The 49,828-nt window shown below is 37.5% G+C and carries 43 protein-coding genes and 1 riboswitch; of the genes, 10 read left to right on the forward strand and 33 right to left on the reverse strand.

Annotated elements, in window-relative coordinates:
* Positions 1-17: 17 nt before the first annotated feature.
* Positions 18-848 (reverse strand): hypothetical protein, encoded by an 831-nt coding sequence (locus BTHG_RS07985; protein WP_010283653.1) that lies wholly within the window; start codon positions 846-848, stop codon positions 18-20.
* Positions 849-1,088: 240 nt separating this feature from the next.
* Here BTHG_RS07985 and uvsE (BTHG_RS07990) point away from each other — a divergent pair, with 240 nt between their 5' ends.
* Positions 1,089-2,042 carry a UV DNA damage repair endonuclease UvsE gene (gene uvsE / locus BTHG_RS07990; protein WP_010283654.1) on the forward strand — a complete coding sequence of 318 codons (954 nt, stop codon included), beginning with the start codon at positions 1,089-1,091 and terminating at the stop codon, positions 2,040-2,042.
* 76 nt (positions 2,043-2,118) lie between these two features.
* Complete coding sequence (uvsE, locus tag BTHG_RS07995; protein WP_026021740.1) at positions 2,119-3,084, forward strand: UV DNA damage repair endonuclease UvsE; 966 nt, start codon at positions 2,119-2,121, stop codon at positions 3,082-3,084.
* A 54-nt stretch (positions 3,085-3,138) separates the two neighbouring features.
* On the opposite strand, the gene BTHG_RS08000 is transcribed toward uvsE (BTHG_RS07995), so the two are convergent.
* Positions 3,139-3,564, reverse strand: a complete 426-nt coding sequence (locus BTHG_RS08000; protein WP_010283656.1) for a YugN family protein — start codon at positions 3,562-3,564, stop codon at positions 3,139-3,141.
* 248 nt (positions 3,565-3,812) lie between these two features.
* Between BTHG_RS08000 and BTHG_RS08005 the strand changes: the two genes are divergently transcribed.
* The 4 genes from BTHG_RS08005 to BTHG_RS08020 all read left to right on the forward strand — a co-directional run bounded on the left by BTHG_RS08005 (position 3,813) and on the right by BTHG_RS08020 (position 5,715).
* Positions 3,813-4,061, forward strand: coding sequence for a transcriptional regulator SplA (locus tag BTHG_RS08005; protein ID WP_010283657.1), 249 nt, complete (start codon positions 3,813-3,815; stop codon positions 4,059-4,061).
* Positions 4,058-5,086 carry a spore photoproduct lyase gene (splB, locus tag BTHG_RS08010; RefSeq protein ID WP_010283658.1) on the forward strand — a complete coding sequence of 343 codons (1,029 nt, stop codon included), beginning with the start codon at positions 4,058-4,060 and terminating at the stop codon, positions 5,084-5,086. Before BTHG_RS08005 ends, splB begins: the two co-directional genes overlap by 4 nt.
* Positions 5,087-5,188: 102 nt before the next feature.
* A complete protein-coding gene (locus BTHG_RS27625; protein WP_269719484.1) occupies positions 5,189-5,323 on the forward strand; it encodes a hypothetical protein in 135 nt (44 codons plus the stop codon).
* 26 nt (positions 5,324-5,349) lie between these two features.
* Positions 5,350-5,715 (forward strand): carboxymuconolactone decarboxylase family protein, encoded by a 366-nt coding sequence (locus tag BTHG_RS08020; protein ID WP_010283659.1) that lies wholly within the window; start codon positions 5,350-5,352, stop codon positions 5,713-5,715.
* A gap of 94 nt (positions 5,716-5,809) precedes the next feature.
* Here the strand turns inward: BTHG_RS08020 and BTHG_RS08025 are convergent, their stop codons facing one another.
* The 21 genes from BTHG_RS08025 to BTHG_RS08125 form a co-directional block, all read right to left on the reverse strand.
* Positions 5,810-6,241: a DUF2383 domain-containing protein gene (locus BTHG_RS08025; protein ID WP_010283660.1), complete on the reverse strand. Its 432-nt coding sequence runs from the start codon at positions 6,239-6,241 to the stop codon at positions 5,810-5,812.
* Positions 6,242-6,420: 179 nt separating this feature from the next.
* On the reverse strand, positions 6,421-7,794 hold the full coding sequence (gene guaD / locus BTHG_RS08030; protein WP_010283661.1) for a guanine deaminase: 1,374 nt from the start codon (positions 7,792-7,794) through the stop codon (positions 6,421-6,423).
* A 522-nt stretch (positions 7,795-8,316) separates the two neighbouring features.
* A complete protein-coding gene (locus BTHG_RS08035; protein ID WP_010283662.1) occupies positions 8,317-8,736 on the reverse strand; it encodes a MarR family winged helix-turn-helix transcriptional regulator in 420 nt (139 codons plus the stop codon).
* A 70-nt stretch (positions 8,737-8,806) separates the two neighbouring features.
* Complete coding sequence (locus BTHG_RS08040) at positions 8,807-9,541, reverse strand: SDR family NAD(P)-dependent oxidoreductase (RefSeq protein ID WP_010283663.1); 735 nt, start codon at positions 9,539-9,541, stop codon at positions 8,807-8,809.
* A gap of 55 nt (positions 9,542-9,596) precedes the next feature.
* On the reverse strand, positions 9,597-10,394 hold the full coding sequence (locus BTHG_RS08045) for an SDR family NAD(P)-dependent oxidoreductase (protein ID WP_010283664.1): 798 nt from the start codon (positions 10,392-10,394) through the stop codon (positions 9,597-9,599).
* 275 nt (positions 10,395-10,669) lie between these two features.
* Positions 10,670-11,611 carry a uroporphyrinogen decarboxylase family protein gene (locus BTHG_RS08050; RefSeq protein ID WP_010283665.1) on the reverse strand — a complete coding sequence of 314 codons (942 nt, stop codon included), beginning with the start codon at positions 11,609-11,611 and terminating at the stop codon, positions 10,670-10,672.
* Between the two features lie 27 nt (positions 11,612-11,638).
* Entirely contained in the window at positions 11,639-13,690 is a 2,052-nt protein-coding gene (locus BTHG_RS08055; protein ID WP_010283666.1) for a hydantoinase B/oxoprolinase family protein, read from the reverse strand.
* Complete coding sequence (locus tag BTHG_RS08060) at positions 13,687-15,852, reverse strand: hydantoinase/oxoprolinase family protein (RefSeq protein ID WP_010283667.1); 2,166 nt, start codon at positions 15,850-15,852, stop codon at positions 13,687-13,689. The genes BTHG_RS08055 and BTHG_RS08060 overlap by 4 nt, the downstream gene beginning before the upstream one ends.
* Positions 15,853-15,866: 14 nt before the next feature.
* The gene (locus BTHG_RS08065; protein WP_010283668.1) at positions 15,867-16,229 is read right to left on the reverse strand and encodes an acetone carboxylase subunit gamma; all 363 of its coding nucleotides are present in this window, start codon (positions 16,227-16,229) and stop codon (positions 15,867-15,869) included.
* Between the two features lie 2 nt (positions 16,230-16,231).
* A complete protein-coding gene (locus BTHG_RS08070) occupies positions 16,232-18,265 on the reverse strand; it encodes a hydantoinase/oxoprolinase family protein (RefSeq protein WP_010283669.1) in 2,034 nt (677 codons plus the stop codon).
* Positions 18,266-18,296: 31 nt separating this feature from the next.
* Positions 18,297-19,616: a phenylacetate--CoA ligase family protein gene (locus BTHG_RS08075; RefSeq protein ID WP_010283670.1), complete on the reverse strand. Its 1,320-nt coding sequence runs from the start codon at positions 19,614-19,616 to the stop codon at positions 18,297-18,299.
* A 196-nt stretch (positions 19,617-19,812) separates the two neighbouring features.
* Positions 19,813-21,615, reverse strand: coding sequence for a helix-turn-helix domain-containing protein (locus BTHG_RS08080; protein ID WP_010283671.1), 1,803 nt, complete (start codon positions 21,613-21,615; stop codon positions 19,813-19,815).
* Positions 21,616-21,930: 315 nt separating this feature from the next.
* Positions 21,931-23,094, reverse strand: a complete 1,164-nt coding sequence (gene mmsB, locus BTHG_RS08085; RefSeq protein WP_010283672.1) for a multiple monosaccharide ABC transporter permease — start codon at positions 23,092-23,094, stop codon at positions 21,931-21,933.
* Positions 23,078-24,628: a multiple monosaccharide ABC transporter ATP-binding protein gene (mmsA, locus tag BTHG_RS08090; RefSeq protein WP_010283673.1), complete on the reverse strand. Its 1,551-nt coding sequence runs from the start codon at positions 24,626-24,628 to the stop codon at positions 23,078-23,080. The genes mmsB and mmsA overlap by 17 nt, the downstream gene beginning before the upstream one ends.
* A gap of 77 nt (positions 24,629-24,705) precedes the next feature.
* Positions 24,706-25,674, reverse strand: a complete 969-nt coding sequence (gene chvE, locus BTHG_RS08095) for a multiple monosaccharide ABC transporter substrate-binding protein (protein WP_332306422.1) — start codon at positions 25,672-25,674, stop codon at positions 24,706-24,708.
* Between the two features lie 269 nt (positions 25,675-25,943).
* Entirely contained in the window at positions 25,944-27,152 is a 1,209-nt protein-coding gene (locus BTHG_RS08100; RefSeq protein WP_010283675.1) for a response regulator transcription factor, read from the reverse strand.
* Complete coding sequence (locus BTHG_RS08105) at positions 27,145-28,974, reverse strand: sensor histidine kinase (protein ID WP_010283676.1); 1,830 nt, start codon at positions 28,972-28,974, stop codon at positions 27,145-27,147. Before BTHG_RS08105 ends, BTHG_RS08100 begins: the two co-directional genes overlap by 8 nt.
* A gap of 24 nt (positions 28,975-28,998) precedes the next feature.
* Positions 28,999-29,994: a substrate-binding domain-containing protein gene (locus BTHG_RS08110; RefSeq protein ID WP_010283677.1), complete on the reverse strand. Its 996-nt coding sequence runs from the start codon at positions 29,992-29,994 to the stop codon at positions 28,999-29,001.
* Positions 29,995-30,351: 357 nt separating this feature from the next.
* Entirely contained in the window at positions 30,352-31,407 is a 1,056-nt protein-coding gene (locus BTHG_RS08115; RefSeq protein WP_010283678.1) for a C45 family autoproteolytic acyltransferase/hydolase, read from the reverse strand.
* A gap of 189 nt (positions 31,408-31,596) precedes the next feature.
* On the reverse strand, positions 31,597-31,821 hold the full coding sequence (locus tag BTHG_RS08120) for a DUF378 domain-containing protein (protein WP_010283679.1): 225 nt from the start codon (positions 31,819-31,821) through the stop codon (positions 31,597-31,599).
* Positions 31,822-31,901: 80 nt separating this feature from the next.
* Positions 31,902-32,471 carry a TetR/AcrR family transcriptional regulator gene (locus BTHG_RS08125; RefSeq protein ID WP_010283680.1) on the reverse strand — a complete coding sequence of 190 codons (570 nt, stop codon included), beginning with the start codon at positions 32,469-32,471 and terminating at the stop codon, positions 31,902-31,904.
* A 158-nt stretch (positions 32,472-32,629) separates the two neighbouring features.
* On the opposite strand from BTHG_RS08125, the gene BTHG_RS08130 reads away from it, so the two are divergent.
* Positions 32,630-33,553 carry a DsbA family protein gene (locus BTHG_RS08130; protein WP_010283681.1) on the forward strand — a complete coding sequence of 308 codons (924 nt, stop codon included), beginning with the start codon at positions 32,630-32,632 and terminating at the stop codon, positions 33,551-33,553.
* A gap of 72 nt (positions 33,554-33,625) precedes the next feature.
* Here the strand turns inward: BTHG_RS08130 and BTHG_RS08135 are convergent, their stop codons facing one another.
* The 3 genes from BTHG_RS08135 to BTHG_RS08145 form a co-directional block, all read right to left on the reverse strand.
* A complete protein-coding gene (locus tag BTHG_RS08135) occupies positions 33,626-34,729 on the reverse strand; it encodes a 5-methyltetrahydropteroyltriglutamate--homocysteine S-methyltransferase (protein ID WP_010283682.1) in 1,104 nt (367 codons plus the stop codon).
* 95 nt (positions 34,730-34,824) lie between these two features.
* Positions 34,825-34,925, reverse strand: a riboswitch (SAM riboswitch).
* Between the two features lie 124 nt (positions 34,926-35,049).
* Positions 35,050-36,414 (reverse strand): chloride channel protein, encoded by a 1,365-nt coding sequence (locus tag BTHG_RS08140; protein ID WP_010283683.1) that lies wholly within the window; start codon positions 36,412-36,414, stop codon positions 35,050-35,052.
* A gap of 139 nt (positions 36,415-36,553) precedes the next feature.
* Positions 36,554-37,432 (reverse strand): DMT family transporter, encoded by an 879-nt coding sequence (locus tag BTHG_RS08145; RefSeq protein ID WP_010283684.1) that lies wholly within the window; start codon positions 37,430-37,432, stop codon positions 36,554-36,556.
* 141 nt (positions 37,433-37,573) lie between these two features.
* Between BTHG_RS08145 and BTHG_RS08150 the strand changes: the two genes are divergently transcribed.
* Entirely contained in the window at positions 37,574-38,080 is a 507-nt protein-coding gene (locus tag BTHG_RS08150) for a DUF3189 family protein (protein ID WP_010283685.1), read from the forward strand.
* 57 nt (positions 38,081-38,137) lie between these two features.
* Here BTHG_RS08150 and BTHG_RS08155 read toward each other — a convergent pair whose 3' ends face one another.
* From BTHG_RS08155 to BTHG_RS08180, 6 genes are all read right to left on the reverse strand, one after another.
* On the reverse strand, positions 38,138-39,406 hold the full coding sequence (locus tag BTHG_RS08155) for a mechanosensitive ion channel family protein (protein ID WP_010283686.1): 1,269 nt from the start codon (positions 39,404-39,406) through the stop codon (positions 38,138-38,140).
* 376 nt (positions 39,407-39,782) lie between these two features.
* A complete protein-coding gene (locus BTHG_RS08160; RefSeq protein ID WP_010283687.1) occupies positions 39,783-42,371 on the reverse strand; it encodes an FtsX-like permease family protein in 2,589 nt (862 codons plus the stop codon).
* Positions 42,368-43,051: an ABC transporter ATP-binding protein gene (locus tag BTHG_RS08165; RefSeq protein ID WP_010283688.1), complete on the reverse strand. Its 684-nt coding sequence runs from the start codon at positions 43,049-43,051 to the stop codon at positions 42,368-42,370. Before BTHG_RS08165 ends, BTHG_RS08160 begins: the two co-directional genes overlap by 4 nt.
* A gap of 107 nt (positions 43,052-43,158) precedes the next feature.
* Positions 43,159-44,163: a sensor histidine kinase gene (locus BTHG_RS08170; RefSeq protein WP_010283689.1), complete on the reverse strand. Its 1,005-nt coding sequence runs from the start codon at positions 44,161-44,163 to the stop codon at positions 43,159-43,161.
* 1 nt (position 44,164) lies between these two features.
* On the reverse strand, positions 44,165-44,854 hold the full coding sequence (locus BTHG_RS08175) for a response regulator transcription factor (RefSeq protein WP_010283690.1): 690 nt from the start codon (positions 44,852-44,854) through the stop codon (positions 44,165-44,167).
* Positions 44,855-44,981: 127 nt separating this feature from the next.
* Complete coding sequence (locus BTHG_RS08180; protein WP_010283691.1) at positions 44,982-46,274, reverse strand: NCS2 family permease; 1,293 nt, start codon at positions 46,272-46,274, stop codon at positions 44,982-44,984.
* A 167-nt stretch (positions 46,275-46,441) separates the two neighbouring features.
* Between BTHG_RS08180 and BTHG_RS08185 the strand changes: the two genes are divergently transcribed.
* Together BTHG_RS08185 and BTHG_RS08190 are read left to right on the forward strand one after the other, a co-directional pair.
* Positions 46,442-46,834 (forward strand): GntR family transcriptional regulator, encoded by a 393-nt coding sequence (locus tag BTHG_RS08185; RefSeq protein ID WP_010283692.1) that lies wholly within the window; start codon positions 46,442-46,444, stop codon positions 46,832-46,834.
* Between the two features lie 2 nt (positions 46,835-46,836).
* Positions 46,837-47,928, forward strand: coding sequence for a DUF1648 domain-containing protein (locus tag BTHG_RS08190; protein WP_010283693.1), 1,092 nt, complete (start codon positions 46,837-46,839; stop codon positions 47,926-47,928).
* A 253-nt stretch (positions 47,929-48,181) separates the two neighbouring features.
* Here the strand turns inward: BTHG_RS08190 and BTHG_RS08195 are convergent, their stop codons facing one another.
* A complete protein-coding gene (locus tag BTHG_RS08195) occupies positions 48,182-49,438 on the reverse strand; it encodes an MFS transporter (RefSeq protein ID WP_052307756.1) in 1,257 nt (418 codons plus the stop codon).
* Positions 49,439-49,828 lie beyond the last annotated feature (390 nt).

Here is a 49,828-nt window from a genome sequence, read left to right on the forward strand (position 1 = left end):
CACTGTCCCTCCGTCCCTTAATAGATTTCCTTTTCAAAGTTATCGCCGTTGTTATAAACGACTTTTAGTACGAGCTTAATGTCGTCATATTTTTCTACCTGGTTTAGGTTAAAAAAACGCTCACCATATTCTTGTGGACTCTCTTTCACCATTTCCAGTTCTTCTTCTCCGATTAATGTATTTCCTTTATACTTTAGAAGGATCGCCCTTTGTACAGAAACCGATTTTTCATCAATTTGATAGTTGATTAAGGTAATATCTAATTTTGACCGAAACACATGAACATCGGTCTGGATAATGCCATAGTAACTAGATCGATAATCTTTTAAGTATTCATTTTGAAGCTCACTGCTTTTCACACTATCATCATAAGAGACAGTTACATAAAAGGAAATCATATCTTGATCTCCATCCAATGCTTCTTTCTCTGATGCCTCTTCGCTATGATACGAATCAGGAGTAATCAGACCAATCCTCCACTGTGGTTCCTTATCAAACGTAAATGGAATCTTTGCCTGGAAAAGGCCCTCCTCCAACTTAACTGCCGGAATAGCCGTGTATTTCTCGCTCTTACCAAAAGAGTAATGAAACATTACTTCAGAATTATTTTGAAGCTCTTTCACCTGCCATTGAAAAGTAGCTTTCGCTTCACCATTCTTTGTCTCATTATTATCAATCTGCATCGTTACTCTACTCATCCAACTCTGCTTATCAATAAACTCTTGTAACTCAGCGTTCACCTGACTTGCTTGGTTATCCATTTGTTGCACAAGGTCATGTTGAGAGTCAGAAATATTCCCTACACGTTGCTCAAGCTGATTTACTTTCGATAAGAAACTAAAATTCAAAATCAAACTCCCCGCCAAAGCTAAAACCACAAAAATCTTAAAATACTTTTCGATACAAACCCACTCCCCATTAAAAATCAAAACAAACTGTATAATAACATCCTATTCTCCTTACATTAAATATAACAAAAACTGTGGGTCAGAGGGACAGGTTCATTGTCCCACAGCAAATTTATGTTGGGTCGAGGTACCTGTCCCTCCGTCCCAGGACGAGAACCTACATCCCAAGAGAGGGTAAAGATGAAGATTCGATTTGGTTATGTCGCGAATGCATTAGATTTATGGGATGCGAGCCCTTCTAAATCATTAACTTTCACTCGGTATGCTGCACTTCCGAAAGAAGAACGCATGGAAAAACTCAAATTTGTTACCGCCCAAAATTTACTGCATACAAAAAGGATTTTACATTATAATATCGCTCATGAAATAGAGGTGTACCGACTTTCGAGCTCAATTGTCCCACTAGCTACTCATCCTGAAGTGTTGTGGGATTTCATAACCCCTTTTAGACAAGAATGGGACGAACTTGGGCAGCTTATCCAACAATCAAACATGAGAGTTAGCTTTCACCCTAATCAGTTCACTCTTTTCACAAGTCCGAGAGATGAAGTAACAACGAATGCAGTAGCCGACATGGAATTTCATTACAAGATGCTTAAAGCAATGAATGCACTTGAAAAAGGAATCCTTAATATTCATATTGGCGGTGCCTATGGTGATAAAGAAAACTCTTTAATACGTTTCCATAAAAACCTAAAAAAACTACCAAAAGAAGTTAAGAAACAAATGACGCTTGAAAATGATGACAAGACCTATAATGTCGAGGAAACACTTATCGCCTGTGAAAAAGAAAACATTCCGATGATTCTTGATTATCATCATTATATGGCGAACATTGGAGAAGTTGACCTCCCCCTTTATTTGGAGCGCATTTTCAATACTTGGAAGGAAAGGCCTACTGTTCCAAAAGTACATATCTCTTCGCCAAAATCAGATAAAGCATACCGTTCACATGCCGATTTTGTGTCCTTAGACTTCATCATGCCGTTTTTAAAAATGGCGAAAGACCTTAATCAAGACTTTGATATCATGATCGAGGCAAAACAAAAAAATCTTGCTATGCACAAACTCGTAGAAGAAATCTCTTCAATTAGAGGTGTAAAACGAATGTCTAGTTCATCAGTGGAATGGTAGTGACCAAGGGACAAGTCCACTGTCCCATGATTTCTATGAGTAAAGGATGAAGGAAAAATAGGTGAGGTGACTGCAGGTGACAATGGTTCGACTTGGTTATGTGGCAATGAGTACTGAACTAAAAAATGCTTCTCCGTCAAAAACAATGACGTTTGCTCAATTTCAAAAAATAGAAGACCGGGAGGCAGCGATTCGTAAATTAGAGCGTATCGCGTTAACAAATCTACATAACACCCTCAGGCTATTAAAGCATAATGCAGCATCTGAGATTCATTTTTACCGACTTACCTCTCGTCTTATCCCCTTAGCCAATCATGAAGAGCTTCCTGATTGGAATTATATTAAACCATTAAAAGCCAGCCTTCGCGAAATTGGGGATTTCGTGAAGGAACACAAGATGAGGGTTGATTTTCATCCTGACCATTTTGTTTTAATCAATTCCCCAAAACAGGAAATTTTTAAAAACTCAGTACGCACACTAAAGCTCCACTATCTTCTTTTAAAAGCGATGGGGATCGACCCTAAACATCGCTGTGTTATGCATGTCGGGGGAAATTATAAAGAAACCGATGTGTCACTCGAACGCTTCGTTACCAATTGGATGGACGTCCCGGCAAAAATTCAAAAAATGATTATGCTCGAAAATGATGACACATCATTTACGTTAGAGGACACTCTTTACCTATGCGAAAAACTTGGGATTCCACTTGTGTTTGATTATCATCACCATCTAGCCCACCATGAGAATCCTAATTGGGAAATCCACTGGGCTCGAGTGGTTCAGACGTGGAAGAATTCCACACTCCCGATTAAAATGCACATATCAAGTCCAAAAAGTGCTGAAACCTTTCGTCATCATTCTGATTATGTAGATATCGAGATGTTTTTTACGTTTTTAAAAGAAATAAATGGTAGTGTTCCACAAATCGACTGCATGATAGAGGCAAAGAAAAAAGATGCTGCACTTTTTAAACTAATTGAGGAAATTAAGATGAGGGATGACGTGGAGATAATCGACGGTTCGTCTTTTTATTTGAAATAAGGTGAAACAGGTCTATCAACCTAATTAGAAATGGGACGAAAAAACTTCGTCCCTCTACGATACTAAATCTCTTATGGAGTTATAGATTTTCTCGACTGTCTCAACACCGGCTTGTTCCCATCTACTTTTATCTGATATTGAACCGTCTTTGTCTAGCGGCTCTTGAAATTGATCAAGTCCAGTTGTTGCAGTGACAAATGAGTTTTGATCATAGTCAAGTCCATAATTCACGATGTGCTTAATAACATACGGTGTTCCAAATTGGATTTGTGCGCTTGAATGATCGAGCATCCCATCTACTACAAAAAACGGGACTCGTAAATAAATTGTTTCTCCATTTTCACGCCACAATACAGCATCAAATTTCCCTTGATCATATTCAAAATTACTGCAAAAACTACATCCGTGAGAATCAAAAACATCACGAACTGCACCAAAATTTGCCTTTTTCCCATCGATTACTGAATTTAACGCAATCACACTTTTTCACCTCAAAAATTCATAGTTACTATTGGTATTATTTTCAAAAGAGTGACTGGACATACATAGATACAACAAACTCATGCTTTTTCCATAATAAAGTAGTCATAACTTAAGGAACAAATTGCAAAAATGAGTAAAAAGGATCCTAACCTTTTTTAGGGACACAGGGACAGGTTCATTGTCCCAGTCCAGTTGAATATTGGGACTAGGGACCTGTCCCTTTGTCCCATAGAGAAGGTGATGTCATGGAAACAATGTATCAAGCTGGAGATGTAGTCTATGTTTTTTATCGGAATCCTCATACCCAGGATGTAGCAAATATCCAAGCTGCTGCCGTCGTAAACAATCCTGAAAAACCGAATGAATTAGCCTTGTTTCTGTACGAAACGTATTACCCATTATCCGACGAGGTTGCCGTATACGCGACAGAAGAAGAAGCGAACCAAGCTTATCAATATTACTATGGGGATACTTCAGAAGGGACATTAGAATGAATAAGCCATTTAATCCAAAACTCATCTATTTCGAGCCAAAAGCATTAGACTATCCGTTAGGAAAACAGCTCCTTGAAAAGTTTGAAAAGATGGATGTAGAAATTCGATATACAACCTCACACAATCAAGTGAGAAACTTACCTGGTGATAACGACTTCCAAAAATACCGAGTAGCGAAGTCAACACTTGTAGTGGGGATTCGTAAAACCCTAAAATTTGACACCTCAAAACCGTCTGCAGAGTACGCGATTCCCTTTGCGACAGGCTGTATGGGGCATTGTCATTATTGCTATCTCCAAACAACGATGGGGTCGAAGCCATATATTCGTACATATGTAAATGTCGACGAAATCCTTGATGCGGCTGATAAGTATATGGAAGAGCGTGCCCCAGAAATCACCAGATTTGAAGCATCTTGTACATCGGATATAGTAGGGATTGATCACCTCACACATACTCTCAAAAGAGCGATTGAGCACTTCGGAAAATCGGAATATGGAAAATTACGGTTTGTAACGAAATTTCATCATGTTGATCACTTACTGGATGCGAAACACAACGGGAAGACTCGGTTTCGTTTTAGTATGAATGCTGATTATGTTGTGAAAAACTTTGAACCTGGGACTTCTCCATTAGAAAAAAGAATCGAGGCTGCAGGCAAAGTCGCAAGAGCTGGATATCCACTTGGATTTATTATAGCTCCCATCTATCTTCATGAAGGCTGGCAAGATGGGTACTATAAGATGTTTGAGCGCCTAGAAGCAGAATTACCACCAGAAGCAAAAAAGGACTTAACGTTTGAATTTATTCAACACCGGTTTACAAAACCGGCAAAAAGAGTCATCGAAAAAAATTACCCAATGACCAAATTAGAATTAGATGAAGAAAAGCGAAGATATAAATGGGGTAAATACGGAATCGGAAAATATATTTATCAAAAAGACGAAGAAGAAGATATTAAAAAACACCTGTACTCGTACATGGAAAAATTTTTTCCGAACGCTAAATTAGAATACTTCACATAAATCAAGGTAACAATACTGTGGGACATGGGACAGGTTCCTTGTCTCAATCGTTGCATCAAAGAACCTTTTCCTTTTGTCTAAAAAAGTTCAGAGGTGAGAATCATGGCAAAACAAAAAAAGAACAAACAACGAAATAGTGAAGTTGGTTCAGGTTCCAGATACCATGAAGAACACGCGAGCCATGTTCCAGACTATGGAGCAAATAGCATGGATCCAAATGCAAAAAGAAATAAATAGATCGCTATAGAAATGAGGTAACCTTTATGGAAATTGAAGCTAGGAATTCAACAGAGGCTGCACTTCTTGATTATAAGACCGGTGTAGGTATTTTCACAAAAAAAATGCCAAAGCTTGCTGAATTATATAACGCTTTTACCGAAGAGTGCTTTAAAGAAGGAGTCTTATCCCAAAAACAAAAACAGCTAATTGCGTTAGGAATAAGCCTATATTCGCAGGATGAATATTGTATCATCTATCATACTAAAGGCTGTTTGGATCAAGGTTGTTCTGAACAAGAGATTCTTGAAGCTGTCGGTGTAACTGCCGCTTTTGGTGGGGGAGCAGCTATGAGCCAAGCTGTTACTCTTGTTCAGGAAAGTATTGAGGAATTGAATCAATTAAAGCAATAAACCCTGGTATCCGAAGACAGCCTCTTTACGGCTGTCTTTTTCCCACCAAAAAAACACACTATCCAAGGATAGGTGTGTCACTTTCACCTTTCGTTTACTTCAAAAGTTTTTTTATAATGTCTGCATGTTTGCGACTTGTATCTATTACTTCTTCTGCCACTTTCCTACTTTCCGGATCAAGGTCACCTTTCACCAGTTCTTCTGAATATTCCACACCATATTTTTCTAATCCCTCTATAGCATCTTTTAAAATTTCGTCTGGATTATCAGAAAGCATGACTTTATGCATATAACCATGCATTGTTCCCGTTACGCCTTCACTATTCGCAGGCATACCATTTAAATTTTGAATTCGTTCTGAAAGCTTCTGTGCATTGATTTTAGCTTCTTGTTGAATCGATTGGATTGTTTGTTTCATTTGAGGATCATCCAGCTTCTGAATATGGTGTTCAAAAGCACGAATCCCCATATATGTACCTCTTAATAAAGTATTAAGTTCTTCAACTACTATTTCTTTGTCTTTCAAAGCCTCACATCCATTCGAAAATATCTAGTAAAATTACTGCCCTGAATTATCATCCTTAATAGATTGCATTGAAAAATGGTTTTTATTCTTATAAAACCGCTTGCCTACATTTTCAAAGACAAGTTTTTATTACCTGGTTGAAAAGTTCCTATCTGCTCTATTGTTTTTAGAAGGCCTATTTAATACGTACCTCTGTCCCAGACCTTTTGGCCTTGCACCCATACTTCCCGAATATTTTCTGGTCGGGAGAGGTAGATGATTTTTTGAAAGATATCATGTAACTTTTCTGCTGTATCGTAAAGAGGAAGTTTCGCTGTTTCCACTGTGGTATCAATAATCTGTGCATCCCACACATAATTTTCTGCTAATCGGCCGATTGGTAAGCTTAAACTTTCCCCACCTCCAGCCGTTGCCAAATAGAATGCCTCATCAAGGGTAATTCGTGAATTAGGAACACCTCGCTCATTTGCTGGTAGAGTCGAATCCACTCCATCCTCCAACATCCTTGAAGAAATAACGGCCTGTTTTACATTATCAAATAAACTTGGTGAAAATCCACCAGATATATCAGAACCCAAGCCGATTTCTACTCCTTTAGATTGAAGGCGGGCGATTGGAATTACGCTATTGGCAAAATAGGCATTGGATATAGGGCAATGGCAGACAGCAGTACCTTTTTCAGCAAATAATTCTGCATCTTGGTCAGTTAAAAAGTTGCAATGCGCCATTACTGACTTTTCGCGTAATAACCCAAAGTCATTAAGTGCAAACGCATCGTTTTTATCAAAACGCTCTTTGACATATCCATGTTCCCAATCACTTTCACTGCAATGCGATTGGATATGTGTATTGTATTTTGCTGCTAATTCCCCTAACCCTTTTAGCGCTTCATCCGTACAACTTGGGATAAATCGAGGCGTTACCACCGGGTATACTCCCTGCTTTGTTGATTTTGCCAATTCCTTTACAGCTAAAATAAAATCTTCCGTTTCGACCAATGCTGTTTTTGTATCATGGTCACGATAACATTCCTCTGTTTGGTCTGGATTATCCATCACCACTTTACCAACTAACCCGCGTTGACCTTTTTCAGCACAGATTTGAGCCAAAAGGAAGCTTGCTTCTTTATGAACCGTCGCAAAATAAAGTGCCGTTGTCGTACCATTTGCAATCAAGGTAGTTACCACTTCGTTGTATACCTTTTTCGCAAAGTCAATATCTTCAAATTTTGCTTCAATCGGAAATGTATATGTATTCAACCAATCATAAAGTGGAATATCCAATGCTGTCCCCGCTTGTGCCCATTGTGGCGCATGAACATGCAAATCAATAAAACCAGGTAAAAAATATTGTCCTTCTGCTAACCGATGATAGTTACTAGTATCTTGATAGGCTTCTACCAGTGGTTGATATTCACTGTGCTCTGGACCAATCACTTTTTTAATCATCCCATCTTCATTTACACAAAAAAGATGGTCCTTTAAAATTTCAACTTCCTTATTCGAACGGCTCGTAAAAGCAGTCCCATGAAATACTCTTGTATAATTACTCATATATTATCACCTGTATCTCGTTTTTTTGCGTATATTATAGCATACGTGAATAGAAATAATGTTCTTCTCTTTCTAAAACATCGTTAAGTGGGCATGAACAATAATGTAGAGTTAAAAAAGATGGTCAAAACTTCTGGCATTTGCAGTGACAATTTGAGTTCCAATTTTATTTATTTTTATAAGCTGGTTGATAACAAGTTGGAGATTCCCGCAACTAGTATTAAAACGGTCCGAATTTAACGGTTAGGGGATAAGGTTAAGCACCCTAGCAGATAAATAGACGGGACAATTCCGCTTAACTAGTAATTTTTATTGAAAAAGGGTTATATAGACGGAGAGATTCCGGCTCAAAAAACCGATGTCATAACTTTATCTAAATTGATGTTTAATAGTTTCTAAGCATTGAAAAACAAAGGCTCTAATTCAGTAGATAAATTAGAGCCAAATTTGATATTTTCATGGTATTTTGCACCCTAAAAATAGAGCCAGAAAGTAAATTTCATGGCCCTTTATCATGTTTCATCACAAAAATTTCGTTAATTTTTCATATATACTTAATAATTGTTTTCTTTCTTCATCAGTCAGCCTTTCGAATAGCTTTCTACGAAGTATCTTTCCTTCTTCATTCGCTTTCGTTAACACTTCAATTCCGTGTTCGGTAATTTCTAAAAAGATAACTCTCCGGTTGGCATCATCTGGTTTTCGTACCACTAAGCCTCTTTTTACGAGTTTATTTGATAGATGGGTTAATGTAGGGGGAGTAAGTCCAAGTGCTTTTGCAATATCAGAAGGACGGCTTTTTCCATGAGACTTTAAGTGACCAAGTACAAGGATATGAGAGACACCTAAATCTCCCTCAAAAAATTTATTCCATTGAATGATTAAATTATTCGTGACCTTATCCATATTATGTAAAATTTCAAAAATTGTCTGCTCTCTCATAATGGTAGTTCCCCACTTTCGAAATATAAGAGCCCTTAATCAAGGTAAGGGCTCATTTTTAGCATACACATTATTGAGCAGAGAATCCACCGTCAATCACAATTTCTGCACCTGTAATGAAAGATGATTCATCTGAAGCTAAGAATAATGCTGCATTTGCAATATCCCGAGGAGCGCCTAATCGTTGTAACGGTGTTGCCTGGATTAAATGACCAAGAAGTTCCTTTGATGCACTTAAAGCTTGAGTCATGGGGGTTTCAATAATACCCGGGAATAGGGCATTTACACGGACTCCATTGCGCCCAAAGGTTGTAGCTGCAGCTTTAGATATAGCACGAACTGCACCCTTGGAGGCCGAATAATGGTTAAATCCTTGACCGATTTGTGCTGTATAAGAAGAAATGTTGATAATCGATCCTTGGCCACTAACAACCATGTATGGAGCAACATGCTTCATCCCAGCAAAAGGACCAAAACCATTGATAGAAAGCATTTTTTGCCAATCATCAATATTGATTTCATTATATGGTTTCTCTGAGGATATTCCTGCGTTATTTACTAGAATATCAATTTTACCAAAACGTTCATTCACTTCTTTTGCTAATGCTGCCCAATCATCGTCGGAAGCAACATTTAGCTTCATTCCATAAACATTTTCGAGTTGACTAACCTTTTCAAGTGCTGCCTCATTAATGTCTGCTGCGATGACGATTGCACCTTCTTGACTGAATAGTTGAACCATCCCTGCACCAATTCCAGAAGCTCCACCTGTAATAATTGCTACCTTGTTATCCAATCTTCCCATGTTCATACACTCCCTAAATGTTTTAATTGAATCGCTAACACCACGATAAGTTTAACTATTTTTTCATATAATCTTCGAAATCAGCAATACTCGGATTTGCAATATAATGCCCTCCTTCAACCTGAATGGTTTGTCCAGTAATAAATTTTGATTCATCTGATGCTAAAAATACAACAGTGTTCCCAATATCCTCAGGCTCTCCATGGTATGGTAGCGCATTAAATTTCGCAAAAATATCCAATACCTCAGGTGTCATATTATTTTTAGCAGCAGGTGTTAAAATTAAGCCTGGTGCAACCGCGTTACAGCGAATTTTATTTTTTCCATATTGAGTAGCAATATATTTTGTAAGAATTACTACACCGGCTTTTGATGCTCCATATGCTGAACGAATGGAGTCACTGAAAAAGCCTGCCATCGATGCTGTATTAATAATAGAGCCACCACCAGCTTTAATCATATGCGGAATCGCAAATCTAGTTCCAAGCAATACGCTCTTTAAATTCAAATTCATGAGGCGATCCCATTCATCGAGATCCATGTTAACAACATCCAAATCTTTCTTTAGATTTGTACTGCCAACGTTGTTGTATAAAACATTGATAGTCCCAAACTGTTTTACTGTAAATTTAATTGCCTCCTTGATAGAGTTTTCGTCCCCAGCATCAAGGAAAATCCCAACAGCTTCACCACCACGAGACTTTATATCCTGTGCAGCTGCCTTTGCTCCATCAACATTAAAATCAGCAATGACTACTTTGGCACCCTCTTTTGCTAATAATAGTGCAGAAGATAATCCAATACCTGAAGCGCCACCTGTTACTAGCGCAACTTTGTCCATTACTCTTCCCATTTGTGAAGCCCCTTTCAAATAAAATTGTTTGCTATTTAATAATTAGACATCTAACTATTAGGCACCTAAATACTAACAGAACCGTTTCTATATTGCAACCACAATATTTTGTAGTATTTGTGTATTTTAGCTCTTTGAACTCTGTTTATATTCGCAAAAAAGGGCTGAAGTTTTTCACTTCACCCCCATCTTACTCATATATTTAGGTCGTTGGGAAAAGCATCCTATCCCATGAGAAATATGATACGACGATGGATTCCCCTTCCTACCCACGATTAAAGCCAGTTTTCCTCATTACAAATCATTGCAATTTTTTCTTGAAGATTGTTTAAATTTAGTTCTAAATCAAGTGGTTGGCTAGAAGATAAAAACATTCTTCTTTTTTTGTTTTCTTTCCACAAAGAAACGAACTGAGTAAGTTCTAAATTTTCTTCCCATATTGAAGTTGGGAGTGCAATGCCTTTTGTTTTCACTGAAGGAGTAATCGCAATGAATTTCCTTGATCCTAAGACAACATCTGGTAAATAGCTTGAGGATTCAAATGCATCAACACTGGACGATAAGCGCAAAATGCCAAAAATATTGTAATATTTAATGACATTGAATAGTGGTTTATAAACGTCCTTACATTCTTCCCATAATGCGGGATCTAACAAATCTTCATTAATAAGAATTCCGTCCACCTTTGCATCGCCGAATGCCTTACAAAGTCCTATCATGGCTTGTATTATTTCTTCAGCCCGCTTTTTCTTTAATGCTAGATCTGAATTGATTTCTGACCCATAAAGAGTTTTGAGAATGGTAACAGGACCAGTTATAGTTGCGATAATCGGTAAATCTTTCCCTTGAACTTTGACCAATCGCTCCACCACTTCTTTTACAACTGGTATTCTTCCTCTTTCCAAAAAGTCGCCTACTAATAATTCCTGAGAGATTGGTACTTTAATTACACTAGGCATTTCTTGATCCTTCCATTCAACAGTTCCACCAAACGCTTCTGCTTCCAATGAACAATCTGCTGGTAAAATAAGCGCATCATAGCCTAGAAGTTTTTGAGTATTCACCAATGCCGAATAAAAGGTGTTGGCATCTTGTAATATCGAAGGGATGGATACTTGATCTACTTTTGTTAAATACGTACCTACCAATGGGAGAAAAGGAGGTCGAGTGACAGCCCGACCTTTAAAAAACTTTTGAACTAATTCTTTTTTATCCATAAAAGAACTCCTTCATTTTTACAGATTTTACATACGGACAATTTGGCGTGTAGGCTTTGCATCCGGCCAGCTGCCATAGTAGATAAGTGCTTCTTCTGGTGGTTGCTTTGTGGACCATTCAACCATAAATTCATCGTAGCTTTTTCCTCGCGCTAGTCGATTCTGTTTTTCCGCTTCTCTTAGTTTTTCTGTTTTTTCCTCATCTAAAGTAAGCTTTTCACGGTCATAGGACACTTTATATACATTCTCAGCTACCCAATCCGAAATAAGCTCATCCTTTAAGTCCTTGATTACATTTTCCGGATCACGATCAAGCACATCACCATATCCACCACCACCGGTTGAATTTGCTACATAGATATCTCCATCAATGACTGGTGCTGCCGGACGTGGTGCACGCTCTACCATGTAATCTCCCTCAATTGAACGATTTTTTACAAGGTCCGTCGTATCGACAGGAATATCAGCATCACCATTTTTCATTTTCTCAAAGTAATTTGCATTCACAATCTTAATACCTGGATGTGACGGAGGTGGATATCCGCCAAATAAACCCTGTGTGATTGGAACTTTATGATGTTTAATAATAGATTGATAAACTAAGAATGGGACGCCTTTTACAGCCCATGCCACATTCGTTCCTGCCCCACCACGATATTTTCCAAAACCACCTGAATCCTTCCAATGCTTAAAGTACAAATGTACATGTGGCTGCTCATTCTCCATATCTTCTACATCCGGAGCTTTCCCCCACCAGCCCCAAGGGAAACCAAAGGAGTTATCTCCATCTCGATTTGTTCTAGCTCCACTGCCTTCACTATTCAGTACGTTTGCAAGCATATCAGCAAATGGAACTCCCCATTGGTTTTGACCCGCGATTACTACTGCACAACCACCTGCACCGTAGCCACTTGTTGAAAGTTCGTTTACACCACTTGCATAAAGCATTTTTGCAAAAGCATTCGATGTTGTTGATAATACACAGCTGTTGGTAATCGGTGAGTTCGCAACCGAAGCATCTACACTCGCATTTAAAAACGTACCTTGTGGAACAATTACCTTTATGGAAGAAAATATACCAGATGATGTTGGTAAGTCTGCAAAAGGGACACCAAATAAATAGATTGCAATATGTGCACGAACGATGTGCATAAAACTATTAAATGAGCCATCATTTTCAGGTGATGAACCTGTGAAATCAAATGTAAGGGAGTCCCCCTTTTTTGTTAACGTGAGGGCACAACGCATCAATGAGTCTGTTGTTCCCATTGTATCCATGAATGAAACCGAACGGTAAACGCCATCCTGCCAGCTTGAAATGCGTTTACGAGCCCCTTCTTCAGCAACGATTAACATTTTTCTCATCACGCCAACAACTAAATCTACTCCCTTTTTTTCTATTAATTGTTGGACACGAACCCGCAAACGATCACATGCGGCTACACGAGCTTTTGTATCAATAATCTGCATTCTTGGAGCTCTAGATACCATATTTGCCATCATATTCAACATATCATTTCTAATTTCATAGTTTTCACCAATTTTAATTGGCGGTAATTTCATTCCTTCATCTGCTCGAGACTTTGCTGTTAGCGGCATACCACCTGGTTCAATAGCACCTGTTTCTGGCTGATGCACCGCTGCTGCGGACCAAGCAACCAGTTCACCATTATGGAAAATTGGCATAACCGCAACTTGGTCTGGGTTATGAACTCCCCCATAGAGCGCCTCGTTTGCATAGAAAATATCTCCTTCTTTAATACCAATTGTAGGGTCATCCTTATAATGCTTAAGAATGTATTTAATTCCAATTTGAGTCGTAACAGCATGTAGATATACCCCACAATAGGCAGCAACAAGATCTCCTTTTGCTGTATATAAGCCTACAACAATATCCCCTGAGTGAAGCATGGAGGACACTCCTATTTTCGTTAACACTTCTTTAGCTTCGAGCACTAATTGGTTTAATTTTTCACTATAAATTTCATATTCGCCAGGCTTTAACCCTTCAAGGGACATCTGTTCAAATTCATCTATTGGTTCTGGATGGATTCGTTCATTAATTCCAAAATCAATCATGCCGTTACCCCCTCAACCATTTTCTTTTCAATGACACCATTTAAATATTGATCAACTGAATAAACCACATTCGGTGGTATTACAACCGTTGTATGTGGTGATTCTATTAAAGCAGGACCTTCAATTTTATTGCCGCTTCTTAAGTCTTCAAGTTGATAAATGTTCGTGTCGACAAACCCTCCAAGTTCTGGCCAGTACGCTTTTCGAGTTCCTTTGATGGCATGGCTTCCATCTTCACTCACTGATTCATGTTGAATAAACTGAAATTTCTCCTGTGGAACGATTGCTTTTAATACAATATTTTCAATTTCTACTCCACCTTCAGGGTAAACTGCAATAGAACTATATGCATTCGAGTATTCTTCTGTAAAATTATCCCAAAGATTTTGTACATCCTCAGGGCTATTTAAGAAGAGTGTAGGTGAAACAGCTCTCTTAATATTTAGCTGTCCACCATATTTCATATCTAGCTCCAATTGATAGTGAATATCTTCTGCATTAAATCCTTCGCCCGTAATATCCCGAATTGCTTTTTCCTGTAAACTACGTACAACCGAATTAAGAGTTTCATAATCGGTTAAAAACTTCTTAGTTCCAGGCTCTAGTAGAATGATGTGTTTTGATTGCTCATAAATGTGCATGACGTCCATCATGGAAGATGAAAAGGCACAGAAAACAGGTGATTGTTGTAGAACAATTGTTTTTGGAATATCTGCATCAAACCCAAAACCAGCTCCATGTACAGGACCGCCACCACCTAAAGCAAATAGCACGAAATCTTTTGGGTCATTTCCTTGAAGTGACGTTTCTTTCTGAATAATATTTGCCATATTTCCATCGCAAACTTTTTTAATGAGATAAGCAGCTTCATAAACGTCTACACCTAATGGCTTAGCAATCTTTTCTTCTATCACTTGTTTTGCTTTTTCAATATTTAATGTTAAATTGCCTCCATGAAAATAATCCGGATTTAGATAACCTAACACAAGGTCTGCGTCTGTAACTGTTGGCTCGGTTCCTCCTTGATCATAAGCTACTGGACCTGGAAAACTTCCTGCACTTCGAGGACCAACCTCTAGCCTTCCGCCCAGTACATCGTTAATCCATGCAATTGAGCCCCCACCAGTTCCAATTGATTTACTCTCAAGCATTGTCATATCAACAAGCCAACGGTCTATAACTGGTTTAAATTGATAATTATTGGTTTCACCGTCTACAACAAGCCCGATGTCAAAGCTTGTGCCACCCATATCCGTAACTACGATATTAGGGTAATCATAAAGTTTACCAATTTGATTACTTCCTATAATTCCAGCCACAGGACCACCATTATATGTGTTAACGGCTGATGTACGGAAAACCTCTGCCATTCCTCCAGTATTGTGAACCATCAATAGTGGATTCCTGTACCCCAAATCACGTAATTCGTCCCCAATATTAGATAACTCTTCTGCCATAGCTTGGTGAAGATAAGCATTTAAAATTGCCATATTAGAGCGAGTATATTCATATCTCTTCGGCATGACCTCGCTCGAAAGAACGACTGGCATGTTCCCGAGATAATATTCAGGGTATTCCTCTTCGATAAGTTCCTTTATTCTCTTTTCGTGTATAGGGTTTTTAAAGGACCATAAAGTAGATACGACAAACCCCATTACTCCTTGGTCGACTAAGTATTGAAGTTTATCTTTAAAATCTTCTTCATCAAGTGGACGTAGTACTTCTCCTGTATAATCAATTCGCTCTTTAACGCCTACTACATTTTCTCTCGGAATTAATGGAATCGGTTTGCTTACTTCGGCAATTTTCCGGCTTTCTAGTGAACTAATGCCATCTTGCCATTGGCTTCCCTTTCCGATATAGAGCATATCCTCATAACCTTCAGTAGTAATAAAACCAAGCTTGGGTCCTTTTCGTTCGATTAATTTGTTCATCGCAACTGTTGTGGAATACCGAATCATATCTGTCTCTTCCAATAATTCATCAATAGCTAAATCAAGAAGATCTGCTCCATTTTCTATAGCTTTAATGAAACCTACTGATAAGTCATAACCAGTTGTTGGACTTTTAGATATAACAGATTGATTTCCGTATCGGATAAAGCAATCTGTAAACGTTCCCCCGATATCAATATCGATTGTCGCCCTACTTTTTTTTGTCATGAATTCTTCCTCCTTTACACATTTTTAAATACTTTCAACTGTTGTTTTTCTTCTTCAACAGCTTTTTGTTTCAATGCTTCTAAATCAACTTGAATGTCATGTGTAATTGGATGTCCTGGTGCAAGAACCTCTGTTTCCACCAATGTACCGCAGCCTGGGCAATAAAATTCAACTAAACGAACCCAATTTGCATCTGGAGAGAACGTGTAATCTCCCTCTACATGTGGTTGATGAATTTCACTTGGATCACGGTCATAAATAAGGCAGCCTTTCTTGTAATTCTCATGTGCTGAATTTAATTCATGATCACATTTCTCACAAACCCATACTTCTTTATCTAAATCAACAGCAATATATTCAGTTATCTTTTTTCTCATCCTTACACCTCCATAATTCCGTTTAAATGTTGATCCATTCTAAACTTTGCACCGATTGGAACGACAATGGTTGTATTCGAGCTTTCTAAAACAGCAGGTCCATTAATTTGATGACCAGGCTTTAATCCTTCAATGTCATAAATGTTTGTATCAATGACATTTCCTTTCCAGTAAATCGATCTAACCGATTTCGGTTCAGGAATGGTAGTAACTAACTCTAAGGAAGGCAACGCAAAGTGAGAAACGCTCACATAACTATTTAATCGAATAAATTCGATTGTAATTCCGTTTGAACCTAATTGATTAGCAATCGATTGTAATTTTTCTTTTAGGTACTGTTCGTTTTTACTATGAAATACATCACTAGGTAAGAAGAAAATATCTCTCACCTTTTCATCCTCTGAAGCTACCTCTAAGGAAACTTCATATCGTATGGATTCAGGAGTAAACCCTTCTCCACGCATATCACGATGTGAGCTTTTTTTCATATTTTCGAGACTGACTTTTGCATTTGTAATGAATTGTCCAACATTTCGGCTTGGACTAAATTGGAAATCCACACGTTCCTGATACGTATGGGAAATGTCAGCTGTTGATAATCCGAATGCGCTAAAAACAGAACTAAATGGGAATGTAAATATCTTTTTGATTCCACTTTTCTTAGCCATTCCTGCAGAGAATAAGCCTCCACCACCGCCAAATGAAAACAGTTGGAAATCGTTGATATTTTTTCCTCTTTCGTTCGAAAGCTGTTTTAGCGTATCAGCACCAATTTGTTCGATTTTATCAACAATAAGTGTTGCCGCTTCTTCATTTGAAATATTTAAAGGTCTTGCAATCCATTTTTGAATGGCGTCGATTGCTTTTTCCTTTGATATTTTCTTTGTTCCTCCTAAGAAATAATCCGGGTCAACAATACCTAGAACTACACATGCATCTGTCACTGTTGGTTTTGTCCCGCCTAATCCAAAACATGCTGGTCCAGGAACTGCTCCCGCACTTTCCGGGCCTAATTCAATTTTTCCATCCGGTGAGACTTTAGCGATTGTTCCACCGCCACCGCCAACTGATAAGACATGGATTAAAGGTGCATGGACAGGAATCTCTGCAATACTTGATTCAGTATCAAATGTAAGCTCCCCATTTGAAATTAATCCAACATCTGTACTCGTTCCTCCCACATCAACAGACATGATATTATCGAGTCCGTACATATCACCGATGTACCTTGTTCCCATTAATCCTGCTGCAGGACCTGAATTGTACGTGTCCAACGCTTTCGTTTTTGCTACACGTGCAACCCCACCATTAGAGTGTGCAATCAATAATGGCTTTGTATATCCCTTTTGTCTTAAGCCCTCATCCGCTTTATACAAATACTTCACCATATCACGATGTAAGTAAGCGTTAACAACCGCAGCATTTGTTCGAACCCCATTATCTGATCGTGAACTAATATCGCTTCCAAGTTGAATTGGTTTAGTACCAAGATAATGTTTTGGAAAGTCTTCCTGGATAATCTTTCGAACTAGTTTCTCATTCTGATTATTTGCATGTGCATTTTTTAAGCTAACAACAATAACTCTTGTTCCAAGCTCTAATAATTTTTTCGTTACTCGTTTAACTTCTGCCTCATCGATTGATTTCAGCACTTCACCACTTTCGGATACCTCTTCATCAATGGATACTATTAAATCTTCTTGTACTAGAAAATTTAAAATGGGGTTTTTGCCATCTTGGTACAGCGATTCTTCGAACCCTTTTGTTACAATCAACCCTAGTTTCGGTCCGGTTCTTTGAATGATGGAGTTTGTTCCAACCGTTGTTGAAAGTCTAATCGTTTTCGTTTCTTTTAAGAAATCGCTTACATTTTCAAGACCAAATCGTTTTGCACCCTCGGTAATGCAATTATTAAAACAAACTGTTAAATCGTGTGGCGTCGTTTCTACTTTTACCACCTCAAAACGGTCCCCAAAGGAAAAAAATCCATCAGTAAAAGTTCCTCCAGTATCAATATCAACAGTGTATTGTGCCATGTAAAACCCTCCCTAAATACATATTTTTATATTAGTAGATTTCCTTCACATACTTTGTTTTCATTTCAAAGCGTGGTAAGGTACCTTCTGGAACTAATTGAACATTTGCACGAAACATGAGTTTTGCTCGTAAGGTTTCCTCCAATTCTTTTTTCAACATTGGTACATCCATTTCTGAGTTCAACCCATGCTCCACTTTAATTTGCAATGGTGGGTCGATTGCAGGGCCTGGTTGTTCTAATAGAATTTGGATATCTCCTGTGGTTCTTGGATAAAAACTGCTCACAACATCTTTAATTGCTGTTGGGAAGACGTTCACACCACGAATGATTAACATATCATCCGTTCGACCAATGCACCGAATTCGAAAACTCGTGCTGCCACACGAACACTTACCAGTTTTTACTGATATTAAATCTCTCGTTCGGAATCTAAGTAAAGGAACACATTCTCTATCAATTGCGGAATAGACCAATTCCCCTTCACTTCCATTCTCAAAAGGTTTAACTTTACCAGTATCTGGATCAATTAGTTCACAGATTACATAGTCAGGTGCAACAAAATGCATGCCGGCCCCTGCTGGACATTCAGAGAACAATACAGGTGCCATGTCTGCATTTCCCATTGCTTCAAAAACGTGCGCACCCCAATCCTGTTCAATCCTTTGCTTAACTTCTGGTAAACCACCACCTGGTTCACCACCTGTACCAATTAACTTAAATCCTAAATCTCTTGGATTCATACCAATTGAACGGATATAGTCTGCAAGATAATTCGCATACGAAGGAGTACATAAAAGCACATCCGGTTTCAAATGCAAAGATGTTGTAACTAGTCTCTCAGAAGCACCTGTTCCTATTGGAATAAAAGTAGCTCCTAAATTCTCAATTCCATCTTTTAAGGGGAGTCCACCAACAAAAAAGGACAGACCCATTGCAAAGATCACTTTATGATGTGATCTTATACCCGCAGTGTAATATACCCTTGAAACGATATCTGTCCACACAGCGCTATCCTTTTTGGTGACCCCGACATATGTCGGCCTTCCTGTTGTACCAGATGATGAATGAATTCTTATTATTTTGTCTGAATCGGTACATTGGTGTGAACCTAAATCAGTGGCGTTTTCTTGGCTTTTACGAATTTCAAATTTCTCCGTAAAAGGGAGCTTTTGTAAATCTTCAAGTGTCTCAATTTCCATAGGGTGGATTCCTGCTTCATCTAATTTAGAAGCATATAATGGGGAGTTTTGATACATATACTGGACTTGTTTTCGTAACTTTTCTTCCTGTAAAAGCTTAAGTTTCTGTGGCGATATTTGTTCCTCAACTGACTTTTGATATGAGAACAAGATTAGCCTCCTCTCTCAATTTTTATTAAATTTTGAATATTATGTGTCCATTTTACAGGATAGATAACACTATAACCACGTTGTTTACCCACAAAAATACAGTTAAAAATTTTTAAAACTTTGTCTTCTAGTCACAAAAAAGTAAAAGGCTAATTGAAAAAGAAAAAAATGACCATTACTAAAATAGTCATTTTTCCTAAACTTTTCTATACATTAAATGTTCTAGCCGCAATGCTAGAGATAGACTAAGTCTTACTTCTGAATCTCCAAGATCAAACCCAGTCATATCTGTAATTTTTTCAATTCGATACTTGAGTGTATTTTGATGGACATACAATTCTTCAGCCGTCTTCTTAATTTGACCATTATGCTTTAAATAGACTTCTAACGTTTCTTTAATTTCTTTCGAGTTTTTCAATTCATTAATTTTCCTTAAGAATAGATCGGTGTATGCGCTTACGTTTCTTTCATCAAACATTACCATACTTGAAAGCAACGTCCAACTTCCACAGGCAGGAAAATAGCCAACATTTCCTAGATGCCTAATTCTAGGAAGTGCGTTTACTATTTGACTTGCCTGTTGATAGGAATGTTCAATTAATTCGATTGACTCTACGGATTCACCTACACCTATAAATATCTCTATCCTTCGATTCTTAGCCTTAGCTCGTAAATCAAGTTTTTCTTGCAAAACATTTTGTAGTTTGTGGCATAAATCAAGCATTTCATTTTCTGAATCATGCGAAACGAGAGCAATAACAGATCCATCTCTGAATATCATACATGGAGTACCTATTATTTCTACTATCTTTGCTCCAAATTCTTTTGGTACACTTTTGGAACGTAAGTCGACCCATTCGCCGTTTTCATATGCAGCAATTCTTAAAACGGAAATCCGTTGTTTAAAATTGATTTCCAAGGTCTTCAATATACTATAGGCTTCCTCTACCTTATCCTTATTACTGAATAGTAAACAATCAAATAGCTGATCAATAAGGTATCTTTCAATCTCTAAACGCTTATTGATGGGCGCTTTTGTATGAGACATCTCAAGGGCTGCATTTATGGTCAGTCCTAATTGTTCTGATAAATCCATCAGCAAATTTAAATCATCTTGAGTAAAATATCCATCGTTTTTGTTTATCGCATGAATAATTCCAATTCTATTATTATCGACTACTAAAGGTACGGTAATAATGGATGTTGCATTAAAAAGCTTTACGTAATTTTTGTTAAAACGTTTATCTGAAAGTGCATCGGATGTAATAGCCGGAACACCGGTTAAAAAAACATCTCTTGCATTGCTTTTTTCTGATATGGAAACACGGTACTGTTCAATAATTGAGTCTTGCCATGATCCAAAAGCTGGTTTTTGTAATCTCAATTCCTTATGTACTGGATTGTATAACATGATGCCTGCCATTTCCGAATGTAATAGTTCTCCTACTTTTTGAACAATTTCGGCCAAAATTTCTTGAAAAGAATATTGGTTAACAAGTCTCTGTAATTGAGTCATAAAGTTAAGACTTTCTGATTTCCTTTGCATAATCAAAAATAACCGAGAGTTTTCTAGAATAATTGGAACAGATTGCATAAAGAAATTGACCATACTTACCTGTTTCTCAGAAAGTTCCTCTTCTTGTTGTGGGATAATGACCAAGACTCCGGAAAAAGCCTGTTGTCTTGTAATGGGGAAAAAATAGGTGGAATGTTCCTTTATATTTCTTTGGTTTTGAAGTTCTACTTGCTGAAATTTTTTTTGTGTCCGTTCAATTACATCCTTTTTCTCCAATTTATTCAGATTCTGACTTGACTGCGGGATCAATTGTTTTAAACTTTGGTCAAAAACCAAAAAAAGCCCCTTGCCACCACCAACTAATTTTAACCCTTCTAACACAATGGCCTGAGTTAATTGCTTCCATTCTTGGATGCTATGGAGATTTTCAATTCCTTTTTGCAGTAATTCAATCTGATTTTCATTTAGAGAGTTATTTTTCATTGAAATAATAAACCACCTCCTGGCATGTATTGAGTAGCCCATAATATGTACGAGGTGTAATAGAGAAAATTGTGTTAATTATTAATTTAAACACTATTCTAAATTATGTCAATAGGTTAATAGTCGGTACAAAGCGACAACGTACACACAATCTCTTTAACTTTTAACAAAGATAGAGTTTTGCATAGAGTTTCGTGTAAATTCGATAAATCCCTTAATTGGTGCAGGGGTGAGAAGTTGGGGACAGATGTCTGCCCCCCCATTTTGTTTCTGAAATAACAGATTAGTCCCTCAAACCACCCCCATCTCTTCCCCTTATTTTCCTGCACGGTTTTTGTTGTAAATGTCAAAGCCTACCGCAAGTAAGAGTACTAATCCTTTGATAGCTTGTTGCCAATCAATACCGACACCAATTAGTGACATACCGTTATTCATAATGCCCATGACAAGTCCTCCGACGATGGCACCGATAACTGTTCCTACTCCTCCAGCCATTGAGGCGCCACCTATAAATACAGCAGCAATTGCGTCTAATTCAAGCATGTTACCTGCTGCAGGTGTCGCAGAATTAAGGCGTGATGCAAACATTAATCCAGCTAATGCTGCAATCACTCCGTTATTCACAAATACCCAGAATACAACACGTTTTGTTTTAATCCCTGATAAATCAGCTGCCTTCTGGTTTCCTCCGGTTGCATAGATGTGACGGCCCATCACTGTGTTTTTCATAACGAAGGTGTAAATCACAATCAGAATAGCAACAATGATTAACACCGTTGGGATTCCTTTATTTAATGCCAATTGATACGCAAACCAGTTAATGACAATGATTAACAATACCAACTTTGTAATGGACAGCCATAAAGGACTTACATCAAAGCTATATGCTATTTGGTTTTTACGGTTTCTAAATTCCAAATAAATTAAGATGATTGATAGAATGACAGATAATAGAATGGTCAGTATGTGCAACTCTCCTGACCCTATCGCTGGTAAAAATCCCCCGCTAAGCATTCCAAAAGATTCAGGAAAAGGCGCCAGTGATTTCCCATCTAGTAAATATAAGGTCAATCCTCGGAAGATTAACATACTGGCTAATGTAACAATAAATGATGGTATCCCAACATATGCTATCCAAAATCCTTGCCAAATTCCGATTAATGCACCGACAATGAGTGATAGAATAATAGCTAACCATACAGGTACATTATGATTAATCATTAGTACTCCTGCAATGGCTCCCACGATTGCAACTACAGAACCAACAGACAAGTCAATATTACCGGTAATAATGACTAAGACCATACCAACCGCCAAAACGAGAATAAAACCATTTTGCAAGATTAGATTGGTCAAATTTAATGAGCTAAAGGATATACCATCCGTTAAAATCCAAAATAATCCAGCAATGAACACCAGTGCAATTATCATTCCATATTCACGGATATTGTTGCGAAATAAATTAGTTAGTGTTTGCACGTTTCGTACCTCCTGTTCCCGTCATATAACGCATCACACTTTCCTGATTTGCTTCTTCACAATCGAGCTCGCCAGTTATACGCCCCTCATTCATGACATAAATACGATCTGAAAGGCCCAATACCTCTGGCAGTTCAGATGAGATTACTAGTACCCCCATGCCTTCCGCCGCTAATTCATTAATGAGTGAATAAATTTCAAACTTTGCACCTACATCAATTCCACGAGTAGGTTCATCTAAAATTAAGATATCTGGCTCTGTAAAAATCCACTTACTTAATACAATTTTTTGTTGATTTCCACCACTTAAATTTCCAGCAAGTTGAGCAAGTGTTGGGGTTTTGATGTTTAATCTTTCCCTCAACAGTTGAGCTTCTTGGAATTCCTTATTTTCATCAATAACCGTACTTTTGGAAATTCGTTTGAGATTAGCAAGGGTTATATTTCGCTTGATGTCTTCAATTAAATTTAATCCGTACGTTTTCCGGTCTTCTGAGACATAAGCAATTCCATGCTGAATTGCTTCACTAACTGTATTTGCTTGTATCTCCCCGCCATTTTTGAATAGTGACCCGGTAATTTTTTTTCCATACGTCTTACCAAAGATACTCATCGCAAATTCGGTTCTACCTGCTCCCATTAAGCCTGCTAGCCCGACAATTTCACCTCGACGAATATGAATGTTCACATTATCAATAACTTTCCGTTCACGCTGCAAAGGATGGTATACATTCCAATTTTTTACTTCAAAAATGGTTTCCCCAATGTTCGGGACACGATCAGGAAAACGACTTGTCAACTCACGCCCTACCATACCTTTAATAATTCGATCCTCTGATGCCTTTCCATCCTTTGCTTCAAACGTTTCGATTGTTTGTCCATCTCGTAAAATCGTAATATTATCTGAAATACTAGATACTTCATTTAATTTATGAGAAATAAGAATAGAGGTAATTCCTTGATTTTTTAGTTCGAGTAATAGCTTTAATAAGTTTTCGCTGTCGGTTTCATTAAGTGCTGCTGTCGGTTCATCAAGAATTAATAGTTTTACATTTTTTGATAAAGCTTTTGCAATTTCTACTAATTGTTGTTTTCCTACCCCAATATCCATAACAGCTGTGTTCGGAGATTCTTTTAATCCTACTCGTTCTAACAGTTTTTTTGCTTCTAGGAATGTTTCCTGCCAATCAATAATGTTATTGGATTGTCTCTCGTTCCCCAGGAAGATATTTTCAGCAATTGATAAAAATGGGCTCAGCGCCAACTCTTGATGAATGATGACAATCCCTATTTGTTCACTTTGTTTAATGTCTTTAAAATGACATTCTTCGCCTTCAAAGAAAATACCACCTTCATAGGTTCCACTTGGATAAACACCACTTAATACTTTCATCAACGTTGATTTTCCAGCACCGTTCTCACCCACTAATGCATGAATTTCTCCTTTTTTCACTTTCAAATTTACGTTGTCTAGTGCTTTTACACCTGGAAAAGTTTTTATGATGTTACGCATTTCTAAAATATACTCAGACATCTCCTCACCACCTCGTTAAAATCACAGAATGAAGTAATTTAGTGGTGACTTAAAATCACCACTAAATCGCAGATTACTTATTTTACATCGTCTTCTGTGTAATAACCGCTATCAATTAGTATTTCTTTGTAATTGTTGATATCGACTGAAACAGGTTCAACTAAGTAAGAAGGGACTACTTTTTGGCCATTGTCATATGTTTCTGAATCATTGACTTCTGCTTCTTCACCAGCTTCAATTGCTTCAATCATTTTTACCACGACAGCAGCAAGATCACGTGTATCTTTGAAAACAGTTTGTGTTTGTTCGCCAGCAATAATTGATTTCACGGAAGCAGACTCAGCATCTTGTCCAGTTACAATTGGAAGAGGAAGATTACCAGAACCGTAACCTACTCCTTTTAATGCTTGAATAACCCCACGGCTAATCCCATCATAAGGTGATAAAACAGCATCTACCTGCTCACCGCCCGAATATGCTTTACTTAAAATGTTTTCCATACGTGATTTCGCTGTGTTTCCATCCCAGCGCATGGTTGCTCCTTGTTCAAATTCCGTTTGACCACTTTGAACAACTAATTTTCCACTGTCAATATATGGTTTTAAGACGGACATTGCGCCATCCCAGAAGAAGTAAGCATTATTGTCATCTGGTGAACCACCAAATAACTCAATATTAAATGGTCCATCCTCTTCTTTAAGCTTAAGTGCTTCTTCTATATAGGAAGCCTGTAAGACACCAACTTGGAAATTGTCAAATGTTGCGTAATAACTTACATTTGGTGTTTCCATAATTAAACGGTCATACGCAATGACTTGAATGTCTTGATCTGCAGCTTTTTGTAATACATTTGTTAAGGCAGTACCATCAATAGATGCTACAACTAATATTTTTGCACCTTTTACAATCATATTTTCAATTTGTTCAATTTGCTTGTCGACATCATCTTCTGCATATTGTAAATCTGTCTTGTAACCAAGATCTTCTAATTGCTTCACCATATTATTCCCATCATCAACCCAGCGTTGTGATGACTTCGTAGGCATTGCAACCCCAATTAACGTATCTTTTGAATCGGACCCAGAACCTGTTGACTTGCTATTTCCACTACAGGCCACTAAAGAAAAAACAAACTAACGATTAGCATAATAAAACCTAATTTTCTCATAACTGAAACCCCTTTCAATTCTTTATTATCTAACTGTTAATAAAATATCATCTTCGTTCATGTAAGGGCTTTACATAAATTTAAACACTTTTTATAAAAATTTAACAATTCGTAATGTTCTTCATTTGAACATAAAAAAAGCACCTTCTACTGAAAGTGCACATTTTCTTCATCATTTTTAAACTGCAGCGGTGATACACCGACTACTTTTTTAAAAGTGGTACTAAAATAGTGTTGGGAATCATAACCAACTGTTTCTGCAATATCACGTATTGATAAATCCGTCGTTTTCAATAAATCTACCGCTTTGTTAATTCGCATTTGGGTTAACAGATTTACATAGGTAACCCCCAACTCGTGTTTTATCATCCTGCTTAAATAGACACTTGTAATATGTAATTCCTCAGCCGTCCTTTCCAAGGTAAGGGAAGAATCCTGATAATGCTGTTGAATATATGTTATGGCCTGTTTAACAATCGGAGAAATTTTGATTTGCCGTTCAACTTCTCTTTTACACCTTTCATAAACTTTATATAATTCCTGATTATTTACATCTTCAATCTGATAGTAGATTTTTATATTATAGTAATCTAGAATCGTCTCTTCTATTTTCGTCATTTGCTCTCTTTTTACATGCTTCCATAAGCAGACATTGAGCAGTGTAGATTGATCCCAAAAGATGGCCGTCCCTTTAGATCCAATGGTTTCCTTGACAATGTTCTCGATTGCAAATAAGTATATTTGGCGATCATTTTCTTGCATAAACGTTTGATGCAAATGAAATTCTGGCCATTTAATCACTAGGTGTTGAACAGGATTTGTTTCAGGCAAATGTAAAAAATGTAATTGTTCTTTAATTTCTTCATTTGTCAGTTGTCCCTCAATCCAATCCTGAAAGAACCTTACCTTTAGTTGTACATGGTTCCTTCTTATTTGGTTTGTTGCTTGTTTTAAGAATTCTTTCTGGTTCTCTTCATTGTCCAGTTTTCGTTTGAGATCCATTATTATCGCCTGCAGTTTCACAGGATTCACAGGTTTTAACAAGTAATCCTCTACCTTCAAGCGGAGGGCCTCTTGTGCATACCGAAATTCATCATGACCCGAGATAACAACCATTTTACAATGAGGTAATTGTTCCTTTATCCGTTTCATTGCCTCAATGCCATTCATGATTGGCATGTTTAAATCAATTAATAAAATATCAATTTGATGCAAAGTAGCCAATTCAATTGCTTCCTCACCGTCCTCCGCTTCACCAATAACCTCCATATTATAATTCTCCCAATCAATAGAAAAATGGATCCCGTCACGAATAATAAATTCGTCATCTGCAATTAAAACCTTCCACCTACGCATTACGTTTCCACTCCTCTTCCATGCCTATGTCCTCGTCCAAAATTGGTAATAACATTTCGATTGTTGTGCCAACTTTTTCTTCACTCTTGATTGTAATTCCATATTCTTCTCCAAAAGCCAGTAAGATTCGTGCTTGTACATTTAATATTCCATATCCTTTTTTACTTTTCGTCTCACCTTGACTCTCAGTCCGTTTAACAGCCTCACGAAGAGCGAAGCGTATCTCTTGTAGCAGTGAATCTGACATTCCGACACCGTCATCTTGGATAACGATTAGCAATTTTTCATTCCTTTTTTGTGCCGAAACAAGAATTTGACCAGGACCCCGTCGTTCTTTTATTCCATGGTAGATGGCATTCTCAACAATCGGTTGTAAAATAAATTTTAATACATATAACGAGCGAACATTCTCATCCACCTGAATCTGGTACCGCAACTTTTCTCGATATCTCGTTTTTTGGATCATCAAATAACTTTCGATATGATCGATTTCCTTATCAAGTGTAATCATATCCCTCCCTTTGCTTAGGCCAATTCGAAACAATTTCGCTAATGACTCTACCACTTCCGCAACATCATTAGCCTTTTGCTTTCTGGCCATCCACTGAATGGTATCAAGGGTATTGTAGAGAAAATGCGGATTAATATTAGCTTGTAAACTTCTAAATTCCGCTTCACGCTTCTGTCTTTCATGACGTTCTGTCAATCGTAGTAACTCATTAATTTGTTTTAGCATTTTATTAAAACTTCGACCTAACATCCCGATTTCATCATCACGTTTTTCAATATAGCGGACCCCTAGCTCTCCACTCTCCGCTTTACGCATAAACTTCATTAACTGCACAATCGGTTTTGAAATTGAATTTGATAAAAAATACGAAACCGGAATACCAAATAGGAGAATAATGAAAACAAAGATGACTAAATAAAACTGAATTTCTCTAATTTCAAAAATTGTTTCCTCTGTTGGAAAGACACCAACAATGGTCCAGTTCGAATATGGAGACTTTTGGTAGATGAATTGCAGTTTCTGTGAATCTACTCTTTTTGAAAACGTACCTGATCTTTTTCCTTCCAACCATTCGTTTGGAATTGTTTCGACTAAAGGGTCTTTGGGTTGATAAATAGGTCTGCTCTGTTCGTCAATAACTGTCAAATATCCTGATTTTCCTAGTCGTACATCCACTAACGTCTCTGCCACCGTCCGTACCTTTAAATCTATTAAAATAACTCCAACTACTTCCTGTGTAATTGGGTCTATTACGGCGCGAACACCTGAAACTACTTCATCATTTTTGTAGCTTACCATCGATGAAAGCTGACGGTCTTTCAATTGACCAATCATCTTAAATATCCCTTTATTTTCAACCGCTTCTTTATACCAGTACTCTTCTGTCAAATCCTTTGTTGCGGGCGCATAAAGTTCATTACTGACATATTCCCCTGAGCTGTTCACAACTAAAACACCTGCTACTTCTGGTAATAAAGTTGTAAAATTACGAAGATAGCGTTGTATTTCATATTCATTTGTTTCATATTGACCTGGTACTTGAACTTGATGGTTAAAAAAGTCTTGGATCTGGTCGTTATATGAAATAAAGTAAGTAACCCGCTGCATATTATTGATATAAAATTCAAGTGTCTCGTTCACCTTACTAATAAGCTGTAAGGTGTTCTTATTTACTTGCTCTTCCACCACACGCTCAACTGTCCAATTAATTAAAAATCCAAGACAAATAATCGGTATGATACTAATAATTAAGAAATGAGAGATTAGCTTATATCGAATTGGTAAATTATTAATTTGGATAAAATTTTTCAATACGACCAATCCATTCCAATAGGTTTATTGCGGATAATAGGAATTCACATTTTCCTTTGTAACAATGGTCACACCTGTATCTACGTAACGAGGTAACGGTGCATTTTTATTATCTTGTTCAAAAATGCCATGCTGCAGGTGAAACAAAAATTGTAAGGACCAATATCCCATTTCCCATGTTCCCTGTGCAATTGTTGCAGAAATCACATCATCCTTAATCATATCAAGGGTGCCCTTATCTGTATCAAAACTAATGATTTTAATAGAGTCTTTGAGGTTGTTTGCAACGATGGCTTGTCCAACTCCGACCCCGCCATTCGCTTCTGTAACAAAGATTCCTGCTAGATTCGGATTCTCCTTAATCATTGTTTCAGCTACCTCTTTTGATATTACTTGATCGCCTCTTCCATCCTTAACGGCAACAACCTCTATATCCGGGTATTCCATAAAAATCGTATCCTGAAAACCCTTTGTTCGTTCCTTATGGTTTAATTGATGAGGAAGTGTAATGACACCAACCTCCCCTTTCTCACCTACTAATTCCGCCATTTTGTGAGCTGCCTCTACACCCGCTTTATAATTATCCGTTCCTAGAAATGAATACGCCTTGCTTTCTGGGGCATCGGCATCAAACATAACGACTGGAATTCCTGCTTCAACTGCTTTATTAATAACCGGATTTAGTCTTTCTGGATCCATCGTAGAGATGGCGATTCCCGCAGGATTTTTGGCAATTACCTGCTCCAAGACCGTCATTTCCTCGTGGATATCATATTGTGTCGACCCTCGATATTCAATCGCTACATTTAGCGCTTCTGCTGCATCTTCAAAACCTTTTAATGCTCGTTTCCAATAATCAATACCAACCATAAACGTAACCATTACGTATGTTTCATCCATATTCCCAACAAGTTCATTGTCACTCCACGCATGTTTCGTCGATCTCTCAACTTGGTAGTTATATATATAAAGCACAAACAAACAGATAAGCAACAAATAAACGAAAAGTAGTTTTTTCAAACATGAAACCCCTTTCAAAATAATAGAAAAGTAGAAACGCTTTCTTTATATGCCTATTATAGCGCAACTCTTCCATAAATTCTCAATATTTTAGAGAGACTAGTAAGGTTTGGGTGTTCCTTTAAAAATATGTATTTACAGTCAAAAAAACTTCCTTGTAGAAAGGTTGACCTTGTTTTGTTGCCATAAACAAACAAGTTTTCTACAAAGAAGTTTCAAATGGATTGATTTCCACTCCTGGTACTCGCTTCCCGCAGGAGTCTCCTACCTCCCGCTAGTATCAATAGATTACCATTAATCACCATATCTCTTCAAATATTCCTACGAATAAAGCAACAAAGGTTGCGAAAACAGCCTTTATTTAAACCAATCTGCCTTTTCCATATTCACAAATGGGATATCCGTATCAACATCCCCTACGATTTTCGAATTTGGAAAATCGGTTCCCTTCAACCATTCATCAAAGTTAAAAATAATGGGTTCCTTGTCACCACCAAGTGCACACCAAGCTTCTAGATTTTTAGGAAAGTAAGCAGAGGTATGAATGGTTCCTGCCCAACTCCCATAGAGTTTAGAGAAAACTCCTTTATCACTGTCATTTAAAAGTCGAAATGCCTCAAGTCCGCTTAAACTTTCTTTTTGTTCAATAGCTTGGAGTCTTTTATTCGAATCGTCAAGGACGCGGCGATTTTCCTCGGTTAAAATTTTAAAATGATTCGTACATGTATATCCTTGACGAACCTCAACTCTTCTCGGTGATGTTTCTACAATAAAAGGAATTTCACAGCTTGAATCAAATAAAACATAACTGAAGGAACCTCGATGTGGAATTTCCCTTAACAACTGGGCAGCTTCCTCTACACTTGCACATAATTCGAGAATAAGTCTTCCAATCATATGACAAACAAATCCGTTCCCCGGGCGTCTTCGATTCATAAACGTATATCCCATCGATAATCCCTTATCGTTCATCCCATCAGACCGTCCAGTAATTTTTTGTGTTAAACCAATCGTCGCATTTCCACCATCTAAAGGTTGAAAAACAACAAAACGGCCATCATAGGTCTTTGGATGATAGTCATAGTTTCGAATCATGTAATTTTCACCTACTAAAATCGAACAGCCTGAGGGCTTAATATTCACCCTATATCCTCCAAATTCCATCAATACTTTTTCCATTGTCCATTCTAAAGCATCCTGTAGACCCAAAAATTCCTCCCATATAAACGGTGCCAATCTTTCATATACTTGTTTCGTCTCTCCCGTATCGATTTTAAACAGTGGTCTCCTTATCTTCCATTGTTGCTCCCGATTCTTCACCAAAAATGAATCCTTAAGAAGTTTGCCTTGCTTAAAACCGAATTCATAATGACTTCCCCGAAACTGAATCACATCAGCAAAAATCCTCTTCATCAATACATCCTCCTAGGGACGCAGGGACAGGTTCATTGTCCCCTTAGAAAAATTGTAAAAACCCTTATTCCTTTTCCTTATTCCCAATATGTGTACTAAAGATATCTTCTCATTTTTCCCCCAAAACGTAAAATAGATCAAACCCGAAGGCCTGATCTATTCATCAAAAATGATTATTCACTACATGATTTAGGTTCTACTTGTCTCTGGGACAGTTTCTCTGTCAGGTTTAAACAGAAGCATAAGACTGTATAAACCACTTAACCCCACTAAACTATATATAATCCTAGACAAAAGGGAATCCTGGCCTCCAAAAATTGCAGCTACTAAATCGAATTGAAAGAAACCGATTAACCCCCAATTAATTGCACCTATAATTACTAAAGCTAGCGCTAAACGTTGTAATCCATTCATAGTCATCGCTCCTTATATTAGTAATTTTAGGTTTTACATGTAGAAATCAAAATATACATAAAAAATAATAAGTAAGCTCACTATTTTTCGTTGGCAAAATCAATTCCATTTGTCATATAAGGGATCGCCAACTTAATCATTTCCTCAGGACTTACTTTACCAGGATTTCTTCTCCATTCAACAGAAGCTCCGTACATTCCCCAACTTAACATGGTAGCTGTAATCTTCAGAGCATTTTCCTCATCTGTAGGATGTTGTTTTACTAATATTTTATAAAAAATGACTTCAAGTTGGTCTCGAATAATTTTAGCAATTGTATCTTCATATCCGCGATGGCATCGATTTGATAAAGAAAGCTGAAAATTTGTGATTGCTTTAAAAATGCCTACAAAGGTTTCTTCATTCAACTCACTATGTTGATAGGGTTCACTGTTCAAGTTAATTAATAAAACCTCAGAAAGAACCTTTTCCAGTAGGTCATAAATGTCTTCAAAATGATAATAAAACGTTGCCCGATTAATCATCGCTTCTGTTGTGATGTCTTTTATTGTTATGTCTTTAAATTCTTTTTTCCCCGAAAGCTCAATGAAAGAATCCATAATTAATTTTCGTGTCCTTAGTACACGAGGGTCTGTTTTTTCTTGTTCCAATTCGTTCGTCCCTCCCACTTTTTCAACATTTTCTTTAAAGTGTTGGATATCCAACATATCAAACAATCTATTGGTATTTATGCTTTCCATTATCCACTAAAATGGAATTACAAAGCAAACAAGTAGCACTAATCAAACAATAAAAGTGAGGGAAAAAAATGACAACTAGTCAAAATTTAATGTGCGATTTAGAAACAGGCGTATGCGGAGTAGCTGGCGACGAAGAAATGGAGATGATTGATTTTAACCAACCAAAGAAAACCATCGATTTATATTATGTAACAGACCCAATCTGCTCTCACTGCTGGGCACTTGAGCCAACATTCCGCCGTTTCAAAGAGCAGTACGGCCATTATTTTAATTTTCATACTGTATTAGGTGGGTTGCTTGAAAAATGGAATGGTGGACCGGTTGATCCCGCAAATGGTATCCATGGACCTGCAGATGTAGCTGGCCACTGGAGAGAAGTTGGAGAGTATTCACGTATGCCAATTGATGGAACATTGATGATTGACAATCCCGTTCAGTCATCTTTCCCACCATCACGTGTATACAAGGTGATTCAAAAAAATCACGGTGATGAAAAAGCTAATGAATATTTACGCTATGCAAGGGAAGAACTATTTGCATTCAATCAAAATATTGCTGAAAAATCGGTGATGATTGAAAATGTAAATACTATAGGACTTAATGGTGAAGAAATTGTAAGCGAAGCTGAATCAGAAATCGGACAGCAATTATTAAACGAGGATTTTGCACTTGCAGCAAAACTTGGCGCTCGAGGCTTTCCTACAATTATTATGGTTAATGAAGAAAATAAAGGTGTCAAAATAGTTGGCAGCCGTTCACTAGACTACTACGTTTCCGGTCTATCTAAAATGATGGATGAAAAAGAGCCACAAGCAAAGCAGCAACCTGCATTATCTACATTGCTCGAAAAAGACACTCTTTTCGCAAAAGAAATCGAAGTCATGTACGACTTGGAACCATCTGAACTTCAATCATTTGTTGAAAAACAATTAAAACCCGAGAATTACGAAGAAAAAGAAGTTCTTGGTGAAAAATATTTTGTAAAAAAATAACAGGTGTGAACGAGGGACCGGAACACAGTCCCTCGTTCTCTTATGAGGGAGGGACCTTTCCCATCCTCCCACCTATCCCCAAATTTCTTTTGAGATATCAACAATATATTTCAATTTTGCCCATTGTTCTTCTTCAGTTAAAATATTTCCATGGTGTGTTGAAGCAAAACCACATTGTGGGCTGATGCATAAATTATCGAGCGGTACATATTGAGACGCTTCTTTTACGCGTGCAATTATATTATCTTTTGATTCCAGTTCTCCACGCTTTGATGTAAATAAACCAAGGACAACGCGAGGCCCGTTATTTGGAATATACTCGAGTGGTGTGAAATCTCCTGAACGATCGTCATCATATTCTAGGAAAAAGCCACTCACTTTCTCTTTTGCAAACAAGGTAGGGGCAATTTTTGCATAGCTTCCTTCAAACGCCCAATTTGAACGATAATTTCCGCGGCAAAGATGAGTTGTGATTGTTAAATCTTCAGGTTTCCCCTCAAGCACACCGTTTGCAACTTTTAACGCTAATTGTATTAATTCCTCACGCGTAGAACCACTATCATTAAAAGGAATTTCAGGTGCATTCAAACCTGCTATGTACACATCATCTAACTGTAAGTAACGGCATCCTGCCTCATAGAATGCTTTAATAGCGTCACGATATGTCTGAATAATATCATTTGCATATTCCTCAATATCTGGATAGATTTCTTTATTACGAATACCTGCATTAAATAGTTGGTTGGGACTTGGAATGGTTTGTTTTGCAACCGCACGATCACCCACAATTTCTTTAAAGAGCACGAAATCTTTAATATGAGGATGATCTGGATTGAATGAAATTTTTCCAATAACCCGCACATCATATCTTTCTGTCTCTTCTCCTTTGAACGTAAAACCATAGTCGGGAACATAGCCCTCAACACCATTTAAATGCTCTAAGAAATCGGTATGCCAAAATCTACGGCGAAACTCCCCATCTGTTACAGCCTTTAATCCAATTTCAATTTGCTTATCAACTACTTTTTTAATTTCTTCTGTTTCAATTGTATGGAGTTCCTTTGCAGTAATGTTTCCTGCTTGAAAATCCTTTCTTGCTTGATGAATTCTTTCTGGACGTAATAAACTTCCTACATGGTCTGCTCGAAATGGAGCCTTTACTACTGTTTTCGTCATTTTAAATTCCTCCCCCAATTTTTTTATTGAATACATAAAAACCCTCTTCTTGAAAATAAGAAGAGGGTTGAATAGACAAATAAAACGTCCTGCTCTTCTTATCTTCTAGCATCATGCTACTGGAATTGGCACAGTACTCTAAAAGTCTGCTGCCGAGGTTTCAAAGGGCCAGTCCCTCCACCTCTCTGGATAAGAAAGTTTCAAAATATTTAATTATGATATAACATTACATCAAAAAAATAAATTGTCAATACTTAATTTTAATATAATCTATAATTTAAAATCCACGGGGCGTTTCCCTCTGGATCGTGACAAAATGTCTATTTTATTTTCGAATATCGATGTTTCCTAAAATACTGCATACGCCTGATTTTTCGTAATAAATCATATGAGATATGAATATCCTCTTTTTCCAATGCAATATTTGGATGAAGGATCATCCAGATTGATTTCGAGTAAGCAACCAATTGCTCTGGATATACGCTCCGATGCCCAATCACAATAAAGGCTGAAAGGCAAGCTGCTACTACATATATCCCCATATTCATTCCAAACAACTCGATTCCCATAAAAATCGCAGCAATTGGTGTGTTCGATGCTGAGGCTACTACCGCCACCATCCCGACAGCAGCACCTAAAGCTGGATCCATATGAAACATCGTTGCAAACACATTTCCTGCTAAAGCACCTATTACAAACTGTGGAGTTACAATTCCACCGTAAAAGCCTGAACCTAGTGTGATTGCGACTAACAACATCTTCCAAAAGAAACCAAAATATGAAACCTGTTCCCCATCCAATGCCCTGTCCATTATAGGGAGACTAAGTCCTAAATAATCCGTTGGAATCCATAAAATAAGGATAGCCACGATAACTCCACCCATGAAAGGCATAAGGGGTGGCCATATACGATACTTCAACTGTATAAGCCGAAAAAGTAATCGACTTTGTTCAAATAGCTCAATAAATAACCATGCAACAAGACCACATAGAATCCCAATAATGATCATTTTAAAAAAGAAAATACCTGAAAAATCGAAAAGTGATGTCATTGGAAAATAAGAATACTCAATTCCCCATAGTTTACTAACTTCAAAGGAAACAATCCCGGAAATAAAAGAAGGAAAAATAATATCCTGACGTATTCTACCAATTGTTAATACTTCCACTCCATAAATGGCTCCGGCTAGTGGAGTACCGAATACACTGGCAAATCCTGCGCTTACCCCACATGCAACAATCCTTTTCTGAAGTTCTGGACGTAACCGAAAAACTCTTCCAAGTAATGAAGCGATTGTTCCACCAATATGTGCACATGGCCCCTCTTTTCCGGCCGAACCACCCGATGCTAAGGTAATAATGGCCGCAATAGGCTTTATCGGTAAGGTTTTATAAGGCATCTTGCCCGACTGCTCATGTACGGCAGCAATGGTTGAATCTTTCAATCCGGTATAATGGCGATATCCATAATATAAAATCAAACCATTCATGATTCCGCCAAGTGGTAAAAATATCATTTTCAGATACAGCGGTATATTTTCAGTATGATTTAATGAAAATTGCAAAGCTAGCAAAAACAAGCTAGTCCCTGTCCCTACAATTCCACCTGTTATGGTAGCTAACACCAACCAGCGACTAAGCGTTGCCAACATAACTAGTGGTTCAATATATTTTATGCGATGCACATAAGGTCACTTCCCAAAATGTTTCTGAATTAGACCACAAAAAAGACCACAAAAAAGTGATCTTCTTTTACTATTTTAATATAAAAAAAACGCCTGTCACACTCAAATTTCACCTGCCACAACATCCTTAGTTCGATAATCAATGTTTTCTTATTTTTCTCCAGTTTATCTCACTAATGAAAGTAGACCCCAAAATGAAAATTCCACCCACAATTTGGACAAAGTTCATACTTTCACTCAAAATGATAGCTGCCATTAATACTGCGGAAATTGGGTCAATATAACTTAACACAGCAATCGTTTGTCCCTTCAATTTTTTCATAACGGAAAAATAGAAAAGGTAGGCGAAACCTGTATGAACAATTCCTACTATAAGTAATAGAGTGATTGATTGTAGACCGAGCCCTGAATAATTCAATTCTTGTGTAACTAGAACATACGGAAATAATACAATTGATGCTGTCAACAGCTGCATGATTGTTGTATTAAAATCTGATAGATTTTTGATAAATTTATTTATCAAAATCACACTCGCATAAAGAGCAGCAGCCAATAAGCCATACATAATCCCAACCGGATGATTATAAGTCCCAATACCTGCATCAACACCAGGATTGACAACTAACAGTAGCCCCAAAAATGCGAGAGCAATGCTAAGCCCTTTCAACCATGTCCATCTTTCCTTCAATAAAAATGGAGCCAAAATCATGACAAACACTGGGGCAAAATAATAACTAAGAGTTGCATTCGAAATAGTGGTATAGCGATAAGATTCAAATAAAAAAATCCAGTTAAAGCCCATCGCAGCACCTGAAACTAGAAGCAAAACAAGATTGCGTTTTGATGTTTTAAATGAAAATTTCTGCTTTACCAGGAAACTAGCACCAATTAAAAACAAACTTCCAATTGTTCCGCGAAATAAAGCAATTTCGCTCGAAGAAAGATTAATATTTTTCACAAACAAACCAATACTACCAAATATCAGCATAACTACAATAAAAATAAACTTTGCCTTCATATCTCTTCTCCTAATGGACATGTCCCAAAATATATATCAACTATTCTACCATGAATCCCTTTAACCGGTATCTAAAATGATTTAGGTTGTTATTAATTGGAGATAATATAGGGTATTGCTCGTAAAATTAGGAGGACCACTATGATTTACATTTACAATGATTATGCTGGAACACATAGCACAGCATTAGCGGCAGCCTATCATTTAAATCAACTTCCTACTGAACGAAAACTCACAAAAGAAGAGATTTTACATGTTGATTATTTTAATAAACTCACAAAAAAGGATTTTGGAAAGTTCATATTCCATGGAATTGATGAAGATGGTAATCCCGTCTATTCGATTGGACGAAAGAGGAGTAAATTAGTCGTTCCTGCACTTAAACAACTAAGTACAATCCTACAAGAACGATATGAACGAAAGGAAAAAATTATTTTCTCAAACACATCTCCAACCGTTCCTTTTGCGATGACAATGGGAGGATTTTTCTCAAGGGGTATTCACATTGATTTCATTGGCGTTCCACTCCTTGTAATAGGTTCCAAACAAGCTTGTAACACAATCCATCGTCTAGTTCAACACACGAAGCAAACAGCAAAATCATCTAATGAAAATATCGTGGTGCTGGATAATAAAAATTTCAAATAGAGACAAAAACACTCACAAGAGCTGAGTAACCAGCCTTTGTGAGTGTTCATCAATGTTTTAGTTTTCTGTACCTCTTACCATTCCATCCTCTTTCGTTTCCACCATCATCGTTTTCAAATCATGCCCTGATGGATTTTGGAATAAACGTAATCCAAATTCCCCTGCAACAGCAAAAAGGTGGTCAAAAATATCAGCTTGGGTAGTTTCATACACGGCCCACCTTACATCATTTGTAAAGGCATAAATCTCTAGTGGTAAACCATGTTCAGTTGGTGCTAGTTGCCGAACCATCAATGTCATCTCTTGATTAATACCTGAATGCATTTGAAGATAATTACTAACATATGCCCTAAATACACCAATATTAGTGAGAGCTCTTCCATTAACCGGATTATCCCGGTTAATCTCGTGTTTGATATTATATTCTTCGATTTCTAGTTCCCGATTGGTTATGTAGTCTGAGAGAAGCTGGATTTGTTTAAATTTCGCAATCATTTCCTCCGTACAAAATGAAATACTATTCTTGTCAATATATAAAGAGCGTTTGATCCTTCGACCACCTGATGTTTGCATACCTCTCCAATTGATAAATGAATCGGAAACAAGAGCATAGCTTGGAATCGTCGTTATTGTTTTGTCCCAATTTTGCACCTTAACTGTGACCAATGAGATATCAATTACATCTCCATCCGCCCCATACTTAGGCATTTCAATCCAATCGCCAACCCGAACCATATCATTCGTTGTCAACTGAACACCTGCAACAAGTCCCAGTAATGAGTCTTTAAAAATCAACAAGAATACGGCCGAGAGAGCACCGATTCCACTTAAAAGTAAAAGTGGACTCTTCCCCATTAGATTTGCAATGACTAATATAATCCCCAAGATGACGACAATAATTTTTACAACCTGAATATATCCTTTTATCGGTCGAGTCTTAGATATCTCATAGGTTTGATAAATATCATTCACGGCATTTAATATGCTACTAAGAACCATTAATGCCACGATGATAATATAGACGTTGGCCCCCAGTTGAATCAAATGCTTATAAGTTGGAAAGGTTCCCGAAAAATAATGAATGATAATCGCCGGTACTATATGAGATAGTCTTCTAAATACTTTCCTCTCTAATAGCATATTATCCCATTGATATTTGGTTTTATTAACAATTCGAGTAATGATATTAATTATCACTCTTTTGGTGATAAAATTTGCCACTATACAAATGAGTGCAATAAAAAGAATCATCAAAACAATGGAAAGATAATGAGCCCACGTTGGGTCCATTCCATATTCTAAAAGTTGCTTCTGTATTAACTTCATATTTCTCCTCCATGTATGTACTGCGTGTTTCCATACGCGTGTAATGAGCTTATTTCCTATTATAACAAAATAAATAGACCTTCTTCTTGATATATACATTACCATCAGTCCAAAGGTTTGCGTATGCGCTTCAGGGTTTTGTGTTGTTTTGCAGATGGTTTGGGTTGCATTCATTAATATTTACGGGAGTCCCTGCAAACAATTGCCATATAAATAGTACGTGACTTCAAACAGTTTTGTGTCTCGTACGGTTCTTTACATTGTTTTTCCAGCTTTTGCATCACCACGGAAGGAAAGTTATACATCTACCGAATAAAACAGGGCCTAACTACTGAATAGTCTGGCCCTAATTAATGAAGATGCAGGGATTTACCCTTTAAATACTCTCCTGCTTTAATCCATCGATAATATTTTCTTTTTTAATTTTTTGGATGGAATACAGCATGGCTGCACCCACGATGACAAAGATAATGATTATAACAAATAAGATACTCATCCATGGAAGATTAAATCCGTATTCAAATGTATTTCCAAGTGACCAATAGATAAGATACATGACTACCAGGCTGATTGGAAGTCCATATAATAAAGCATTCATGCCGTAAAATATACTTTCATAATTGATCATTTTGTTGAAACCTTTTGGAGTCATTCCCACAGATCGTAACATTGCAAATTCACGTTTACGAAGTGAGATGCTTGTTGAAATGGTATTAAAGATATTTGCAATCGAAATTAATGAAATCAAGGCGATAAATCCATACGTGAAAATCGCCATCATAACAACCATTTGCTCTTGTTCCTGTCTTCTTTGATAGACATTATACACATGCGTACCAGAGTCTGTAACTTTATCCAATTCGTCTTGTGTGGCCATTGGATCTGAACTATTCATATATAATTCAGCTTGGATTTCACTTTTTGCCATCTCGTTACCGGAAACAATATTTTCTAATTGATCCTCTGAAACGATGATATTTAATCCACCAAGTGCAGAAGTTGAAATTCCCATCGGTAACTGGTCGGTTAATGCTGCAACTTCTATATTAGCTAAAAAGTGCTGCTCATCGGTCTCATAATTCATTGTATTTAGTTTAATTGTATCTTCTACGTTTGTATGAATTGACTTTGTTTCAATAAATTTCCCCGTCTCATTATCTTGATAGGTGATGTTATCAATAATAATAGCATTAAGTGAATTCTCATTATCAAACTTTGCAGAATCCGTTCCTATTTTTGCTGCGTAGGCCTTGAAGCTATCACGATCTAAACCATGTAAACTTACGTAAAAAGTAAATTTACCATCTTGCAAAACGGAGGGGTCCCTTTCTACAGTTTTTAACAATTCGTTTGGAAGTTGCTCCTTCTCTATTAATGTAGTTAAATAAACTGTTTGAACGATACTCGATTCAGTTACATGATCAAGCTTCGTAAATTGCAATAAATCATCTTTGTCCATTTGATCATTAATCACTTGAATATCATAATCTATATCCTCTTGGGATAGTTCAAGGGATTTTTTTAGATTATCTGTAAAAAAGGAAACAGTTAAAAAGAGAACAATACTTATGACAAGTGAGAATACAGTTGCTTGATATCTCTTTTTATTTCTCTTCAAGTTCTTTAAACCAATTTCAGCTTCCATACCAAACAGTTTGCGAACCATTTTTGACGTCTTTACTGTTTTCTTAGATAATTTGATATCCTGCGTTTGCCGAATGGCATCAATCGCCGATACCTTGGAGGCTCTCTTCGCAGGGATATAGGTTGAAATAAAAATAGTGACAATCGAAACGACACACGCCACTAATATTGAAGCTGGTGTAACGATTACCTTTAGTTTTTCAGAGACATTTAGTGCTCCTTCAAGATAAGAATTTATAAATGAGAAGGTTACCCCTATCCCCGCTAGACCTGAAAGTATTCCAATTGGAATACTAATTGCACCAATCACAGCTCCTTCAAAAAAGACAGAATTCCGCTTTTGTTTTTTGGTAGCTCCTACGCTCGATAGCATTCCTAAGTGTCTAGAACGTTCAGAAACACTGATTGCAAAAGCATTGTAAATTAACGCAACTGAACCAATAATAATGACTGTCATGATAATTCCTGCCAATGAGAATAATGTGAGGCGGAGGCTATCATTATCTGTTACCCCATAAAAGCGTAATAAATCATCGTTATAAGAAACAGATGTGATTCCATTATTTTTAGCAATTTCTTCTGAGTGTTTAAACAATGAACTTTTCACTTTTTCTAAAACAACCAGCGCATCTATTTTACGAGTTGAGTTCATAGATTTTTCGTCCACGTATTTAATCACTGTATATCCTGGAGACCATGTTTGCTCCCAAGTTGGACGTTTGATTATCCCTACTATTGTAAATGTTTCATTTTTATCTATCTTAAGGCTTTCCTTGGCCCCATTTTCATCTGATTGCAAGGGGTAATTCTGGCCGAGTGGATTCTCTTCTCCTGCTAGTATCCTTTGACCGATATCCGCTGTTAGCTTGTCGCCAATTTTATATGCCACTTTAGCGTTCTTTGCAATTTCTTCGGATATGACAATTTCATTTTCAGAGAATGGGAGTCGTCCGTCTGCTAACTCGATTGGAAAATGCTTAAATCCAGCTGTGTTATATTCTTTAAAAAATAAATAGGGTTTCCCTTTATTTTCTGACCCTTCTAGCTTTGCATAGCCGAGGTCATTTGAGAGAATCAACTTTTTGGTTTGATCGTCTTTTTCAATCGCCTGTATTTGCTCTTCATTAACGGCATTATATTTAACATGCCATTCTCCATTTGAAGCAATATTATCCCGAATCATTAAGTTTAAAAACGAAACGCCAAGTGTTGCTACCGCTGATATCATGGCTACCGAAATGATTACACCAATGATTGTGACTAGCGTCCTTCGTTTATTTTCTTTCAAATGGCGAATCGTTAATTTGTTGATGATGTTCATGGACGAATCACCTCATCCTTTGCAATCCTACCGTCCTCAATGGAAATGACACGGTCAGCTTGAAGGGCAATTCGCTCATCATGGGTAATCACAAGTAGTGTTTGATTATAGGTTTTGTTAAACATTTTTAAAAGCTCAATGATCTCGCTACTATTCTTACTATCTAGATTACCGGTCGGTTCATCCGCTAGCATAATTGCTGGATTACTAATAAGGGCACGACCGATTGATACACGTTGCTGTTGGCCACCAGAAAGCTGGTTTGGCAAATGATTTAAACGTTTTTCTAAACCGAGTATCCTTACTACATCTGTTAATTGCTTCGGGTCAACCTTATGCTCATCTAATAACATAGGTAATGTAATATTTTCTTCTACCGTTAAAATAGGAATTAAATTATAAAACTGATAGATTAATCCAATTTGTCTTCTTCTAAAAATCGCCAATTGAGTTTCATTTAAATCATAAATATCCGTGTTATCAATGAGAACCTTTCCACTAGTTGGCCGATCAACTCCACCAAGCAGATGTAAAAGTGTTGATTTTCCAGAACCAGATGGCCCGATGATTGCCACAAACTCTCCCTTTTTCACTGAAAATGACACATTATCAAGTGCTTTAACAGCTGTTTCGCCTTTTCCATATACCTTAGACAGATTTTCAATTTGTAAAATATTCATCCGTAAACCTCCATATTTTCGATGTTGTGTTTAGTATATCTGCCTAAGATGACTCTAAAGTGACTCCTAAAGTGACATTTTATTCACTTTCTAAAAAGTCAGACCAACTAGATTACCTGCTTATAAAATTTTATAATAAATGTTGTCCCTTTTCCCTCTGCACTTCTTACCTCGATATCACCTTGTTGACTTTTAATAATGCTATATGCCATTGCAAGGCCAATTCCTATACTATCCTCGCCGGCATTTTTCCCCTTGTAAAAACGCTTAAAAATATAGGGGAGATCTTCTTTAGCTATACCTTTTCCATTATCTGATATGATGATTTCGGTATATAAGGCGTTTTCGGAGAATAAAATCGAGATGCTTCCACCCTCCTGTGTATGTTCGACACAGTTTTTCAAAATGTTGATAAGTGCCTCCGCCGTCCAATTGAAATCTCCAATAATAGAAACCTCTTTTTCTCCTTCAACAATTAACTTTTGCTGTTTTACATCCATTGGTACTAGGATCGGATGTACAGCACGTTCCACTAATTCAGATACATACACGGTATCCTTTTTAAAAGGAACAGTTCCCGCATCAATTTTTGAGAGCTTTAACAATGACGACACAAGCCATTCTATTCTTTCTAGCTGCACGCGGATGTTATTTGTAAATTCAACGCGCTTCTCAACATCAAGTTTGGCTTCACCCAATAAATCAGCCATGACCATCATAGAGGTTAGTGGTGTTTTTAATTGATGGGAAATATCCGAAATGGCATTCGTTAATTTCAGTTTATCCTGTTGCAGGAGTGAACTATGCTCTGAGAGTTTTAATGTCACTTTATAGATGTCACTTTTTAAAATACTTAGTTCACCTTCATGGTTGTCTCTAACGTCTAAACTATAATCACCACTCGTTATTTTCCGTAAATAGCCAGAAAGGTTTTCAATTTCTCGATACCTCCACTTCGTAAAGACCAAAAAACACCCAATCAGCAAAATAGAGGTAATCAGTACAAGTAGAGCAACCGTTCCAGAGAATAGAAAATACGCGATTAGTAGTGCAACGAGTGAGATTGTTACTAGCGCTAGTAGCAAGACCTGTATTTCACGGTTACGGACCATCTCAGTCACCAACCTTATAGCCCATACCGCGGACTGTCTTGATGATTTTGGGACTTTGCGGCTCATCCTCAAGCTTTTCTCGTAATCTCTTGATGTAGACGGTCAGTGTATTGTCATTCACGAAATCCCCCGCTACATCCCAAATTCGATCTAGCAGCTGTGTTCTCGTAAGGACTTGGCCAATATGATTTGCGAATATCAAGAATAGACGGTACTCCAATGCAGTCAGGAGGATCTCTTCTCCATTCTTATACACCTTTCCCTCCAATGTGTTGACCCGGATATTTTCGATATCTATTATCGTTTTGGGCTGTGCTATTGTTTGCTTGTTATACCGACGAAGTACGGATTTAATGCGTGACAAAAGCTCACGTATGCGAAAAGGCTTTGTAATATAATCATCCGCACCCATATCCAGTCCCATTACCACGTTCACTTCATCATCCAGTGCAGTTAAAAAAATAACCGGTTTATCCATTTGCTTTTTTACTAATTCACATAATTCGTAACCACTTCCATCTGGTAAAGATAAATCAAAGAGACATAAATCGATTTCATTTATTTTTTCGTTTATTACCCTCTTTGCATCATCCGCATTATGGCAAATGAATGTCTCATACCCATCCTGGGTCAACGAATAATTCAATCCCGTTGCAATTGTCTTATCATCTTCTACAAGTAATATTTTCATAGTGACGAGACAAAGACTACCCTTTGTCCCAACACCTCCCACTGTATTTAATCTGTTCTAGGCTATTTTATCAAAAACAAAAACCCCTGGACATGTTGAATTTCTCCATCATCAGGGGTTTTCACTATTATACATATATAAAATAGACAATAAACGTTATAAAAAGAACATACATAATCGGATGGACTTCTTTATGTCTTCCCAATGCAAGCATTGTAATAGGATACATGATGAATCCTAAAGCAATACCTGTTGCGACGCTAAATGTTAAAGGCATCATAATAATTGTTGTAAATGCTGGTATAGCAATATCCAGCTTCGTCCAGTCAATATGGCGAACTTCTGCTACCATCATCGCGCCCACGATAATGAGGGCTGGAGCTGTTATTTCAGACGTAACAACCGCTAACAATGGCGAGAAAAAGAGTGCTAAAAAGAAAAAGCCTGAGATGACTATCGACGAAAATCCAGTACGTGCACCTGCAGCAATTCCTGCAGTTGATTCAATTAGGGAAGCAGTCGGAGACGTTCCTAGAATAGAACCGATCACAGTTGCTGAGGCATCCGATAATAATGCAGGACCAGCGTTTGGAATTTTATTATCCTTTAAGATTCCAGCCTGACTCGCAACTGCAATCAATGTACCTGCTGTATCAAAAAATCCAACAAATAAGAATGTAAAAATGACAATAATGATATCTGGTGTAAATACATTTGGAAGCTCAGTAAAAACAACACCAAATGTTGGTTCAAGACTTGGTATTTTTCCTATAATACCTGTTGGCTTTTGAATAATCCCAAAGATCATCCCTACAATGGAGGCAATAACCATTCCATAGAAAATACCACCACGAATTCCCCTAACTAGCATTATGGAAGTAATAACGAATCCGAATAAGGCTAGCAAAGTCGCGCCCGATGTGAAATCCCCAAGTGATACAAATGTAGCCTCGTTTCCTATAATAATTTTCGCATTTTTCAAACCAATAAATGCGACAAAGAAACCAATCCCACCAGCAATGGCATACTTCAAATCCTGTGGTATCACATTAATAATTTTTTCACGTACTTTTAACACACTTAAAATCACAAATAAAATACCTGCCACGAAAACGCCCGTTAATGCTGTTTGCCAAGGAATTCCCATCCCAATTACAACGGAATACGTAAAAAATGAATTTAGACCCATGCTAGGAGCAATCCCGATTGGATAGTTAGAAAGTATACCGATTAACAGTGAACCAAGAATAATGGTTATCGCGGTTGCAGTAAAAACGGCGCCTTTGTCCATCCCAGATTCACCTAAAACGATTGGATTTACCACAAGAATGTAAGCCATTGATAGAAAAGTGGTTAATCCACCAATAAATTCCTGCTTAAATGAAGTTTGACGTGTATTGAAATCAAAATAATTTTTCATATGTGTATATTCCTCTTTTTATTAAATTTTTAATTTGTTATACAAATTATAGAACAGATTTGTTATAATAAATATAGAACAGATTAAAAGGGACATGAGGACAGGTTCCTTGTCCCAGTTGGGACAGTAAACCTGTCCCTCTGTCCCAAAGATAGGAGGGATCAAAAATGATAATTCAAATTGAACCTGAATCCGATATTCCCATTTACCAACAAATGACCAATCAAATCATTAAAGGAATCGCGAGAGGGTTAATTCATCCCGGTGAATCCCTACCTTCCGTGAGAACATTTGCTGCAGACCTTGGTATCAACATGCACACTGTTAACAAAAGTTATCACCAATTAGAGAAAAAAGGAATCATCAAAATTGTGCCTAAATCTGGAGCGGTGATCTCTTCCCCACAGGATTTCAACGAATCTTCGTTTGACAGGTTAAAGGAAGACTATAAATTACTTATCGCGGAATCTCTCGTTGTCGGTATGTCCAATGAACAAATTCAAGAATTAGTTTCTACTATTATCACTCATTTTAAAAGTTCATCAAATAAGGAGGCATAATTATGACGTTGGCTATCTTTCTCATTATCGCGGTTATTCTAGCTGGAATTCAAACCGCAGTTCCTTTTCTTGTGAAGCGAACGGTTATCTTTGGAATAACAGTTCCTGAAAACCACATCAAAAATGAAAAACTTTCTTCTTATAAAAAGAAATATGCCCTACTCGTATCCCTTTTATCAATTATCGCGTTGGCAGGTTACGCAATATGGGTATTCTCAAGCAATGCTTCTGAGGAACAGACAGTTCTAATCGGAACAATTATTCAATTTGCGATTATTTTGTTCAGCTTTACCCTTTACTTTTATTTTCACGGAAAAACACTTCAGTTAAAAAAGAAAATGAAATGGGGAGAAAATACAAAACAGGTTCAAATCGCAGACTTGTCAGCTCGAGCTCAAGATGAAATGTTGCCATGGTACGTATTTTTAGTACCAATTCTCATTACAGTTGGTGTGATTGGGTATACAATTGCACAATACGATCTTCTTCCAGATCAAATTCCGACTCACTGGGGAATAAATGGTGAGCCTGATGCCTTTACTGAAAAAACACTAGCTTCTGCTATCTCTGGCCCACTTACGATGTTCGTGATGCAAGTAATGTTTTTAGCCATTATCGTAAGCACAAAAAAGTCTGGAATAAAATTGAGTGCAACAGCAACCAATGCTTCCCGATTACGACAACTCACTTTACGTAAATATACAAGCTGGTTACTATTTTTTACGACCATATTATTAACAGGGATGTTTAGTTTCTTTCAATTTAGAACGATACACCCTGATATCGTGGACGGAACGATTGTAATGGCAGTTCCGATTATTTTCCTAATTCTTACTTTAGTCTCTACAATTGCTTTTGCCATAAAAGTGGGAAGCTCAGATAAAGGAAACATTGACGAAACCAATGCAGGAATAAGAGATTATGACGATGATAAACATTGGGTCGGTGGACTCTTTTATGTCAACAAAAACGATCCATCCATCTTTGTTGAAAAACGATTTGGTGTTGGCTGGTCAATCAATTTCGGAAACCCTATCGGATATTTTATCATCTTAGTCCCACTAGCACTCATCATCCTGTTTAGTTTTCTTTAAAAATCGACAAGCGAAGGCTTGTCGATTCAGAGTGTAGAGAAAGTCAGTGCTGACTTTCTCTACACGAATTTTTAAAGATATCTAAATTTTAACTCAAGTCTCAGACTGTCTAAGACGCTTGTCAGACAAGGCGCGCAGCTGAGCGAAGACGCGAATAGAAGTTGCCGAATGAGCGCAACGAGCGAGGCAAGCAACGCAGTATGCGAGCGTTTGTCAACAGTCTGAATCGACAAGCGCGGGCTTGTCGTTTTTTTTAGCTTGATGAAGGTTTTAGCTTCATTTTTGTATCGTAAGCCCGGAAAGCCTTGCCATAGAAATAGGCAAAACTACCTTGTAAACCAGCCGCGATATAAAAAGGCAATGCCAATGCTCCTACTCCAAAGAAGTAGCCAGTTATATATGGACCGATTGAAATCGGTAGTCGCATTGAAAGTAGATTAATACTAGATGCAAAACCACTACGATTGCCTCGTGTTAGGCTTACACTCAGTGCTTGCTGAGCTCCTTGAGACCCTCGATTTAAAGCTGTTCGTAGAATATAAATAATTGAAACGAGAGCATATGAAGACAACAACGGCATGAAAATCAACAGTAGGCATGCAATGAAACGAACCATTACAATTGATTGAACCGTTCCATACTTATGTGAAATCCTAGCTTGAAAAAAGGATGTGATTCCTGTTGCAAAAAAAGTTAGGGCTAACGTGCTACCAATTTGCGCACTGCTAACTCCAAATTTAACCGAAAACCAGTAAGCCATCATTGGACCCGTCAAACCAATTGCAATCCCATTCAATACATTAATTCCTGCTAGTTTTAACATTGCATGATTTTCTACTTTGACAATTTTCTTATCTTCTACTACGGACTGCTTGTCCAAAGATCGCGTACTCCTTGGAACAGTTTCATCTCGAATCGTTAAAATAATCGACGTTGTAACAAGAGAGAATATGAACGTAATATAAAAAGCAAGTTGATAGGAAAAGATTCCTGCTACGATTTCATCAATGTTCATCGTTCCAACTAGCATTGCCCCTGTCGCCATTCCAAAAAAACTAAGCGCATTATTCAAGCTATACATTTTTCCACGTTCAGATGGTTGGATAAAAGTTGCCAGCCATGCCTGTTCTGCAGGGGCAAATGGGCTCGCCGAACCAGCATCTGCCTTACCAAAACCTGACAGAGAAATTGCAATAAATAAGAGCGCTGGATTTGTCGAGAGGATTCCAATCAATGCACACCCCGCTGTCAAAAGCTCCGAAAAAAGAATGAAGGGTTTCCGTCCCACCCGGTCACTACAAACACCGATAAACGGTGCTAGGAATACACCAAGCAATCCACCAGCTGCTAGCACCGTTCCGATTGTCACCGAACTCCACCCCAAAGCATCAAGGTACAAAGCTAGTACTACAACCATCATACCTTGTCCGATGCTTCGTATCGTGTTAACTAACATCAGCTTTTTAACCACTGGATGTATTTTTTCTGGATTGTCTTCTCTGATTAACATATTTTCACCACTTTGAAGTATAACTTTTGTTTGAATTAAAGGTTCTAAATTAAAAGTTCTAATTAAAAGCGTTCCAAACAAAAGTGGCAATTATTCACAGGTGATGTATGTGGAATTGATTTTATACGATGATGTGGAGATTTTGGTGGTTATTTGGTGGCGTTCGGGCGGTCATCAACCTGATGAAGGACTTTCCAGGCGGGGGCTTGCCGCATTCGGGCTTTCATCACCTCGATGAAGGACTTTCCGCGCGGGGGCTTGCCGCATTCGGGCTTTCATTACCTCGATGAAGGACTTTCCGATAGGGTCCTTGCCGCGTTCGGGCTTTCATCACCTCTACTCATACTCACATTCCTCTTCATATTCTAAATGAAGTGGAATTTGCCCAAA

It is taken from the genome of Bacillus timonensis (assembly GCF_000285535.1).
Taxonomy (GTDB): domain Bacteria; phylum Bacillota; class Bacilli; order Bacillales; family Bacillaceae_L; genus Ferdinandcohnia; species Ferdinandcohnia timonensis.

What these genes read in the sequence shown, in the direction of transcription:
- BTHG_RS08100 (WP_010283675.1), bottom strand. Translation starts at nt 27,152, where the DNA reads ATGCGTAGGTGGAAGGTTTTAATTGCAGATGACGAATTTATTATTCGT.
- BTHG_RS08045 (WP_010283664.1), bottom strand. Translation starts at nt 10,394, where the DNA reads ATGGGAAGAGTAATGGACAAAGTTGCGCTAGTAACAGGTGGCGCTTCA.
- BTHG_RS08145 (WP_010283684.1), bottom strand. Translation starts at nt 37,432, where the DNA reads ATGAAGGCAAAGTTTATTTTTATTGTAGTTATGCTGATATTTGGTAGT.
- BTHG_RS08120 (WP_010283679.1), bottom strand. Translation starts at nt 31,821, where the DNA reads ATGAATGGATTACAACGTTTAGCGCTAGCTTTAGTAATTATAGGTGCA.
- BTHG_RS08150 (WP_010283685.1), top strand. Translation starts at nt 37,574, where the DNA reads ATGATTTACATTTACAATGATTATGCTGGAACACATAGCACAGCATTA.
- BTHG_RS08115 (WP_010283678.1), bottom strand. Translation starts at nt 31,407, where the DNA reads ATGAAGAGGATTTTTGCTGATGTGATTCAGTTTCGGGGAAGTCATTAT.
- uvsE (WP_010283654.1), top strand. Translation starts at nt 1,089, where the DNA reads ATGAAGATTCGATTTGGTTATGTCGCGAATGCATTAGATTTATGGGAT.
- guaD (WP_010283661.1), bottom strand. Translation starts at nt 7,794, where the DNA reads ATGAGTAATTATACAAGAGTATTTCATGGGACTGCTTTTACGAGCCGT.
- BTHG_RS08155 (WP_010283686.1), bottom strand. Translation starts at nt 39,406, where the DNA reads ATGAAGTTAATACAGAAGCAACTTTTAGAATATGGAATGGACCCAACG.
- BTHG_RS08165 (WP_010283688.1), bottom strand. Translation starts at nt 43,051, where the DNA reads ATGAATATTTTACAAATTGAAAATCTGTCTAAGGTATATGGAAAAGGC.
- mmsA (WP_010283673.1), bottom strand. Translation starts at nt 24,628, where the DNA reads ATGTCTGAGTATATTTTAGAAATGCGTAACATCATAAAAACTTTTCCA.
- BTHG_RS27625 (WP_269719484.1), top strand. Translation starts at nt 5,189, where the DNA reads ATGGCAAAACAAAAAAAGAACAAACAACGAAATAGTGAAGTTGGTTCA.
- BTHG_RS08195 (WP_052307756.1), bottom strand. Translation starts at nt 49,438, where the DNA reads ATGTTAATCAGAGAAGACAATCCAGAAAAAATACATCCAGTGGTTAAA.
- BTHG_RS08135 (WP_010283682.1), bottom strand. Translation starts at nt 34,729, where the DNA reads ATGACGAAAACAGTAGTAAAGGCTCCATTTCGAGCAGACCATGTAGGA.
- BTHG_RS08065 (WP_010283668.1), bottom strand. Translation starts at nt 16,229, where the DNA reads ATGAGAAAAAAGATAACTGAATATATTGCTGTTGATTTAGATAAAGAA.
- BTHG_RS08175 (WP_010283690.1), bottom strand. Translation starts at nt 44,854, where the DNA reads ATGAAAATATTACTTGTAGAAGATGATAAGACAATTGCAACGGGATTG.
- BTHG_RS08040 (WP_010283663.1), bottom strand. Translation starts at nt 9,541, where the DNA reads ATGGGAAGATTGGATAACAAGGTAGCAATTATTACAGGTGGAGCTTCT.
- BTHG_RS08055 (WP_010283666.1), bottom strand. Translation starts at nt 13,690, where the DNA reads ATGATTGATTTTGGAATTAATGAACGAATCCATCCAGAACCAATAGAT.
- BTHG_RS08005 (WP_010283657.1), top strand. Translation starts at nt 3,813, where the DNA reads ATGGAAACAATGTATCAAGCTGGAGATGTAGTCTATGTTTTTTATCGG.
- BTHG_RS08190 (WP_010283693.1), top strand. Translation starts at nt 46,837, where the DNA reads ATGACGTTGGCTATCTTTCTCATTATCGCGGTTATTCTAGCTGGAATT.
- BTHG_RS08185 (WP_010283692.1), top strand. Translation starts at nt 46,442, where the DNA reads ATGATAATTCAAATTGAACCTGAATCCGATATTCCCATTTACCAACAA.
- BTHG_RS08070 (WP_010283669.1), bottom strand. Translation starts at nt 18,265, where the DNA reads ATGGCACAATACACTGTTGATATTGATACTGGAGGAACTTTTACTGAT.
- BTHG_RS08180 (WP_010283691.1), bottom strand. Translation starts at nt 46,274, where the DNA reads ATGAAAAATTATTTTGATTTCAATACACGTCAAACTTCATTTAAGCAG.
- BTHG_RS08170 (WP_010283689.1), bottom strand. Translation starts at nt 44,163, where the DNA reads ATGGTCCGTAACCGTGAAATACAGGTCTTGCTACTAGCGCTAGTAACA.
- BTHG_RS08035 (WP_010283662.1), bottom strand. Translation starts at nt 8,736, where the DNA reads ATGAGAGAGCAGACAATTTTTGAAATTTTACATAATATGGATAAGGTC.
- chvE (WP_332306422.1), bottom strand. Translation starts at nt 25,674, where the DNA reads ATGCCTACGAAGTCATCACAACGCTGGGTTGATGATGGGAATAATATG.
- BTHG_RS08080 (WP_010283671.1), bottom strand. Translation starts at nt 21,615, where the DNA reads ATGAAAAATAACTCTCTAAATGAAAATCAGATTGAATTACTGCAAAAA.
- BTHG_RS08130 (WP_010283681.1), top strand. Translation starts at nt 32,630, where the DNA reads ATGACAACTAGTCAAAATTTAATGTGCGATTTAGAAACAGGCGTATGC.
- splB (WP_010283658.1), top strand. Translation starts at nt 4,058, where the DNA reads ATGAATAAGCCATTTAATCCAAAACTCATCTATTTCGAGCCAAAAGCA.
- BTHG_RS08160 (WP_010283687.1), bottom strand. Translation starts at nt 42,371, where the DNA reads ATGAACATCATCAACAAATTAACGATTCGCCATTTGAAAGAAAATAAA.
- BTHG_RS08020 (WP_010283659.1), top strand. Translation starts at nt 5,350, where the DNA reads ATGGAAATTGAAGCTAGGAATTCAACAGAGGCTGCACTTCTTGATTAT.
- BTHG_RS08050 (WP_010283665.1), bottom strand. Translation starts at nt 11,611, where the DNA reads ATGGATAAAAAAGAATTAGTTCAAAAGTTTTTTAAAGGTCGGGCTGTC.
- BTHG_RS08060 (WP_010283667.1), bottom strand. Translation starts at nt 15,852, where the DNA reads ATGACAAAAAAAAGTAGGGCGACAATCGATATTGATATCGGGGGAACG.